A 41794-nucleotide genomic window follows, 5' to 3' on the forward strand; every position below is an offset into this window, starting at 1 on the left:
CCCCCCCCCCCCCCCCCCCCCCCCACGGCGGGAGGGGACGCGGTCAGGCCTTGGCTTCGCCGCCCAGCGCCTCGACCACGTCGGCCATCAGCTTGCTCAGCTCGCCGGTCATCAGCATCATGTCGCCGTCGAAACGCTCGTCGTCGTTCTTGGTGCTCGATTCCTTCTCGCTGATCACGTCGAGCGGCTTGATGCCCTTGATCGCCAGCGATTCGGTCAGCACGAAGGAGATCTTGCCGTCCCAGGTCATGGCCAGGCGGGTGCATTGCTTGCCGGCGGCGATGTGGCGGCGCACCTCCTCCGGTTCCAGCGTGTGGCGCACGTAGCGCACCGCCGCCTTGCTCTCGCCGGTGGCGCGCAGCTCGGTGTCCATGTCGACCGTGAAGCCGGCCGGCGACTCGTCGGCCTGCAGCCATTCGGTCATCACGCCGACCGGCGAGCGTTGCACGCGCAGGCTCTCCAGCGGCAGCTTGTCGACCGCCTTGAGCAGCAGCTTGATGACTTCGTCGGCCTTGGCCGGGCTGGCGGCGTCGACCACCAACCAACCGTTGACCGGGTCGATCCAGGTCCAGACGTTGCTGCGGATCGAGAAGGCGCGCGGCAGCAGCTCGTCGGCGACGCGCTCCTTGAGCTCCTTCATCGCCTTCTTGCCCGGCGCGAAGCCTTGCGCCTCCTCCATGTCGGCGGCGCGCGCCTTGGCGACCTGGTTGATCACCGTGGACGGCAGCAACTTCTTCTCGGTGCCGAGCAGGATCAACATCTGCTTGTTGACCACGTGCACCAGCGTGCCGTTGCCGCGCGGCGAATCCCAGCCCTGGCGCAGCAATTCATTGCTGCTGGCGGGCACGAAGGAATGGGGAGCGAGCGCGGCTTCCAGTTGTTCCGGGGTGTACGCCCATGGGGCGGGCAGGCGGTAAATCTGAAGATTCTTGAACCACATATGTATTTTTGCCTTGTTTTTCAGTATTGCCAGGGAACGGTATTTTACACGCTGGCGCGGCCGGACAGGCGCTTGCCGTGGTCCGCCCGCGCCGCGCGGCGCCGTGCCCCGGGGTGGAGGGAGGGATTATCGAATGGCGTCGCCGCGGCCGGCGCCGCCGTCGAGCGGAGGACGCTCACAGCGGCGTCACGGGAACAATTCACCCTGGCCGCGGCCCTGCCCGGCCGCCACCAGGGCGCCGGGCGGCTCCAGCGTGCTCGCGCGCACGCCGAGCAGGCGCAGGCGCCGTTGCAGCGGCACCCGCTTGAGGCACTCGCGCGCCGCCTGCAGGATCGCCGCCGGCTCGGCCACCGCCTCCGGCAGGGTGACGTTGCGGCTGACGATCTGGAAATCGTCGAAGCGCAGCTTGATGCCGATGGTGCGGCTGACATAGGACTTGCGCCGCAAATCCTCGGCCAGCCGCTCGCACAGCGCCGTCAAAATGCCCGACAGCGCGGCGCGGTCCTGGCGCGCGTGCAGGTCGCGCTCGAAGGTGGTCTCGCGGCTGATCGACTTGCTCTCGCTGCTGGTCGAAATGGCGCGTTGGTCCAGGCCGCGCGCGACGTCGGCCAGCCAGCCGGCGTAGTTGGCGCCGAAGTGCTCCTGCAGCAGGCCGGCGTCGGCCGCCGCCAGTTGGCCGATGGTGGCGATGCCCAGCGCCGCCAGCTTCTCGGTCGCCTTCGGGCCGACGCCGTTGATCTTGCGCACCGCCAGCGGCCAGATGCGCGCCGGCACCTCGTCGATGGCCAGCATGGTCAGGCCGTCCGGCTTGTCCAGGTCGGAGCAGATCTTCGACAGCAGCTTGTTGGGCGTGACGCCGATCGAGCAGCTCAGCCCGGTGGCGGCGCGCACCGCCTGCTTGATGCGGCTGGCCAATTCGAAGGTCTCGCCCGGCACGTCGGTCAGGTCGATGTAGATCTCGTCGATGCCACGGTCCTCGATGGCCGGCGCGATCGCCGCGACGGCCGCCTTGAACAGCCGCGAATAGTGGCGGTAGGCGTCGAAGTTGACCGGCAGCAGCACCGCGTCGGGCGCCAGCTTGGCCGCCTTCATCAGCCCCATCGCCGAGCCGACGCCCAGCGCCCGCGCCTCGTAGGTGGCGGTGGTGATGACGCCACGGCCGACGTAGTCGCGCAGGCGGGCGAAGCGGCGCGTGCCGTCGGCCTGCACCTGCGGCTGGTGCTCGCGGCCGCCGCCGATCACCACCATCCGGCCGCGCAGCTCGGGGTATTGCAGCAGCTCGACGGAGGCGTAGAAGGCGTCCATGTCGAGGTGGGCGATGCGTCGCGGTGGCGCAAACTGGCTGGTCATGGGCGGCCCGTTCCGGTCGGGAAGAATACTGTGAATACATACAGTATCCGCTGAAATTGCCGCCACCGCAAGTCCGGCGCGGCGCGCCGGCTATGGCGCTTATGCAACACTCGGCCGCCGGCCGGGCGCCGCCGGTGCGATCGGCCACCGCGCGCGGACCCGGCGGCGGTAGTATCTGTGGAGCAAGCCCCTGCCCAACCCTCTCCCCTAGGCCATCATGCAATTGTCCAATCTGAACATCGGCGTCCGTCTGGCCATCGGCTTCGGCCTGGCCATCGCCATCATGTTGTTGATGTCGCTGGTCGGCATCGACCGGGTCAACCGCGCCAGCGCCATGACGGCGCAGATCGTCGACGACCGCTACGTCAAGGTCCAGCTGATCAACGAGATGCGCAGCTACGCCAACCGCGGCGCCCAAAGCGTGCGCAACGCCATGCTGGCGCCCGAGCCGGAGCAGGCCAAGGCCTTCGTCGCCGCGCTGGCCGAGTCCGACCGGGTCGGCAACGAGGCCGCCGCCAAGATGGAGAAGATGCTGGTCGAGGCCGAGGGCCAGGCGCTGTTCCGCGCCCAGGGCGAGGCCTATGTGCAGTACGCCGAGAAACGCGGCGCCGCCCTCAAGCTGCTCGAGGCGGGCGAGCGCGACAACGCCGCCCAATTCCTCTTCAAGCAGGTGATCCCGCTGCAGACCGCCTACTTCATGCGCCTCGACGCCATGCTCAAATACCTGGCCGGCCAGATGGCCGACAACGGCGCCGCCGCCGCCAGCGCCGCCAGCGCCGCCACCGCCCTGCTGCTCGGCCTGCTGGTGCTGGCCACCGTGGTGTCGGCCGGCGCCGGCTTCATCATCACCCGCTCGGTCACCGGGCCGATCCAGCAGGCGGTGGCGCTGGCCGAGACCGTCGCCCGGGGCGACCTGACGGCGCGCATCGAAGTCGACCGCAGCGACGAGGCCGGCCGCCTGCTGCACGCGCTCAAGGAAATGGTCGGCAGCCTCACCGGCACCGTCGGCGCGGTGCGCGGCAGCACCGACACCATCGCCACCGCCTCCGCCCAGATCGCCGCCGGCAACCTCGACCTGTCGCAGCGCACCGAGCAGCAGGCCGCCAGCCTGGAGGAGACCGCCTCGTCGATGGAGGAATTGACCTCGACCGTCAAGCAGAACGCCGACAACGCGCGCCAGGCCAACCAGCTGGTGGTCTCGGCCGCCGAGCACGCCGACCAGGGCGGCCAAGTGGTCGGCCAGGTGGTCGCCACCATGGGCTCGATCAAGGACAGCTCGCGCAAGATCGTCGACATCATCGGCGTCATCGACGGCATCGCCTTCCAGACCAACATCCTGGCGCTCAACGCGGCGGTCGAGGCGGCGCGGGCCGGCGAGCAGGGCCGCGGCTTCGCCGTGGTCGCCTCCGAAGTGCGCAACCTGGCGCAGCGCTCGGCCGGCGCCGCCAAGGAGATCAAGGAATTGATCGGCGACTCGGTCGGCAAGGTCGACGCCGGCAGCGCCCTGGTCGACGCCGCCGGCGCCACCATGGCGCAGATCGTCGCCTCGGTGCGCCAGGTGGCCGACATCATGGGCGAGATCACCGCCGCCAGCATCGAGCAAAGTTCCGGCATCGAGCAGGTCAACCTGGCCATCACCGCGATGGACAGCGCGACCCAGCAGAACGCCGCGCTGGTCGAACAGGCCGCCGCCGCCGCCGCCAGCATGCAGGAGCAGGCGGTGCGGCTGTCGCAGGCGGTCGCCGTGTTCCGCCTGGACGGCCACCAGCAGTACTGAGGTGGCGGTGGCGGTGGCGGTGGTCGGGGCCGGCACCCGCACCATGGCGCCGGGCGCCGGGCGCCGTGGCCATGGTGCGGGTGCGGGTGCGCGTGCGGGTGCGGGTGCGGGCGCCGGCAGTTTCAGCAAGCGAGAATGTTGCAATAAAGAATGCTACACTGGACCCACCATGTTCATCCGCCGCCCCACCGCGCCGCGCCGCCTGCTGCGCTTCGCCGTCTGCCTGCTGGCCGTCCTGCCGGCGGCGGTCCAGGCCTTCGTCTGTCCGGCGTTGACGCGGGTCGGTCTGAGCGACCTCGGTTACTCCTCCTACCGCGACGGCGCGCGGTTTCGCGGCACCTCGGTCGCCGTCGCCGAAGAGCTGGCGCGCCGCACCGGCTGCCGCATCCGGCTCGACTGGTATCCGCGCGGCCGCCTGTTCGCCGAGTACGGCGCCGGCAACGTCGACCTGGTGATGGCCTCGTTGCGCAGTCCCGAGCGCGAGCGTGGCGGCCGCTTCATCCCCTACAGCTACACCCGCTTCGACCTGCTGCTGACCAAGCGCAGCGGCGGCAACTACAGCAGCCTGGCCGACTTCGTCGAGCACGGCAAAGCGCGGCTGAACCTGACGCGCGGCGTGTTCTACCCGGTCGAAGTGCGCCATTTGCTCGACCGCCTGCAGCGCGCCGGCCGCCTCGAGTACGTCAACGACTACGACGTGGTGTTCAAGAAGATCGTCGCCGGCCGCGCCGACGGCACCTTCGCCCCGCCCATCATCCACCTGCGGCACCAGCGCACTCTGGGTTTGGTCGACAGCATGCAGGCCTTCGCCGTCAGCGAGACGCCGCCGCGCCTGGTTGGCGTCTTCGTCGCCCGCGCCAGCGTGGCGCGCGAAGTCCGCGACGCCTACGCCGACGCCCTGTACCAGATGGTGGCCGACGGCACCGTGCAAAAGATCTACGAGCGCGAGATTGGCGTCGAAGCCGGCCGCCAAGTGTTCCAGAACGGCGTCGCCGAGATCCTGGCGACGATCCGCCGGCCCGAACGCCCCTAGCGCGGCCCCGCAGCCGGCCGCAGCCCCGGGGTCAGCAGCCTCGCAGCCTCGCAGCCTCGGGGTCAGTGCCGACATTCCAGCCTCGGGGTCAGTGCCGACATTCGGACACGAGCTCAGCCATAGCGTTTGCCAGCGACTTTTTTACTGTTGAGTCTGTGTCCGAATGTCGGCACTGACCCCGGTTGCGGTTGCGGTTGTGGTTGTTGCGGTTGCCGGCTCGGTCGGGGCCGGCTGCACGCCCAGCAGCAGAAGCAGGCCGCCACAAAGCAGGCTGCCCGCCAGCAGGTAGACGCCGAGCGCCGGGCTGCCGCTGGCGTCCTTGATGGCGCCGATCAGGTAGGGGCTGACGAAGCCGGCCAGGTTGCCGACCGAATTGATCAGGGCGATGCCGGCCGCCGCCGCCACGCCGCCCAGCATGGCCGTGGGCAGCGACCAGAACACGGGGAAGGTGCCGAGGATGCCGGCCGTGGCCAGGCTCAGCGCCAACAGGGCGAGCACCGTGTTGTCGCTGTAAATGGTGGCGACGATCAAGCCGATGGCGCCGGCCGCCGCCGCGCCGGCGGCGTGCCAGCGCCGCTCGCCGCTGCGGTCGGAATGGCGCGCCAGCAGCACCATGGCGAGCGCCGCCACGCCGTAGGGCAGCGCGGTCAACAGGCCGACGTCGAGCACGTTCTTGACGCCGGTGTTCTTGATCAACTGCGGCAGCCAGAAGCTGACACCGTACAAGCCCATGACAAACAGGAAGTAGACCAGCGCCAGCAGCCACACCTTGGCGCTGCGGAACACCACGCCCAGCGGCAAGCGCTGCTGGCCGGCCCGGTCGGCGGCGATGGCGCGCTCGAGCCTGAGCTTGTCTTCCTCGCTGAGCCAGGCGGCGCTGCGGATGCCGTCGTCCAGATAGAACAGGGTGCAGACGCCGACCAGCACCGAGGGGATGCCTTCGAGCAGGAACAGCCATTGCCAGCCCTTCAGTCCATACAGCCCGGCGAACGATTGCATGATCCAACCCGACAAGGGGCCGCCGACCACGCCGGCCACCGCCACCGCGCTCATGAACAGCGCCACCACGCGGGCGCGCCGCTGCGCCGGATACCAGTAGGTCAGGTACAGGATGATGCCGGGGAAAAAGCCGGCCTCGGCCACGCCGAGCAGGAAGCGCAGCAGGTAGAAGGAGGCGGCGCTGTCGGCCAGCATCAACGCCGACGAGATCAGGCCCCAGCTGACCATGATGCGGGCGATCCAGACGCGGGCGCCGGTCCTGGTCATCAGCAGGTTGGACGGCACCTCGAACAGGAAGTAGCCGAGGAAGAAGATGCCGGCGCCGATGCCATACACGGTATCGCTGAAGCGCAGGTCGGCCAGCATCTGCAGCTTGGCGAAGCCGACGTTGACCCGGTCCAGATAGGCCACCACGTAGCACAGGAAGAGAAAGGGCAGCAGGCGCCAGCTGACCCGGGCATACAGGGCGGCGTCGGCGGCGGACTCGGTGGCGGTGGCGGTGGCGTGCGGCATGGGCGGCGGTCCTGGTCGGGTGGCGGAGCAGGCAATCTTGCCATACATCGCGGCGGCGGCGCTGCCGCCGCGCCGGCATCTTTTTCCCGCGCAAGTAATCTTTTTTCGAAATAATTCCAAAAGCCCTTGCGGATGGCCGTGATCGCACATAAAATACGGCCTCCTTCAGACGTTGTGACAAACCCTGAAGGGTTTTCTGAGGTTAGCGTGGGGTGCTTAGCTCAGTTGGTAGAGCGGCGCCCTTACAAGGCGTAGGTCGGGAGTTCGAGCCTCTCAGCACCCACCAAGTCAGAAAACGTGGTAACGAATTAGGAGTGGTAGTTCAGTTGGTTAGAATACCGGCCTGTCACGCCGGGGGTCGCGGGTTCGAGTCCCGTCCGCTCCGCCAACATTCAGCTAGCGCGCTTCGGCGAGTCGGCAAAGATTTACAGTAGTACAGCATTCGAAAGAATGTGGAGTGGTAGTTCAGTTGGTTAGAATACCGGCCTGTCACGCCGGGGGTCGCGGGTTCGAGTCCCGTCCGCTCCGCCAGCATCTTAAAAACCGCCGCGAATCTCAGATTCGCGGCGGTTTTTTCATTCCAGCACCAGTTGCTGCGACAAATGGGCGTACACCGCCGCCACCCGCGTCAAATAGCGTGCCTCCGGATGCGTCAGCAACCACAACTCGGTTTGACACTCGGCGATGGCGCCACCCAGCCGCGTCAGCCCGCCGCGCCCTTCGGCCAGGACCAACGGCAGCACGCCGATGCCCAGGCCCCGGCCGATCAGCTCGGCCACCGTCAGCAGGCTGCTCACCGAGTATGTCGGCAGCACCTTGGGAAAATGCTTCTTGCGCCACAACACCGACGGATGCTCGGGCAGCGCGTCGTCCGGCGCGATCCAGCTGGCGCCGTGGGCCGCCTCGACGTCGAAGGCGGCCGGCGTGGCGGGATAGGCTGGCCGAGCGCCCCTCCGTGCGCGGCGCGGCGGCGCGGCGATTCCCTGTGATTATTTAGCAACACGCTGCGCAAAGGCGGCAAAACCGGCGACAATGTTGTTGCCACCACGAATGATCCACAGTATGGAGTCGCCTTGCTCTTTGGTTTTCTGAAATCGCCGCCGCTGTCGCCGCGCCTGCACCGTTTGAAAGACTCGCCGCTGTTCGCGTCGCTGACCCCGCTCGAACTAAAAATCGTCGACGGCCTGATGCATGAACGCCGCTACCTGGGCGAGGAGATCATCTTCGACGAGGGCGAGGAAGGCCAGGCGCTGTACCTGGTGATGTCGGGCCGGGTGCTGATCAGCCGCAAGCTCGACACCACCATCGAGGTGGTCGCCGAGTTGTCGCCCGGCGCCTTCTTCGGCGACCTGGCCCTGCTCGACAACTCGCCGCGCAACGCCCAGGCGCGCGCCATCGACAACTGCGAGCTGGCGGTGTTCTTCCGCGCCGACTTCATGGGCCTGATGGAAACCGACGCCGTGATCGGCTACAAGATTTCGTTGGCCTTGGCGCGCCACATCGGCGGCCGCCTGCGCGACTGGATGTCCGGCCAGCCGCAGATCGAAGCCCTATGAACACGCAGCACCGGTTGCACCAGGCGCACAGCGGCCCGGTGGTGTGGAGCGGCATCATCGGCGCCACCTGCGTCCTGCTGTTCCTGCTGCAGCAAATGCTCTGGCTGGCCGTGCCCTTCCTGTTCGCCATCATCCTCTACTACATCCTGCTGCCGCCGATGCAGCGCCTGATCCGCCTCGGCCTGGGCCACAACGCCGCCGCCCTGCTGGTCGGCGGCCTGTTCCTGCTGGTGCTGACCCTGGCCGGCATCGCCGCCGCGTTCTGGTCGTCGGCGCCGGCCGAGTCCTGGCAGGACCTGCTCGGCCACTACCTCGACGGCGGCCTGGCCTTCGTGCGCGGCACCCTGGTCGCGCTGGAGGACAAGTTCCCCATCCTGCGCCAGGCCCGCCTGAGCAAGGTCATCAACAGCCGCTTCGCCAGCTTCACCGGCAGCTTCATGCAGAAGCACCTGACCGACATCCTGGTCTCGGTGGCGGCCTGGCTGCCCTCGCTGCTGCTGGCGCCCTTCCTCACCTTCTTCTTCCTGCGCGACGGCCTGCGCTTCAAGAAGTTCCTCGCCCGCGCCGTGCCCAACGCCTTCTTCGAGAAGACCCTGTACCTGCTGCACGAGGTCGACCAGACCGCGCGCCGCTACTTCCAGGGCCTGATCAAGCTGACCATCCTCGACACGGCGGTGCTGGCGTTGGGCCTGTGGGCGATCGGCGTGTCGGCGCCGCTGACCTTGGGCTTGATCGCCGCGCTGCTGGCCTGGGTGCCGTATGTTGGCTCGATCGTCGGCTGCGTGCTGGTGGTGACGGTGGCCTCGACCGACGCGCCGGGCAATCCGCTGGTGGCCTACAGCGCCATCGGCGTGTTCATCCTGGTGCGCCTGCTCGACGACTTCGTGCTCATGCCGCTGACCCTCGGGCGCAGCCTGCACATCCATCCGCTGATCACGGTGCTGATGATTTTCGTCGGCGGCTCGGTGGCCGGCGTGGCCGGCCTGATGCTGGTGCTGCCGCTGCTCGGCGTGGTAATGGTGGTCGGCGAAACCATCGGCAAGTTGGTCACCAACCCGCGCCTGCGCGCGCGCCACCGCAACGCCATCGCCCTGCGCGTGCGGCAGGCCAGCGCCGACCTGGTGATGTAAGTCGCCAATGCAAAAGGGGCAGACCGCAGTCCGCCCCTTCGAAACACCAAATACCTCTGTACCTCTGGGGTCAGTGCCGACATTCGGACACAGACTCAAGCGTAGTGGGCTGTGCTTCCCCCTCTAGTGTTCAGTTCGTGTCCGAATGTCGGCACTGACCCCGCTTGCTGCTGACCCCGCTTGATCAGGCGGCGATGGCCACCGGCGCCGCCGTCTCGTCGGCCACGTCGTCCGAGCGGATCAGGTGGTCGAAGGCGGCCAGCGCCGCCTTGGCGCCCTCGCCGACGGCGATGACGATCTGCTTGAACGGCACGGTCGTCACGTCGCCGGCGGCGAACACGCCGGGCACCGAGGTCTGGCCGCGCGCGTCGACTTCGATCTCGCCGTGGCGCGACAAGCCGACCACGCCCTTCAGCCACTCGGTGTTCGGCACCAGGCCGATCTGCACGAACACGCCCTCCAGCTCGACCCTGTGGCTGACGCCGCTGTTGCGGTCGGTGTAGCTCAGGGCGTCGACGATCTTGCCGTCGCCGTGGATCTCGCTGGTCTGCGCCGACGTGATGACGGTGACGTTGGCCAGGCTGCGCAGCTTGCGCTGCAACACCGCGTCGGCGCGCAGCTCGGCGCCGAACTCGATCAGGGTGACGTGCTTGACCAGGCCGGCCAGGTCGATCGCCGCCTCGACGCCGGAGTTGCCGCCGCCGATCACCGCCACGCGCTTGCCCTTGAACAAAGGGCCGTCGCAGTGCGGGCAGTAGGCCACGCCGTGGTTGCGGTATTCCTTCTCGCCCGGCACGTTGATCTCGCGCCAGCGCGCGCCGGTCGCCAGGATCACCGATTTGCTCTTGAGCACGGCACCGCTGGCGGTGGTGACCTCGATCAGCTTGCCCGGCGCCAGTTGCACGGCGCGCTGGGTGTTCATGATGTCGACCTCGTACTGCTTGACGTGCTGCTCCAGCGCGACGGCGAATTTCGGCCCGTCGGTCTCGGTGACGGAGACGAAGTTCTCGATCGCCAGGGTGTCGAGCACCTGGCCGCCGAAACGCTCGGCCAGCACGCCCGTCTTGATGCCCTTGCGCGAGGCGTAGATCGCCGCCGCCGCGCCGGCCGGACCGCCGCCGACGATCAGCACGTCGAACACGTCCTTCTTGCTCAGCTCGGCGGCCTGGCGGGCGCCGGCGTTGGTGTCGAGCTTGGCGAGGATCTCCTCGACGCTGGTGCGGCCCTGGCCGAAATGCTCGCCGTTGAGGAACATCATCGGCACGGCCATGATCTGGCGCGCTTCCACTTCCTGCGGGAAGACGCCGCCGTCGATGGTGGTGACCTTGATGCGCGGGTTGATCACCGCCATCGCGTTGAGCGCCTGCACCACTTCCGGGCAGTTGTGGCAGGACAGCGAGATGAAGGTTTCGAAGGCGTAATCGCCGTCGAGGTTGCGGATCTGCTCGATCACCGCCTCGTCGAAGCGGATGGTGTGGCCGCCCACTTGCAGCAGGGCCAGCACGAGGGAGGTGAATTCGTGGCCCATCGGCACGCCGGCGAAACGCACGCCGATGTCGCTGCCGGGGCGGTTGATGCTGAACGAAGGCTTGCGCTCGTTGCCGTCGCTGCGCTCGACCAGGCTGATCTTGTCGCTCAACAGGACGATTTCCTGGAGCAGTTCCTGCATCTCGCGGGCGGTGGCGCTGTCATCGAGCGATGCGACGATCTCAATCGGTTGCACCACTTTTTCCAAATAGGATTTCAACTGGGACTTGAGGTCTGCATCTAACATGATTTTTTCTTCCTTGCGAATTTTTGGGCGAATGCCGGACCGGACACCCGGTCCGGCATCGCGGTACTACTGTGTTGCTGTTGCTGCTGGTTTCAAGACTTAGATCTTGCCGACCAGGTCCAGCGATGGCTTCAGGGTTGCTGCGCCTTCGGTCCATTTGGCTGGGCACACTTCGCCTGGGTGGGAGGCGACGTACTGGGCCGCCTTGACTTTGCGCAGCAGTTCCGCAGCGTCGCGGCCGATGCCGTTGTCGTGCACTTCCAGCACCTTGATCTGGCCTTCTGGATTGATGACGAAGGTGCCGCGCAGGGCCAGGCCTTCTTCTTCGATCATGACTTCGAAGTTACGCGACAGCAGGCCGGTAGGATCGCCGATCAGTGGGTATTGCACTTTCTTGATCGCGTCCGAAGTGTCGTGCCAAGCTTTGTGGGCGAAGTGGGTGTCGGTCGAGATGCCGTAGACTTCCACGCCCAGTTTGGAGAATTCGGCGTAGTTGTTGGCCAGGTCTTCCAGTTCGGTCGGGCAAACGAAGGTGAAGTCGGCTGGGTAGAACACGAATACCGACCACTTGCCTTTCAGCGAAGCTTCGGTCAGGTCAACGAATTTGCCGTTGTGGAAAGCGGTGGCCTTGAAAGGTTTGACTTGGGTGTTGATCAGAGACATTGTGGTTTCCTCGTGGGGTTGTGAATCATTGAGACTGCAGTGTAAAGTTTTTTCGCCCATATGGAAAATTGATTGTACATATTGTTTCAATACAATTTGACTATCGATGGTCGATATGGAAACGTTATTATCCCTGTTCTGCGGCACGAAGGTGCGTGCCGCCCGAATCGCCGGGATGGCGGCGCGGCCTGGCATTTTGCGGGATGGCGGGAGATGACGGAAAGAGGACGGGGATGGCGCGCCCCGGCGGCGCGGACGGGGCGGCGGTACGGCCGGGGCGGCGGTACGGCCGGGGCGGTGGCGGCGTGGGACGGCGCGGTAGGGCTAAGGCCGGCTTACTTCTTCGCTTCGCCGTTGCCAGCGTCGCGCTGCTTCTTGTACTGCTCGTAGCTTTCCGAACTGCGCTTGAGGCAGCCGGCGCGCTCCGGCTCCGAGCCCTTGTAGCAGGCGTCCCTGGAGTTGTCCTGCAGCGAATCATAGATTTGTGCGCTAGTGCAGGCCGACAGCAACAGCGCGCAGGCGCAACCGAGCAGCAGTGGCAGGAATTTAGTCATGTGAAGGTCCGTGTGTGAGGTTGGGAGCGTGTTGCCGGAACATATTTTGGCAGCCCCCAGCCCCCCGCAGCGGGCGCCCCGCGAGGTCCCGCGCGATGCTACCCGTGGTATCGCGGTACGCCACCAAAAATGGCGAGATTATTTACACAGCGGAATTGCGGGCGCGCCCAGGGTGGTGAGGAACCCTGTCAGCTGCTGCTCCAGGGCTTCAATCGAATCAAACTCACCGCTTTGCTCGAACACGTCCCGGCCTGAGTCCGGATCGAGAATCTCCGCGCAAAAATCGCCACTTTCCCAGCAGGTGACCCGGCCGATTCCCGCAGGCGCCTCCAAGTCCAAGCGAGCGGAAGAGTTGGAGGACACCGCCCCAACCGTCAACTCCGCATGCACGCCAAAAGGCAATAGCGCCTTGGCGTTCTTTGTCCATGAGAAAAAGATATCCAACATGGCGAGCAACCTCCAATTAAATCCACAAGCTAGCGAGATGCTCGATATTGCTCGCCTTCGGCATATGCAATATCGGCAAGCCCTTATGCATCGCGATCCTGCCTTCCAAGGAATTCGGCCCGATGATCTTTGCCCATCCTGCGCCCGTCGATTTCAAGCAAGTCGACAGGACATCGAATTCGACATACAAGGAACCCGGTCTGGCCTGGCGCATGAACGCCCTCGGGCTGGGCGGCAACGACACATGGGTAGTGCCGGAATAGCTTTCCTGCACTCTTCTGGACACCAGCATTGCCGTCAGTTCCACCCGCGACATCCAGCGGCCGACACGGATTAACTCAATTGTAGTACTGATGGCCATATCCGCTAGTGTGTGATCGTGATGAACGACCTGGCCACTCTAGCGGCGTTTCAACCCGGCGATACTGCGCCAGCGCAGGATCAATCGGCCGCCGGCTGGGCCTTGAGCAGGGCGTCGAACTGTTCGGCCGGCATCGGCCGGGCGAACAGGTAGCCCTGGCCGTAGTCGCAGCCGGCGCCGGCCAGCAGCGCGCGCTGCTGCTCGGTCTCCCCCCCCTCGGCGATGACGCGCAGGCCCAGCTTGTGGGCCATGACGATGATCGCGTCCGACAAGGCCATGTCGCTCGACTCGGGCGCCAGGTTGCGCGTGAAGGAGCGGTCGATCTTCAAATAGTCGATGTCGAACTTCTTCAAATACGACAGCGAGGAGTAGCCGGTGCCGAAATCGTCCAGCGCCACCTGGATGCCGGCGTCGCGCAGTTGCAGCAGCTTGTCGGTGACGGCGCTGTTGGCGTCGAGCAGCAGGCCCTCGGTGATCTCGACCACCAGCGACTGGCCGGCCAGGCCGTGCGCCCGCAGCTGGCTTTGCCAGCCCTGATAGCCGCCGTCCTCGCGCTGGAACTCCAGCGGCGACTGGTTGATGCTGACCTGGAACTCGGGATGGTGCTCGCGGCGCCAGCGCTTGGCCCATTGCAGCGACTGCTGGAAGACCCACTCGCCGATGTCGATGATCAGGCCGCTGGCCTCGGCCAGGGGGATGAATTCGAGCGGGCTGACCAGGCCGCGCTGCGGGTGGTTCCAGCGGATCAGCGCCTCGGCCTTGTGGATGCGGCCGCTGCGCAGGTGGACGATGGGCTGGTAGTACAGCTCCAGCTGGCCGCCCTTGAGCGCGCCGCGCAGGTCGTTGGTCAGGCGCATGCGGTTCTGCGCCGCCACCTGCAGCGCCGGCGTGAAGTAGCTGAAGCGGTTGCGCCCGGCGCCCTTGGCGGCGTACATCGCCTGGTCGGCGTGCTTGAGCAGGTCCTCGATGTCGACGCCGTCGTCGGGGAACAGGGTGATGCCGATGCTGGCCGAGACGAAGGCCTGCTCCTGGCCCAGCGCGAACGGGGCCAGCAGGCTGTCGATGATGTGCTGGGCGATCTGCTCGACCCGCTCCAGCCCGGCCAGCTCGGGCAGGATCACGGTGAACTCGTCGCCGCCCAAGCGCGCCACCGTGTCCGAGGCGCGCACGCAGGCGCCGATGCGGCGCGCCGCGTCGATCAGCAGAATGTCGCCCTGGTGGTGGCCCAGCGTGTCGTTGACCTCCTTGAAATGGTCGAGGTCGATGAACAGGATCGCCACCCGCGTGCCGTCGCGCCGGCTGTTGACGATGTCGTGCGCCAGGCGGTCGTGGAACATGCGCCGGTTGGGCAACTCGGTGAGGGCGTCGAAGTTGGCCTGCTGCCAGATCAGCGCCTCCGCCGCGCGCTTCTCGGTGACGTCCTCGATCATGCACAGGTGCTGCTGCCGGCCGCCGCCGGCCACGCCGATGGCGGCGACCGAGGCGTCGACCCAGACCACCGCGCCGTCCGGCCGCAGCAGCCGCTTGGACAGCTTGTAGCCGCCGACCCGGCCGGCGTTCAGGCCGGCCATCTGCTCGCGCTCGGCGGCGGCGTCGTCCGGGTGGCTGATGGCCTGCCAGCTGCTGGCCTTGAGCTCGTCCTGGGCGCGGCCGGCGATGGCCAGGTAGCGCGGGTTGACGTCGCGGAACTCGCCGCTCGCCGCGTCGATCAGGGCGATGCCCATCGGCGCCGCCTCGAACATGGTGCGGAAGCGCAACTCGCCCTTGCGGATGGTCTCCTCGGCGCGGCGGCGCTCGCGCGCCAGCAGGCTGAAGTGGAACGCCGCCGCCAACGCCAGCAGCGCGCCGACGCCGCCGAGCACGCGGTACAACCACTTCAGGCGGGCGCCGCCGTCGTCGCCCTGGTAGAGGAAGCCGTCGAAGTTGGCGCCCTTGGGCAACAGGCCCAGGTCGGCGTAGACGTCGGCGATGTGGCGCCAGCGCGCCGGGTTCATATAGCCGATCTCGACCAGCACGGGCTGCACCAGCGGCACCATCTGGCGCGCCTCGTAGAGCAAGTGCTGGCGGTCGTTGCGGCGCGAGTACTTGTTGAGGATCAGCTCGGCCAGCTCCTCCTGGTGGCCCATCGCGTACTGCCAGCCGCGCATGCTGGCGGCGCGGAAGGCCTGCACCCGCCGCGGGTGGTCGGCCAGTTCGCGCTCGCTGGTGAACAGGTTGTCGCCGTAGAAATCGATGCCGGCCGCGCGCGGCGTGTAGAGGTCGTAGGCGAAGCCGAGCCGGTCCATCAGATCGGGCTCGTTGGTGATGTAGATCGACTGGGCGTCGACCTTGCCGTTGACCAGGTCCTCGGGGTTGTAGCTGTGCTCGACGCGCTGCAGCCGGTAGCTGGGCACGCCCTCCTTCTTCAGGTAGGCCAGCAGCTCGTCGGCGTGGGTCAGCTCGTCGGTCAGCGAGCCGATCATCACGCGCTTGCCGGCGATGCGCTGGATGTCCGGCTCGCCGCCGCTCTGGCGCATCGCCAGCGCGTAGGGCGAGTGCTGGAACACCACGCCCAGCACCACCAGCGGCTTGCCGGCCAGGCGTGCCAGCAGCAGGCTGCTGCTGCCGACGCCGTAGGCGGCGTGGCCGGCCAGCACGGCGCGCTCGGGTTCGTTGCCGTCGCTGCCCTCGAGCAAGCGCACGTCGAGCCCCGCTTCGCGGAAATAGCCCTGTTCGAGCGCGGCGTAGTAGCCGGCGAACTGGAACTGGTGGCGATGCTTGAGTTGCAGCGTGACCTGTTCGAGCGGCGCGGCGCCGGCGCCGGCGGCCGGCAACAGCAGCGCCAGCAGCCGGGCGCAGCGGCCAAGCCGGCGCAACGCGATCAGAACCACGGTAGAACGGGAGGCGGCGGGGAACTGGCGGTCGGGCACTGAGCTATCCAAAACGGTGTTGACGGGGCGTCAGCGCCAATTGTAGCCGTTCCCCCCGCCTTGCCGGGGAACTTGTGGACGCGGCGGCAAGAGTCGCGCCGTCCGCGCGGACGTGAAAAAGGGCGGCCGGGCCCGCGCCCGCCGCCCCGCTCGGCCGTCCGCCGCGCTTACGGCATCTGGCTCGGCTGCGCCACGCTGGTCTGGTTGCCATTGCCCAGCTGGCCTTCGGCGTTGCGGCCCCAGCCCCACAGGCTGTTGTCGGTCTGGCGGCCGAAGGAATGGTTCAGGCCGGCGGCGATGCCGACCCAGCTGGTGCCGCTGCCGATCTGGGTCGGTACGCCCAGGTCCTGGCCCAGGCCGTCGCCGAGCTGGCCGTCGGCGTTGGCGCCCCAGGCCCACAGCGTGCCGTCGGCGCGCAAGGCCAGCATGTGGTTGGCGCCGGCCGCGATGCGCAGCCAGTTCAGCGTGGTCGAGGCGAGGAACGGCGACGACACCGGCTGCGAGCCGCTGTTGCCGATCTGGCCGTTGCTGTTGTCGCCCCAGGTGAGCAATGCGCCGTCGGAACGGATGCCGGCCGAATGCAGCGCGCCGCCGGTCACCGCGACCCAGTTGGCGGTGCCGATCTGGGTCGGCGTCGGGGTATCGACCTGGCCGCCGTTGCCCAGCTGGCCGCGCAGGTTGTAGCCCCAGGTGTACAGGCTGGTGCCCAGCAGGCCCAGCGAATGGTTGGCGCCCGCCGCCACGGTGGTCCAGCCGGCCGTGATGGCGGTGCCGCCGCCGGCCGGCGCCGGCAGGATGATCTTGGTCGGCACCAGGCGGTCGATATTGGTGCCGTCGCCCAATTGGCCGTTGGAGTTGCGGCCCCAGGCCCACAGCAGGCCGGTCTTGCCGCTGATCGCCAGCGTATGCCCCTCGCCGGCGGCGACATAGGTCCAGTCATTGGCCGTGCCGATGCGCACCGGCGTGGCGCGGTCGATCTTGCTGCCGTCGCCCAGCTGGCCGTTCTGGTTCAAACCCCAGGCCCACAGCGAACCGTCGGCGCGCAGGGCCACGGTGTGCAGCTTGCCGACGGCGACCTGGCGCCAGGTGGTGGCGCCGCCGGCCACCAGGGTGGCGCTGGAACGGTCGATGGTGGTGGTGTCGCCCAGTTGGCCCAACAGGTTGCTGCCCCAGCCGAACAGCGTGCCCTCGGCCTTGCGGCCGAAGCTCTGGTTGCCGCCGGCGACCACGTCGACCCACGGCAGACGCACGGTCACCACGGTGCCGCCGCTGACGCCGCCGAAGCTGGCGGTGACGGTGTCGCTGCCGACGCCGGCGCCGGTCACCAGGCCGGAGGTGAACACCTTCAGCACCTGCTCGCCCTTGGCGGCCGACCAGGTCACACCGGTGCTCAGCACGGCGGTCTTGGAGTCGGAGTATTTGCCGGTGGCGATCATCTGCTGGCTGCCGCCGACGGTGATCGACGGGCCGGCCGGGGTGACGATGATTTCCTTCAGGGTCACGGCCGGCGGGGTCGGCGTGGTGGTGGTGGTGTCTTTGCTGCCGCCACCGCCGCCGCAGGCGGCCAGCACGGCGAGTATCGGCACCAACACCAGGGAGGACAGGCTAAACGTTTTTTTCATGATCTTCCAATTTTCACATAAGCGACCGGGCATCGGGCGGCGGTACGGACTGGGTGCAGCGTCCAGCCAGTGTAGCCGCAGGCCCTCCCTTTGTATCGCGGGAGCAAGCGTGAATTATCCACGCTATTGAACCAATCGGGGGATTTAACAACATTTTCCATAAGGAAACAAGAAAAAAGAGCCGGACGCCAACGGCGTCCGGCTCTCCCGGCGGTCCGGCGCGGCGCGGCCGGCCGGCCCGCGGCCGGCGCCAGGCGCCGACTCGCTTGCTTACTTACTTACTTACTTAGCTGCCTACCCAGCCGCTCACTTAGCTGCTCACTTAGCCGCCTACTTGCGGCCGGCCCGGTTGCCGGCGGCCGGCGCGGTGGCGCGGCCGCCCTTGCCGCCCCGGACCGGGGTGGCCGCCGGCGCCGGCTTGGCCTTCACCTTGATGGTGTCGAGGATCGAGGCGCGCGGCTTGTTGTCGATGCTGGCGCGCGCCGTCAACGAACCGGTCAGCGCGTTGGCGCGCGGACCGCGCGCGGCCGGCGTCGGCGCCGCCATCGGCGCCGGCGCGGCGCGGCGGCCGGTGGCGGCCGGCGCTTGGCCGTTGCCCTCGCCGGCGGTCCAGGACGGGATCAGGTGCTTGTCGCCGTTGCCGATCAGGTCGCCCCGGCCCATGGCCACCAGCGCCTCGCGCAGGATCGGCCAGTTGTCCGGGTCCTGGTAGCGCAGGAAGGCCTTGTGGGTGCGGCGGATCTTGCCGCTGCGGGCGGTCTCCACCACTTCCGAGTCGGCCGTCACCTTGCGCAGCGGGTTCTTGCGCGTGTGGTACATGGTGGTCGCCATGGCCATCGGCGTCGGCATGAAGGTCTGCACCTGGTCGAGCTTGAAGTTGTTCTTTTTCAGCCACAGCGCCAGATTCAGCATGTCCAGGTCGGTGGTGCCGGGGTGGGCGGCGATGAAGTAGGGGATCAGGTACTGCTTCTTGCCGGCCTCCAGCGAGAAGCGGTCGAACATCTCCTTGAACTCGTCGTAGGCGCCGATGCCCGGCTTCATCATCTTCGACAGGGTGTTCTCTTCGGTGTGCTCGGGGGCGATCTTCAGCAGGCCGCCGACGTGGTGGGTCACCAGTTCCTTGACGTACTCGGGCGAACGCACCGCCAGGTCGTAGCGCAGGCCCGAGCTGATCAGGATCTTCTTCACGCCGGGGATGGCGCGCGCCTTGCGGTACAGCGAGATCAGCTTGCTGTGGTCGGTGCCCAGGTTGACGCAGATCGACGGGTAGACGCAGGACAGGCGGCGGCAGGACACCTCGATCTCCTTGTCCTTGCAGGCCAGCCGGTACATGTTCGCGGTCGGCCCGCCGAGGTCGGAGATGGTGCCGGTGAAGCCCTTGGTCTTGTCGCGGATGTGCTCGATCTCGCGCAGGATCGACGGCTCCGAGCGGCTCTGGATGATGCGGCCTTCGTGCTCGGTGATCGAGCAGAAGGTGCAGCCGCCGAAGCAGCCGCGCATGATGTTGACGGAGAAACGGATCATCTCCCAGGCCGGGATGTGCGCCTTGCCGTAGCTCGGGTGCGGCGCGCGGGCGTAGTTCATGTCGTAGACGCCGTCCATCTCGTCCATCTGCAGCGGCAGCGGCGGCGGATTGAGCCAGACGTCGCGCTCGCCGTGCGCCTGCACCATGGCGCGGGCGTTGCCGGGGTTCGACTCCAGGTGGAACACGCGCGAGGCGTGGGCGTACATCACCGGGTCGCTGCTGACCGTCTCGTAGGACGGCAGGCGCACCACGGTGCGGTCGTGTTTTTCCTTGGCCATCGCCAAGCGCTCCTCGCGGCTCATGATGCGGATCGGCTTGATGACCTCCGGCGCGGCGACCGCGTTGTCGGTGGCGCAGGCGCTCTTGTCCTCCTGCGCCATCGCATACGGGTCGGGATGGGCGTCCACCTTGCCCGGCACGTCGACCCGGGTCGAGTTGTGCACGCCCCAGTCGGCGCCCGGCAGCCAGCCCGGCGCCACCATGAAGGCGGTGCCGCGCAGGTCGCGGATGGTCTTGATGTCCTCGCCGGCGGCCATGCGGTGGGTCAGGTCGACCAGGGCGCGCTCGGCGTTGCCGAAGATCAGCAGGTCGGCCTTGGAGTCGGTCAGCACCGAGCGGCGCACCTTGTCCGACCAGTAGTCGTAGTGGGCGATGCGGCGCAGCGAGGCCTCGATCGAGCCGATGACCACCGGCGTGCCGGGGTAGGCTTCGCGCACGCGCTGGGCGTAGACGGTGACGGCGCGGTCGGGCCGCTTGTTCGGCTCGGCGTTGGCGGTGTAGGCGTCGTCGGAGCGGATCTTGCGGTCGGCCGTGTAGCGGTTGACCATCGAGTCCATATTGCCGGCGGTGATGCCGTAGTACAGCTTGGGCTTGCCGAGCACGCGGAAGGCCTCGGCCGACTGCCAGTCCGGCTGGCTGATGATGCCGACGCGGAAGCCCTGCGCCTCCAGCAGCCGGCCGACCAGGGCCATGCCGAAGCTGGGGTGGTCGATGTAGGCGTCGCCGGTGACCAGGATGACGTCGCAGGCGTCCCAACCCAGCACGTCCATTTCGGCGCGGGACATGGGGAGGAAGGGCGCGGCGGCAGCGCGGGCAGACCGTTTAGGAACGGTCGCGAATAAATTGGTAGGGGAGCTCATATCGGACGAATTGTACCGGAAATGCCCCGCCCCCGCCCGTGCCCTGCCGGTTTTTTAGGCCGCCGGGCGGAAAATTTCTTTTAGAATTCAATCACTTGTACAAATTGCACAATTTTTCAGCAGCGCCGGGAGCGCGGCCGCCGATGACAGACTCTCATTGCTTTGTCGGACAACTTTGCTATAACGAATAGACCAGCCATCGACCGGAGATTGATCATGCGACGACGCCTCTACTTTATGTTGCCCAACGTGTCCGGCGCCCGCGCCATGCTCGACGAGATGCTGCTGGCCCGCATCGAGATCGGCCACATGCGTTTCATGGCGCGCGACGGCACCTTGGCGGCGGACATGCCGGACGTGAATTTCCTGCAGAAGACCGACCTGATCCACGGCGCCCAGTTGGGCGTGGTCATCGGCGGCATCGTCGGCCTTGGCGCCGGCATCTTCCTGACCATGTTCCCGCCCGACGGCTTCACCCTGCGCACCGCCGCCATCCTGCTGGTGGCGCTGGGCGGCGCACTGTTCGGCGGCTGGGCTTCGGGGATGAACGCGGCGGCCGTGCCGAACACGCGGCTGGCGCAGTTCGCCGACCGCATTGAGCAGGGCCAGGTGTTGATGATCATTGATGTGCCGGTGCGGCGCGTGCAGGAGATCGAAGAGATGATCGCCAAGCGCCACCCCGAAATCAGCTTTGGCGGTATCGAACCGCCGATGCTGGCGTTTCCGTAGCGCCAGCCGCCCGGGAGCCGGCAGCCCTGCTGTCGGCGGCCCCGGGTACCGTATTCCGCGCCTTCAGGCAAGGCGCCAGCGGCATCCAAACCACCCAACGGCGCAGAGCCGGGGTCAGACCCGCCGGGTCTGACCCCAGGTGTATGCCTGTGGGTTTTTGCCGAATCAAATCCCCATGCTGGCCAAAATCGTTCCCAATTCGCGCAGCGCCGGTTCCAGTTGCGGATGCTGGGCGGCGAACTTGGCCGAAATCTCCTGGGTGCGCTCGGCCAGGCCGTAGGTGGTGGTGGTGTCCGTGGCCGGCTCCTCGCCGCGCGCCAACAGCAGCTTGATGTCGCCGTCCAGCTGCTTGAGCAGGTCCTGCAACTCCTCGTCCACCGGACCGGCGCCGGCCAGTTTGGTGTGCAGGGTTTTCAACGATGCCTTCAGGTTACTGTCCATAGTGCTTCCTCGGTCTGCTTCAATTTAATCGGTGAGTTTAGTCGGTGAACTTGGTTCCCTGGTACAGCTCCTCGACGCGGGCACGCGCCCAAGGCGTCTTGCGCAAGAATTTCAGGCTCGATTTAACGCTCGGCTCGCTGATGAAGCAATTGATGTCGATGCGCTGGCCCAGCTGTTCCCAGCCGTAATGGGCCTGCAGGCGCGTGACGATCGCTTCCAGGGTCACGCCGTTCAAGTCGTTCATGGTTCTACTTTGCTCATGGTTGGTGCGAATCGCGGTTGCTCATTGCGGTTGCTCATTGCGGTGGCTCACTGCGCTTGCCCGCTACGCCGGCCCGTGGCGTGCGCGCGGGCCGGACGCACTCGGCGCGGGCGGGCCGTCGGCGCCGCCCCCGCTGACTCTACTTTACTCCATTACTGCCCGCTCAGGCCACGGCGTTCCAGCAAGGCCTCGATCTTGGCGTCGCGGCCGCGGAAGGCGCGGAACATCTGCATCGCGTCCATCGAACCGCCGCGCGACAACAACATCTTGCGGAAGTAGTCGCCGTTCTTGCGCAGCATGCCGCCGTTTTCCTTGAACCACTCAACGCTGTCGGCGTCCAGCTTTTCGCTCCACAGGTAGCCGTAGTAGCCGGCCGAGTAGCCGCCGGCGAACACGTGCGAGAAGTAGGTGGTGCGGTAGCGCGGCGGCACCGGCGCGAAGTCGACGCCGGCATCCTTCAGCGCGGCCGCCTCGAAGGCCAGCACGTCGCTCGGGATCTGCCCGGCGCCCAGCTGGTGCCAGCGCTGGTCGACGATGGCGGCGGCCAGGTACTCGGTGGTGCGGAAGCCCTCGTTGAACTTCTTCGAAGCGATCACCTTGTCGAGCAACTCCTTCGGCATCGGCGCGCCGGTCTGGTAGTGCTTGGCGTAGTTGCCCAGCACCTCGGGCCAGACCGACCACATCTCGTTGACCTGCGAAGGGAACTCGACGAAGTCGCGCGGCACGCGGGTGCCGGCGAAGCGCGGATACTTGACGTCGGAGAACATGCCGTGCAGCGCGTGGCCGAACTCGTGGAACAAGGTGCGTAGCTCGTCGTAGGTCAGCAGGGTGGCCTCGCCGTCGGCCGGCTTGGGAATATTCAGGTGGTTGGCCACCACCGGACGCGTGCCCATCAGCTTGGACTGCGACACGTAGGCGTTCATCCAGGCACCGCCGCGCTTGTTGCCACGGGCGTAGAAGTCGGCGATGAAGATGGCCAGCGGCTTGCCGTCGGCGTCGATGACGTCGAACACCCGCACCTCGGGGTTGTACACCGGCAGGTCCTTGCGCTCCTTGAAGCTGAGGCCGTAGACCTTGTTGGCGGCGAAGAACAGGCCGTTGTTGAGCACATTGTTCAGCTCGAAGTAGGGCTTCAGCTGGTTCTGGTCGAAGGCGAAGCGCTGGGCGCGCACCTTGTCGCTGTAGTAGGACCAATCCTGGGCGCCGACGGCGAAGCCGCCGTTGTCGGCGTCGATCAGTTTCTGGATCTCGGCCGCTTCCTTGCGCGCGTTGGCCACCGCCGGCTTGGCGAACTCGGCCAGCAGGCCGTTGACGGCGCCGGTGCTGCGCGCCGTCTGGTCTTCCAGGGCGTAGGCGGCGTGGCTGGGGTAGCCCAGCAGGGCGGCGCGCTCGGCGCGCAGCTTGGCCAGCTTGAGCACGATGGCGCGGTTGTCGAACTCGCCGCCGTGGCTGCCGCGCGTCAACGACGCTTCCAGCAGGCGCTGGCGCACGGCGCGGTCGGTCAGCACGGCCAGCGAGGCCTGGCCGGTGGTGTTGGTGACGGGGATGGCGAACTTGCCTTCCAGGCCGCGCGCCTTGGCGGTCGCGGCGGCGGCGTCGATCGCCTTGTCGGACATGCCGGCCAGCTCGGCGCGGCTGTCGACGATCAGCGCGGCGGCGTTGGCCTCGCGCAGCACGTTCTGGCTGAAGCTGGTCTGCAGCACGGCCAGCTCGGCGTTGTAGGCCTTGAGTTTGCTCTTGTCGGCCTCGGACAGCTTGGCGCCGGCGCGCACGAAGTCGGTGTTGTAGCGTTCCAGCAGGTACAGCGATTCGGCGTCCAGGTGCAATTTGGCGCGGCGTTCGTAGAGCGACTTGATGCGGGCGTACAGCTTGCCGTTCAGGCGGATGGCGTCGCTGTGGGCGGCCAGCTTGGGCGACAGGTCGCGGTCCAGCGCTTCCAGCGCGTCGTTGGTGTTGGCGCCGGACATGTTGCCGAACACACTGGAGACGCGGCCCAGCAGCTGGCCGGAACGCTCCATGGCGACGATGGTGTTGTCGAAGGTGGCCGGCTGGGGATTGTTGGCGATGGCGTCCATCTCGGCGGCTTGCTGGCGCATGCCCTCGGCGTAGGCCGGCGCGTAATCCTCGTTCTTGATCCGGTCGAACAGCGGGTACTGGAAGGGCAGCGTGCTGGCCTTGGCGAAGGGGTTGCCGGCGGCCAGCAAGGAGGCGGGCTCGGCGAAGGCGCTGGCACTGCAAACGGCCGCGACGGCGGCGAGGATCATCAGGTGTGGACGGGTCATGGAATGCTCGGGAAAATGGTGGAGGGAACGGGGACAGTGCCGGCGCGGCGCGCGGCATTCGATCAAAGCGCCGGGGAAGCTGGCTAACCCCACAGGCACAAATCTGGGGTCAGACCCCGCGGGTCTGACCCCGGCTCTCGGCCTGTGGGTGGTTTTGGAGGCGATCAAGGCGCCGGGGACGCCGGCCAACCCCACCGGCGGGAAGCCGGGATCGGACCCAGCGCGCCAAGGCGAAAGTCCGACCCCGGATCGCGCCGCAGGGTGTGGCCGGGCGTCCCGGCAATCCGTGCAGCGGCGCTTACTTGCCGGTCAAACCGCGACGTTCCAGCAGCGGCTGGATCTTCGAATCGCGGCCACGGAAGTTGCGGAACAGTTCCAGCGCGTCGGCCGTGCCGCCGCGCGACAACAGGGTCTTGCGGAACCAGTCGCCGTTCTTGCGCAACAGGCCGCCGCTTTCCTTGAACCATTCGACGGTGTCGGCGTCCAGCTTCTCGCTCCACAGGTAGGCATAGTAGCCGGCCGAGTAGCCGCCCGAGAAGGCGTGCGAGAAGTAGGTGGTGCGATAGCGCGGCGGCACCGGCGCGAAATCGACGCCCATGTCCTTCAGCGCGGCCGCTTCGAAGCCCAGCACGTCGGTCGGGATCTGGCTAGGCGCCAGCTGGTGCCAGCGCTGGTCCAGCAGCGAGGCCGCCAGGTACTCGGTGGTCAGGAAGCCCTGGTTGAATTTCTTCGAGGCGACGACCTTGTCCAGCAATTCCTTCGGCATCGGCGCGCCGGTCTTGTAGTGCTTGGCGTAGTTGCCCAGCACCTCGGGCCAGACCGCCCACATTTCGTTGACCTGCGACGGATACTCGACGAAGTCGCGCGGCACGTTGGTGCCGGAGAAGCGCGGATACTTGACGTTGGAGAACATGCCGTGCAGCGCGTGGCCGAACTCGTGGAAGGTGGTCTTGACCTCGTCGTAGGTCATCAAGGTCGGCTCGCCGGCCGGCGGTTTTGGAATGTTCAGGTGGTTGGCCACCACCGAGTGGGTGCCCATCAGGCCGGACTGCGAGATGTACTCGTTCATCCAGGCGCCGCCCTGCTTGTTGCTGCGCGCGTACATGTCGGCCAGGAAGATGGCCAGCTGCTTGCCGTCGGCGTCGAACACGTCGAACACGCGCACGTCCGGGTTGTACACCGGCAGATCCTTGCGCTCCTTGAAGGTCAGGCCGTACAGCTTGCCGGCGGCGAAGAACACGCCGTTGACCAGCACGTTGTTCAGCTCGAAATAAGGCTTCAGCTGGTTCTCGTCGAAGGCAAAGCGCTGGGCGCGCACCTTGTCGGTGTAGAAGGCCCAGTCGGCGGCGCCGACCTGGAAGCCGCCCTTGTCGGCGTCGACCACGGCCTGCAGATCGGCCGCTTCCTTGCGCGCGTTGGTGACGGCCGGCTTGGCCAATTCGCCGAGCAGCTGGTTGACGGCGCCGGTGGTCTTGGCCGTCTGGTCTTCCAACGAGTAGGCGGCGAAGTTGGCGTAGCCCAGCAGCACGGCCTTGTCGGCGCGCGCCTTGGCGATCTTCAGCACGATGGCGCGGCTGTCGAACTCGCCGCCGTGGCTGCCCCGGGTCAGCGAGGCGGCCATCAGGCGCTCGCGCACGGCGCGGTTAGTCAGTTCGGCCAGCGGCGCCTGGCCGGAGGTGTTGGTGATGGCGACCAGGAACTTGCCGTCCAGACCCTTGGCCTTGGCGGCGGCGGCGGCGCCGTCGATGGCCGCCTCGCTCATGCCGGCCAGCTCGGCGCGGCTGTCGACGACCAGCGCGGCGGCGTTGGTTTCCTTCAGCACGTTCTGGGTGAAGCTGGTTTGCAGGGTGGCGATGTCGCCGTTGATGGTCTTCAGCTTTTCCTTGTCGGCGGCCGACAACTTGGCGCCGGCGCGGACGAAATCGGTGTGGTAGCGTTCCAGCAGGTGCTTGGACTCGGCGTCCAGGTGCAGCTTGTCGCGCTGCTCGTACAGCGACTTGACGCGGGCGTACAGCTTGGCGTTCAGGTAGATGGCGTCGCCGTGGGCGGCCATCTTGGGCGACATGTCGCGGTCGACGGCGTCGAGGGTGTCGTTGGTGTTGGCGCCCTGCAGGTTGCCGAAGGTGGTCTGCACGCGGGTCAGCAGCTGGCCCGAGCGTTCCATGGCGACGACGGTGTTCTCGAAGGTGGCCGCCTTGGCGTTGTTGGCGATGGCGTCGATTTCCTTCAATTGCTGGCGCATGCCCTCGGCGAATGCCGGCGCGAAATGCTCGTCCTTGATCTGGTCGAAAGCCGGGTACTGGAAGGGCAGCGTGCTGGCCTTGAAGAAGGGGTTGGCGGCGATGGCGGCGGCGGGCGCGGCCGGTGCGGCGTGGGCGATCTGGGTCATGGCAAGGCCGAGGCTGGCCGCGAGTACGAGCATTTGAGGACGGGACATGTTTTCATCTTTCAAAGTACGCCAAAGGATGCTGACGCTGGTAGCGCAGCATGGAAGCGCCAGATAATAGCAGGCGCACCTGCGGGCGTCATCCGCAAAAAATGCTGCGCTGCGGGGGCGGCGCGCGGCGCCCGGCGGTTTTTTTCCGCCGCGAGGTGATATTTTGCTACTATTTAGACTGTTGCAATAATCTGCGGAATGACGGCGGCCCGGCCGGCGGGTTTCCCGCTCTCCCAGCCGGCAGCCGCCACCCCGTCCACCCCGTCCACCCGATAAAGGATAGCCATGTCGATCCCCTCGCTCCGCCGCCCCTTCCTGTTCCTGCTGGCCGCGCTGTGCGTCCAGGCCGGCGCCAGCGCGCAAGCCAGCAAAGCCGTGCCGTCTGGGCAGGACAAAGTGCGCAGCGAGATCGCCGCCATGCTCAACACCTTCCTGGCGCCGGAGAACAACGGCAAGGCCGCCAGCCATGAGCGCTTCTGGGCCGACGACCTGGTCTACACCGGCTCGAGCGGCGTGGTGCGCAGCAAGGCCGAGATCATGCAATCGTTCGCCACGGCGCCGGCACAGGAAGCCGGCAAGGCTGACGAGCCGGCCTCGGTCTTCCACGCCGAGGACATCCTGGTGCGCCCCTACGGCGACACGGCGGCGCTGACCTTCCGCCTGGTCAACCGCGCCGCCGACGGCAGCACCGAGTACTACCGCAACAGCGGCACCTTCCTGCGCCGCAACGGACAATGGCAGGCCGTCACCTGGCAGGCCACCAAGGTCGCCGCGACGGCAAAATAGCCCGACACGGACACCGCACTTTCTTTGCTGGCCGCCGGCGAGCGGCATGAGTGGACATGGCATCGCCAGCGACCAATAGAACCGGGACATATGAATACCGAACAACTACAACAGCACTGCCGGGATTTTTCCGGCGCCACGGAAAACCTGCACGGCGCGCCCAGCAATATTTTGGTCTACGCCGTCGGCGGCAAGACCTTCGCCTATTTCAAGACCAGCGAGCCGGAGCAATGGCGCTTCAGCCTGCGCGTCTCGCCCGACCGCTTCATCGAACTGACCGACCGGCCCGGCATCAAACCGGCCCGCTACATGGGGCGCTTCCACTGGGTCACCATCGTCGCGGTGCACAAGTTCCCCGCCGACTATCTGGCCGAGCTGCTGGACTGGTCCTACCACAAGGCGGCCGGCGCGCTCAGCAAGGCCAAGCGGATCGAACTGGGCGTGCTGCAGGCTTGAGGGAAAATTCTTCGGGAGGGAGCGAGAGATGAAAGTCAAACGATTGCTGGCCAATATGGACGTGCGCGACGTCGGCGCTGCGCGCAGCTTCTACCACGACGTGCTGGGCCTGGAACTGCTGATGGACCACGGCTGGATCCACACCTACGGCACGGCGGCGCAGATGAGCGTGCAGATCAGCTTCGCCACCGAGGGCGGCGCCGGCACGGCGGTGCCGGACTTGTCGATCGAGGTGGACGACGTCGACGAGGCCTTGCGCCGCATGACGGCGGCCGGCTTCGCCGTCGAATACGGCCCGGTCGACGAGCCGTGGGGCGTGCGGCGCTTCTATGTGCGCGACCCGTTCGGCAAGCTGGTCAACATCCTGGCCCATTCCGTTTAGTGATAGTCGTCTTCACGCTGGTGGCGCACGGCCAGAACGGTGACGGTATCGGCGTTATCAATCTCGAACAAGGCCACATATCCGGACCCGCCAAACGCAATGACCAATTCACGCAGGAAGGGATTGCCGGCGTTTGCTTTCCGATAGCTAAATGGCGAAATTTCCAGGCCATGAATGGCATGTTGAATAGCCTCAAGTGCCCGCTCGGCGAGTGCCCAGTCTGTTGAATCCTTCGCCAGGATAAATTCGTAGAGCCGCAGTAAGTCCGCTTCCGCTTCCTCCGTGAAGCGAACCGAAAAGCTCACTTGCCTGCCTTCGCCGCAGCCAACATCGCTTGCAAGCGCCCCATCACGGCGTCGGCCGCGACATAGTTTCCGCTGCGCTTGGCGTTGTCGCGCGAGGCCAAGCCACGCGCGATAAATTCGCGCTGATGACCACGCCGCTCAATGCTATCGCGGATGGCTTGCTCGACGAAACCGGAAATAGTCTCGCCTTCCAGCAAACTCTGCTCCGCCGCTTCTCTCAGTTCAGGCTCAACACGTAAAGACGGGAACGAAGCCGTTTTCATCATCACTCCTGTGCGTTGCAATTCCAACGCATTGTGAGCCGATTTGACCGGTTCTGCAATCGAAACACACCCGCTTAGCGCTGCAAGTATTTCTCGATGCGACGGTCCGGCAGGAACCACAGGATCGCCACGCCGAGGTAGACGGCGAAGGCCAGCCAGACGTGGACGAACGACAGCGGCACCGCCAGCAGATACAGCACCGACGATATCGGCCCCTTGTAGTCCTTGCCCACCGCCATCACCAGCGGCGAATTGTTGGCGTTGCTCGAAACCAGCACCCGCTCCAGGATCAGATACGCCAGCGAAGACATGAACAACATCAAGCCATACAGCGCGACCGGCACCGGCTCGAAGTGGTTCTCGCCCATCCAACCGGTGGCGAAGGGGATCAGCGACAGCCAGAACAGCAGATGCAAATTGGCCCACAACACGTAGCCGTCGATCACCGAGGCGGCGTGCAGCATGTGGTGGTGGTTGTTCCAATAGATGCCGACATAGACGAAGCTGAGCACATAGCTGAGCACCACGGGAATCAGCGGCATGAGCGCCGCCAGATCGGCGCCGTGCGGCACCTTCAATTCCAGCACCATGATGGTGATGATGATGGCGATGACGCCATCGCTGAATGCTTCCAACCGGCCTTTACCCATTGCTTCCCTTGTCAATTTTATTGCTGATACCGTCTTTACTATTTTCCCGCCTTGGCGCGAAGTGCTCTTGTTGGCTATCTCCGGCCGAGCTACCTTCGTCCGCTGCCATAGGTCGGCTTCTTGCGCTGATGTCGCACCACGATGATACCAATGCTTGCATCGAGACTTCGATAGACTACCGAGTATGGAAACACTCGCAGCGGAAACACCCGCCGCCCCTTCGTGGTTGGCGTGCCATAGGCCGGGTGCTCCGCCAAGAATGTCGCGACACGTTCAAACTCATTCAGAAACCGCTCAGCCACAATTGGCCCGGCTTGTTGGACATAAAAATCCAAGGCGTCTGCAATGTCCTGCTCAGCATCAGGGTGAAGTGTATAACTACTCACTTTGAAGTCGCAATCGTAGACGATTGATTGCCTCCGATCCAGAAATTTCGACTACGGCACCCGCCGCCAATACCGACTCCCGCCGGTCGGCTTCATATTCCCAGGCCAACTCAACCTCTTGGTCTGAATCGAGGCTTGCAATAAGTTTCTCAAGAAGACGTGCACGTTCAGCGGGCGGAAGCTTGAGCACCTCCGCTTCCAGAATTTCAAGATGGCGACTCATAGGTATCCCCAGTACAAATGCAAAGAACAAGGCATGTAACAGTTTACATGGTCTGTCCACGATATCTGAATGCCGACTTCAGCATAGCACGCGCCAAGTGACATATCGCTGGCGCGGCGGGGTATCGCTTACTGGCCTTGGCTCCCGCCTGCGCGGCGGTCCGCCGATGCGGAACAACATTTTGGCAGTCTATCGACGTGCCCCTCAATAAATGGCCTTGACGAAATTTTGGGTGGAGCGCTTGGGTCGTTTGTAACCGTTGTCCTCCTGACGCGGCGGCAGTTCCACCTCGACCGGGGTCAGGTCGGTGTAGGGTATGCGCTGCAACAGGTGGGCAATGCAATTGAGCCGGGCGGTTTTCTTGACGTCGGCATTCACCACGAACCAGGGCGATATTTTCGTGTCGGTTCTGGCGAACATGACGTCCTTGGCCTGCGAATACTCGACCCAGTGCTTGCGCGATTCGGTGTCCATGGGGCTCAGTTTCCAGCGCTTGATCGGGCTGCGCATGCGCTCTTGAAAACGCCGCTCCTGTTCTTCGTCGTTGACCGAGAACCAGTACTTGACCAGGAAAATCCCCGACTGGATCAGCATTTCCTCGAACTGCGGCGCGGTGCGCAGGAATTCCTCGTATTCCTCGTCCGTGCAAAAGCCCATGACATGTTCGACGCCGGCGCGGTTATACCAGCTGCGGTCGAACAACACGATTTCGCCCTTGGCCGGCAATTGCGCGACATAGCGCTGGAAATACCATTGTCCGCGTTCCTTTTCCGTCGGCGTGCCCAAGGCGGCGATGCGGCAGACGCGCGGATTCAGACTCTCGGTGATGCGCTTGATGACACCGCCTTTGCCGGCGGCGTCGCGTCCTTCGAAGATGACCACCACTTTCAGCCCCTGGAGGCGGACCGATTCCTGCAGTTTGATCAGTTCAAACTGCAAATGGGCCATTTCCTCGATGTATTTGTAATTCTTCGGCGGCTTGCGCAGCTTGGCGCGCCCGGCCGAGTGCCAATATTGTTCGACGGACGCCTCCTCTTCCAGATCCTCTTTGATTTCTCCCGCTTGTTCCGGCTTCGCTGATTTCTTTATTGCCCTCATCACGACACACCTTTCCTCATTTTTCGGCGGGCGGAACGACGATTCAAGGGCGATTCGACGTGGCATCCTGAGCCAGCTTTCTGGCGTAGTTCGCAATAGGGTGGCGACACGCATCGCCATCTCCGGTGACAGCGAACGCCTTTCGTGCAGCAACTGAGATACGCTCAGTCTGCTTACCCCGATCAGTTTCGCAAATTCAGTTTGCGTCATCTTTAATGCGGGCAGGACATCCTCCCGCAATACAGCGCCGGGGTGGGTGGGCCGCCGGATTCTGGTCGCGTCGCGATTTCATCAATGATAGTCCTCTAAATTCACTTCCACGGCATTCTCACCGTCGAAGCCAAACACCGGTTCAATGACAGTGTAATCTACCGGATATCAACGTCCGTTATTTTCAGCTCCCGCTTTTGCTACGTTGCACATACCGGGAGCTGCGGTCGTATTAACCTTGTAGAGCATTTGCATGTGACGCTTCGTCAAAAAGCCTTAATGCGAGAAGACCGTGGCCGACGGCCGCTCCAGCACGAAGAGCGGAGGCGATAAAAACCGCTTCGGCGATTTCCTCTCTAGTGGCGCCTGCCCTGGCTGCATTCTTTGTATGCGCATCGATACAGTATGAGCACTGCGTGGTAAGGGCGACCGCAATGGAGATGAGCTCGCGGTACTTCTCAGGGATGACTCCATCGTGGCGCTCGGCGGCCGATTTCAAGCCAAGAAACGCTTGCGCTTCTTTCGGTGCAAGTCGAATGAGCTCTTTCGCAAGGGATAAATCTTCGGGGCGCTGATATTCAGACATCATCTCTCCCACCAATGTTGCGTTAAAAGGGAGCCTGCATCGCGTTCCCAAGCACAGCCGCTGCAAGCAGTCCCTTGGTACTGCGTTTGAATAGTTTTCATGCGGACCTTTCGGGTAGCAGGTACTCCTTGACCATGGCACGCGCGCGATGCAAGCGACTTTTTGTCGCCTCACGCGTAATGTCCAGGCAAGCGGCAATTTCGCTAATGGTCATTTCCTGCAAATCTCGCAGCAGAATGATGTCGCGATACGTCGGCGACAAGGACTCCAGTGCCCTGACCACATCGATGCGCAGTTCATCTAGCGGCATCCTGCTGAAGTGGGACGAGTCTTCCACTCGCCTCAGATCTTCCACCCCCCTCATAAACATCAGGGCTGGCAACATACATAGGCGCGCGACAATTTTGAACAGCCATCCGCCCAGTGCTGACGCGGTCCGCACAGTGCCTACCCGTCGATACAGAATGATAAGCGCCTCTTGGACAACATCGTCTATAGCGGATGACCGCTGACACTGGTAGAGAGCATAGCGCCGGATATCCGGGCGCAGCTGTACCAGCATGTGCTCCAGCGCCACGGGATCACCCGCTTGGGCCGCCGCAAAAGTGTTCTCTTGGACTCGCATCACATACCCATTCAGTCGTTGTCGATGGGCTTGCGTCCGGCGATGGCGCATGCAGGGCAGTATCGGATTGCTCCAGTGGCCATGCTCACAACGCCGACACCAGCGATGGCTAACCCTAGCGCCGTGGCGTGGAGGGGGACCAGCCCGCACCATATCGTCAGGCAACCGCCTATTACTCGGGCAATTCTTTCTTTGCTACCTACATTTTTTCGATTGAGCATAAAGGTTCTCTTTGGGGGTTGAATAATTGGCTGCCACGAACGGATTATTCCGTGCTGGCAAAGACAAAGAGGCCCAGAACGCTCAAAAGGATTCACGGAATCGAAAATATTTTTCGACTCTTGTGAAGTGTGGCGATTAGTCGAACGGCGACGACCCATGGTCGACGCGATGTTCTGTGGTCAAAATTTGGAATTTGCATCCGATTGAGTACCTTGCGCAAAGGAACGTTTGCGCAACAAGGCGCACGCTACGCCTAGTAGTGCGGCGGCCGCTCGTGCGCGGCGCCGCCTGCGCCGCCCCCGCTTTGCGCCTGGTCGCGCATGTGCTGGACCAGCGCGGCGCACATCGACTCCAGCTTGTCGATCTGCTTTTGCTGCTCGTAGACGCGCAGGTTCAGCGCTTCCACCAGGTCCTCCTGGTGCGCCAATTTGATTTCGATATCGATGAAGCGGTCTTCGGTACTCACGTCTTACTCCTGCTTGAAATGGTGATGCGGATGTGCGGAAAATCCGCCCTTAAGTTTTCGGCGTGGCCAGCAATTCCTTCATGCGCGCCAGCCGCTCCTTCGGCGAGATCACCTCGGACTCCATCGGCGCGGCCGTGCCGACGTCGAGCTCCATCTCCTTGATGAAGCGCGAGGGGTCGCAGTGGACCTGCTCGCCGCCGCGCTTGCGCTTCTTGCACCAAGTGATCTGCAAGGTGCGCTGGGCCCGCGTGATGCCGACGTACATCAGCCGGCGCTCCTCCTGCACGCGCGCGCCGATGGTCTCGGCCGGCGCGTCCGGGTCGCCCTTGTGCGGCAGGATGCCCTCCTCCACGCCGACCAGGAACACGTGCGGATACTCCAGCCCCTTCGAGGCGTGCAGGGTGGACATGCGCACCGCGTCCGGCTCCTCGTCCTGGCCCTCCAGCATCGACATCAGGGCGACCATCTGGGTCAGTTCGAGCACGTTCTTTTCGTCGCCGTCGCGGTCCTTGCCGCCGCGGCCGCGATCCTTCAGCCAGTTGGTGAACTCCAGCACGTTTTGCCATTTGCTCTGCGCGGCGCGCTCGTCGAACATGTCGTACAGATAGGACTCGTAGTTGATCGCCTCGAGCAAATCGTCGAGCACCTGGGCCGCGTTGTCGCCGCTGCCGCTCGGACCGGGCCGGCTGGCGCGCGTCTCCAGATTGTTGATGAAGTTGCAGAACTCGCGCAGCGGCAACAGTTGCCTATCGATGAGCTTGCCTTCGATGCCGCCCTTGAAAACGGCCTCGAACAGCGAGCACTGCCATTGACCGGAGAAGGTGCCCAGCACCTCCAGCGTCGACTGGCCGACGCCACGCCGCGGCGTGGTGACGGCGCGGATGAAGGCCGGGTCGTCGTCGGTGTTGGCGAGCAGGCGCAGGTAGCTGATGATGTCCTTGATCTCGGCCTTGTCGAAGAAGCTCTGGCCGCCGGAGATCGAATACGGGATGCGTTCCTTGCGCAAACACTGCTCGATCACGCGGGCCTGGTGGTTGCCGCGGTACAGGATGGCGTAATCGGACCACTTGTTCTTGCGGTCGAAGTGGTCGGCCGAGATCATGATGGCGACCTGTTCGGCCTCCTGGTCGTCGTTGGCCATGCCGAGCACCTTGATCGGCTCGCCCAGGCCGTGCTCGGACCACAGCTTCTTGTCGAACAGCTTGGGGTTGTTGCCGATCACCGCGTTGGCGGCCTGCAAAATGCGCGTGGTCGAGCGGTAGTTTTGCTCCAGCTTGATGACCTGCAGGTCGGGGAAATCGGTCTGCAGGGTCTTCAGGTTTTCCACCGAGGCGCCGCGCCAGGCGTAGATGGCCTGGTCGTCGTCGCCCACGGCGGTGAACATCGGTTTTTTGCCGACGCCCGTCACCAGCAGCTTGACCAGCTCGTATTGGCAGGTGTTGGTGTCCTGGTACTCGTCCATCAGCAGGTAGCGCAGACGGCGCTGCCACTTGTCGCGGATCGGCTCGTTGTTGCGGAACAGCTCGACCGGCAGGCGGATCAAATCGTCGAAATCGACCGCCTGGTAGGCCGACAGGGTCGCCACGTAACTGGCGTAGATGCGGGCCGACTGCGCCTCGTCCTCGTCCTTGGCATTCTGCAGGGCGATGACGGGCTCGACCAAGCCGTTCTTCCACAGCGAAATGTCGGTCTGGATGCGGCGGATCAGTTGCTTGTCGGTGCTGATGGCCATGTCCTGGATCAGCGAGCCGCAATCGTCGGCGTCCATGATGGAGAAGCGGTCCTTCAGGCCGACGCCGTTGGCTTCCTGGCGCAGGATCTTCACGCCCAGCGAGTGGAAGGTCGAGACGGTCAGCTGCTTGGCCTGGCGCGGCTGCTTGAGCAGCTTGGCGATGCGCTCCTGCATCTCCAGCGCGGCCTTGTTGGTGAAGGTCAAGGCGGCGATGGTGCGCGGGTCGTAGCCCCGGTCCTCGATCAGGTGGGCGATTTTTTGCGTGATCACCCGCGTCTTGCCCGAGCCGGCGCCGGCCAGCACCAGGCAGGGGCCGTCGAGGTACATGACGGCTTCGCTTTGCGGGACGTTGAGGCCGAATTGTGGTGCTTTGGACATCGCGGGTCGATCTGAGGGAGGGCTAGCCTTGCATTGTAGCAGCAGGGAGCGGCCGGCCCGCCCCCCGCCGAGAGCTTAGAAACCGCTCAGCACGATCTTGCCGATGGTGCGGCGCGCCTCCAGCGCTTGGTGGGCGCGGCGCAGGTTGGCGGCGTTGATCTTGCCGAAGTTTTCGCCGACGGTGGTGCGCAACCGGCCGCCGTCGATCAGCCCGCCGATCTGCTGGAGCAGGTGGTGCTGTTCGATCATGTCCGGCGTGCCGAACATGGAGCGGGTGAACATCATTTCCCAGACGAACTTGACGCTCTTGGCGAAGATCTTCTCCATCGCCAGCGGCGCGGTGTTGCTGACGATGCTGCACACGCTGCCCTGCGGCGCGATGACTTGGGCGATGGCGTCGAAGTGCGGGTCGGTGTCGCTCAGGCACAGCACGTAGTCGACGTTGGCCAGGCCCAGCGCCAGCAACTGGGCCGGCATGTCGCCGTTGTGGTCGACGATGTCGTCGGCGCCCAGGCTGCGGCACCACTGCGCCGACTCGGCGCGCGAGGCGCTGGCGATCACGCGCAGGCCGGCCAGTTGCTTGGCCAGCTGGATGGCGATCGAGCCGACGCCGCCGGCGCCGCCTATCATCAGGATGCTCTTGCCGGCGTCGGCGCCGTCCCGGCGGATGGCCAGGCGCTCGAACAGCGCCTCCCAGGCGGTGATCGAGGTCAGCGGCAGGGCCGCCGCGTCGGCGAAGTCCAGGCTGGCCGGCTTGCGGCCGGCGATGCGCTCGTCGACCAGGTGGAACTCGCTGTTGGCGCCCGGCCGGGTGATGCTGCCGGCGTAGTAGACGGGGTCGCCGACCTGGAACAGGCTGGCGTCGGGACCGACCGCGACGACGGTGCCGGCGGCGTCCCAGCCGAGCACGCGGGGGGCGGCCTCGTCAGGACCGGCCGCGCCGCGCACCTTGGTGTCGACCGGATTGACCGAGATCGCCTCGATCTTGACCAGCAGGTCGCGGCCGAGGGCGACCGGCCGGGCCAGTTCGACGTCCTTCAGGGACTCGGCATGGCTGATCGGCAGGTGTTGGGTGAGGGCGATGGCTTTCATGTGTTTTCCTTGGGAAATTGAACGATGACGCAGTCTAGTCCCGCCCATTTGATTTGATAATTGGCATAATGCTGAATTGACTCTTCAGCTAAACAAGCGAATCCCACCCATGTCCCTCGATCTGACCGATGTCGCGCTGTTCGTGCGGGTTTGCGCCACCCGCAACCTGTCGGCCGCCGGGCGCGAGTTCGGCCTGTCGCCGGCCGCCTCCAGCGCCCGCATGGCGCAGCTGGAAAAGCGCCTGGGCGCGCGCCTGCTGCACCGGACCACGCGGCAAATCACCGTGACCCAGGACGGCGACGTCTTCCTCGAACGCGCCCTGCTGTTGCTGGCGGCGGCCGAGCAGGCCGAGGCGGCGGTGGGCCACGGCAGCGTGGCGCCGCTGGGCCTGCTGCGGGTGGCCGCCTCGACCACCTTCGGGCGCGGCTACATCGTGCCCTACCTGGCCGAGTTCCTGCGTGAGTTTCCCGGCGTGCAGCTCGACCTGCGCCTGTCCGACTCGGTGGTCGACCTGACGGCGCAGGGCATCGACGTGGCCATCCGCATCGGCCCGCTGCGCGATTCGAACCTGGTGGCGCGGGTGCTGGCGCCGAGCCGGCTGGTGATCTGCGCCTCGCCCGGCTACCTGGCGGCGCACGGCGTGCCGCAGCACCCGGCCGAGCTGGCGCGCCATCAATGCCTGGTGCTGGAGGCGATGAACCCGTGGCGCCTGCGCGAGCGCGACGGCGGCGAGCTGCACGTGCGGGTGGCCGGCCGCTTGCGCAGCGACAACGGCGAGGCGCTGCGCGACGCCGCCGTGGCCGGCCTGGGCATCGGCCTGCTGTCGACCTGGCTGGTGCCGGAGCAATTGCGCAGCGGCGCGCTGGTGCGCATCCTGGCCGACTATCCGGCGACCGACTCGGTGGTCTCGGCGGTGTATTTGCACCGGCAATATTTGCCGCCGAAAAGCCGCGCCTTCATCGACTTTTTCGCCCAGCGCTTCGGCCCGGAACCATACTGGGACCGGGATCTGTGACATGGCGCATGCATGGGCCGCGCCGAGTTGCGCTACCATGCGGGAATGGGGCGCGTCTGCGCCTGACTCACTTGACGGCACTATTATGAAATTTGAACATTTAATCGAAATCAACGATCCGCTCAATCCGCTGATCGACTCCCTCAGCCTGGAGCAACTGTGGCGCGGCCTGGTGCTGCGCGCCGAGTCGCCCAAGCTGTTCGTGCCGCACCTGGACGAGTGCGTGATCGAGCAACGCACCGCGCACGGCTTCCACCGCCGCCAGCGCTACGGCGAACTGGTGATCGTCGACCAGGTGGTGTTGGAGCCGATGCGCGAAGTGCGCGTCGAGGTGGCGGCGCAAAAGGACATCAGCGCCTCCAGCCTGCGCATGACCATCGAGGCGCCGCATCCGGACACGCTGTTCGTCCGCTTCAAGTACGACGACGGCCACGATGCCGCCACCGACGCGGCCAACGCCATGTATGACGAGTTCCGCCGCTCGGCCTACACGGAGTCGGACATCGACACCATCGGCATCCTGCGCGATCTGGCGGCGCAGGGCCGCCTGGACGCGCTGCTCAACTAAGCGACGCGCGCGGCCATAACGGCGGCCACGGCCGCAACGCGCCGCAGCCGGGCCGGCGCCGCTACAGGCTGGCGACGCGGCCCCAGATCTGCTCCATGCGGAAGGGCGCGTTGACCTGGGCCGCGCCCAGCACCTCGCGAATGCCGTGCAGATCGCCCCGCGTGTCGCGGCGCAGGAAAACGTCGAGCGGCGCGCCGCGCGGCCCGACGATGGACTCGACATGCGGCGTGGTCGGGTTCAGCCCCTTGCGCGACACCACGCCGACCTCGCCATTGAGCAGGCGCACATAGGTGCCGATCGGATAAATCCCCAACTCGCGGATCAGCACGGCGGCCAACTGGCCGTCCAGCGTCTGCCGCGCTTCGAGCAATATTTCGCGCAGCGCCGTGTTGGGCGGCAGATTCTTGCGGTAACCGCGCTCGGCGACGCGGGCGCAGTAGCGGTCGGCGATGGCGATCAATTTGGCGGCCTCGGCCAGGTCGGCGCCGACGCGGCCGGCCGGATAGCCGCTGCCGTCCTCGTTTTCATGGTGCGACAGCACGCAATCCAACCACAGCGGATCGTCGATGCCGGCCTGGCGCAGCAAGTCCACGCCGCGTTGCGGATGGGCCTTCAGCAGCGCCTGCTCGGCCCCGCTCAGTGGCGCGCGGTTGGCCTGCAGGTGTTCGTGTTGCTCCAACATGCCAACGTTCATGGTCAGCGCCGCCAGGGTCATCGACAACATGGGCGCCGGCGCCATCTTCAACGCGCGCGCCAGCACCTGGGCCAGCACCGCCGTGTCGACGCTGTGGCGCACCGCATAGGGCATCGCCTGCTGGTTATGCAAAATCGCCGCCAGGGCGACATCGGCGCTCAAGTCCACCGCTTCGCCCACCAAGCTGGCGACATCCTCCAGTTGGCGGCGCAGGTCGGACGGCGCGGCGCGGCAGGCGACGGCCCTCAGCAGCAATTGCAGTTCCAGCTGGGCGGCGTTGAGCTTGCGCAACACCGAATCGGGCTCGCGCGTTTGCGGGCTGGACTCGCTATCGTCCTCGAAGGAGCCGCGTTCGACCAGCGCCTCGATCTGCGCGGCGCTGGCGATCAAATGCCCCTTGCGCACCAGCAAACCACCGTTTTCGCCGTACACATTCCAGGGAATCAACATCCCGACCTTCAAATCGGCCGGGCTGACCTTGCGAATTCTCATTTATTGCCTATAACCAATAAATATTATCGGAGAAGAAGCATAGCCTGTTCTTGTGACAGGCATGTGATTTCCTTGCCTCCGCATGGGCAAACATAGGCAAACATAGGCAAACCGCCACTGCGGACGTTGTATTTCTGCGCGCCGGGCGGCGCCGTTCCTCAGGCACCGGGCGTACAGTCCTGACACACCTGCTCGGGCTGCTTGCTCAGATGGTGGGCCAAGTCGCGCAGCGCGGTGCGCACGCCCTCCTCCACCACCGGGTGGTAAAAGGGCATGTCCAGCATGGCCGCCACCGTCAGTTTCGCCTGGCAGGCCCAGGCCAGCAGATGGCCCAGATGCTCGGCGCGCGGGCCGGCCAGCTCGGCGCCGAGGAAACGGCCGCTGCCGAACTCGCCGTAGACGCGCAGCATGCCGTGGTTTTGCAGCATCACCCGGCTGCGTCCCTGGTTCTCGAAGGAGACTTGGCCGATGGCGAAGCGGCCGCCGTGGGACACGCACAATTCCTTGTAACTGGCGCCAACGATGGCGATCTGCGGCTCGCTGAACGCAATCGCCAGCGGCGTGCGGCGCAGGCCGGGACGCGTGTGGGGGAAGCGCGCGGCGTTGTCGCCGGCGATCCTGCCCTGGTCGGCCGCCTCCGGCAGCACCGGCCGCTCGTTGTCGGCGTCGCCGGCGATGAAGACGGCGCTGCTGCCGCATTGCATGGTGTGCTTGTCGTAGAGGGGGATGCCGTGGCGGTCCAGCGCCAGCTGGGCCAGCTCCAGTCCCAGCGCGCCGACGTTCGGGCCGCGGCCGATGGCCGCCAGCACGTAGCTGAAATGCTCGGTGCGCAAGTTGCCGGCGGCGTCGCGGCTGGTCAGCGCCACTTGTTCGCCGGCCGAGTCCGCTTCCAGCGCGGCGATCTCGGTCTGGAAGCGGATGTCCAGCTCGTCCGCCAGGGCGCGCGCGGCCACTTCGCGCACCATCGGGTCGCTCAGTTGCACCACGCTGCCGCCCCGGGCGAACAGGGTCACGCGCACGCCCAGGCGGTGCAGCGCCTGGCCCAGCTCCAGGCCGATGACGCCGGTGCCGACCACGGCCACCGAGTCGGGCAGGTCGGTCCAGTCGAACACCTGGTCGCTGGTGATCACGCGCGGACCGCCGCGGCGCCACTCCTCGGGCACGATCGGCGTCGATCCGGTCGCGATCACCACGCTATCGGCCTCGATGATGGTGTGCTCGTCCAGTTGCAGGCGACCCGGGGCGAGGAAGCGGGCGTGGCCGCGCAGCTTGTCCTCGGCGGGGATCTGCTCGATGCCCTCAAGCACGAAGCCGACAAAACGGTCGCGTTCGCTGCGCACGCGCGCCATGACTTCCTTGCCATCTATGCGCAGCGGGCCGGGGTGGACGCCGAAGGCCGGCGCCGCGCGCACCGCGTGGGCCGCCTCGGCGGCGGCGATCAGCAGTTTGCTGGGCATGCAGCCGACGCGGGCGCAGGTGGTGCCGTAGGGACCGCTTTCTATCAGCAGGGCCTGTTTGCCGCCGGCGCGCGCGGCGCGGTAGGCCGACATGCCGGCCGTGCCGGCCCCGATCACTGCCACTTCGGTTCGTTTGGTCTGCATGCGCCCTCCCCCGGCTAGATGTCGATTCGATGCGGAGATTGTTCCAAAATGAACAAACCCGGATTGATGTATTTCAAATGAATACTATACCCGCGTTGTGAATTCCGGTTTTCCTTTGGGAAAAAACGCATTAGTATCACTTATCCTTTTTAAATTTTATAAGTACAGCTTATGGGAACTCTTGACTATCGGGCCTTGGCCGTGCTCGACGCGGTGGCCAGCCATGGCAGTTTCGAGCGGGCCGCCGTGGCCATGGGCATCAGCCAATCGGCCGTGTCGCAGCGCATCAAGGCGCTGGAGGACGCCAGCGGCCGCCTGCTGATCGTGCGCGGCCAGCCGGCCGTGCCGACCGGCCTGGGCCAGCGTCTGGTTTCGCACCACCGCAACGTCAAATTGATGGAGGCGGCGCTGGACATCGACCTGGGCAACCGGGTCAGCATGCCGGAAATTTCTCTGGCGGTGGACGCCGCCAGCCTGGCCACCTGGTTCCCGCTGAGTTTGCAACCGCTGCTGTCGCCGCCGCGCTGCCAGCTCGACGTGCGCGTCAGCGAGCAGGCCATGGCCCTGCATCTGGTGCACGAGGGCAGCATCTTCGGCTGCGTCGCCGAGGCGCAGGAGGCGCCGGCCGAGCAGCTCAACGGCCCCAGCGTGACACCGCTGGGCCTGCTGCGCTATGTCTGCGTGGCCACGCCGGCCTTCGCCGGCCACTGGTTCGGCGACGGCTTCTCGGTCGAGGCGGTGCGGCTGGCGCCGGCCGTGGTCAGCGAGCGCAACCTGATGGCGCGCTTCCTGGCCGACACGGTCGACCTGCAAGGCCCGTATCCCCACCACAAGATGCCGCTGTCGGCCGGCTTCAACGAATGCATCCACGGCAGCCTGGGCTACGGCCTGATGCCGCAGTTGCTGGCGGCCAACGCCCTGGCCAACGAGCGGCTGGTCGAGCTGGTCCCGGGGCGCGGCATCGACGTCGCCCTCAACTGGCACGCCTGGAACCTGGACACGCCGTTCACCCGCGCGCTGTCCGAACAGGTGGTGGCCACCGCCAAGCGCTACCTGCTGGCGCCGGCCTGATTGCGGCGCCGGCGGCGCTAACACCACCCAAAGGCGGAGAGCGGGGGGGG

General features: G+C 65.7%; 41 protein-coding genes and 3 tRNA genes. 14 read left to right on the plus strand and 30 right to left on the minus strand.

The window, feature by feature from the left end:
- Window positions 1-43: 43 nt before the first annotated feature.
- Both H7U20_RS06270 and dinB read right to left on the minus strand, forming a co-directional pair.
- Complete coding sequence (locus H7U20_RS06270; protein ID WP_199518751.1) at window positions 44-940, minus strand: recombination-associated protein RdgC; 897 nt, start codon at window positions 938-940, stop codon at window positions 44-46.
- Window positions 941-1126: 186 nt separating this feature from the next.
- Window positions 1127-2290 carry a DNA polymerase IV gene (gene dinB / locus H7U20_RS06275; RefSeq protein ID WP_199518752.1) on the minus strand — a complete coding sequence of 388 codons (1164 nt, stop codon included), beginning with the start codon at window positions 2288-2290 and terminating at the stop codon, window positions 1127-1129.
- 217 nt (window positions 2291-2507) lie between these two features.
- Between dinB and H7U20_RS30740 the strand changes: the two genes are divergently transcribed.
- On the plus strand, window positions 2508-4067 hold the full coding sequence (locus tag H7U20_RS30740) for a methyl-accepting chemotaxis protein (RefSeq protein ID WP_199518753.1): 1560 nt from the start codon (window positions 2508-2510) through the stop codon (window positions 4065-4067).
- Window positions 4068-4236: 169 nt separating this feature from the next.
- On the plus strand, window positions 4237-5100 hold the full coding sequence (locus H7U20_RS06285; protein ID WP_199518754.1) for a substrate-binding periplasmic protein: 864 nt from the start codon (window positions 4237-4239) through the stop codon (window positions 5098-5100).
- A gap of 141 nt (window positions 5101-5241) precedes the next feature.
- Here the strand turns inward: H7U20_RS06285 and H7U20_RS06290 are convergent, their stop codons facing one another.
- A complete protein-coding gene (locus H7U20_RS06290) occupies window positions 5242-6612 on the minus strand; it encodes an MFS transporter (RefSeq protein ID WP_199518755.1) in 1371 nt (456 codons plus the stop codon).
- Between the two features lie 210 nt (window positions 6613-6822).
- Here H7U20_RS06290 and H7U20_RS06295 point away from each other — a divergent pair.
- From H7U20_RS06295 to H7U20_RS06305, 3 genes are all read left to right on the plus strand, one after another.
- Window positions 6823-6898: transfer RNA gene (locus tag H7U20_RS06295), tRNA-Val, on the plus strand.
- A gap of 25 nt (window positions 6899-6923) precedes the next feature.
- A tRNA-Asp gene (locus H7U20_RS06300) sits at window positions 6924-7000 on the plus strand.
- A 66-nt stretch (window positions 7001-7066) separates the two neighbouring features.
- Window positions 7067-7143 (plus strand) — tRNA-Asp (locus tag H7U20_RS06305).
- 44 nt (window positions 7144-7187) lie between these two features.
- Here H7U20_RS06305 and H7U20_RS06310 read toward each other — a convergent pair.
- Window positions 7188-7592, minus strand: coding sequence for a LysR substrate-binding domain-containing protein (locus H7U20_RS06310; RefSeq protein WP_199518864.1), 405 nt, complete (start codon window positions 7590-7592; stop codon window positions 7188-7190).
- A 93-nt stretch (window positions 7593-7685) separates the two neighbouring features.
- On the opposite strand from H7U20_RS06310, the gene H7U20_RS06315 reads away from it, so the two are divergent.
- Window positions 7686-8168 (plus strand): cyclic nucleotide-binding domain-containing protein, encoded by a 483-nt coding sequence (locus tag H7U20_RS06315; RefSeq protein WP_199518756.1) that lies wholly within the window; start codon window positions 7686-7688, stop codon window positions 8166-8168.
- A complete protein-coding gene (locus H7U20_RS06320) occupies window positions 8165-9298 on the plus strand; it encodes an AI-2E family transporter (protein ID WP_199518757.1) in 1134 nt (377 codons plus the stop codon). Before H7U20_RS06315 ends, H7U20_RS06320 begins: the two co-directional genes overlap by 4 nt.
- Window positions 9299-9482: 184 nt before the next feature.
- Here the strand turns inward: H7U20_RS06320 and ahpF are convergent, their stop codons facing one another.
- From ahpF to H7U20_RS06360, 8 genes are all read right to left on the minus strand, one after another.
- On the minus strand, window positions 9483-11072 hold the full coding sequence (ahpF, locus tag H7U20_RS06325; RefSeq protein ID WP_199518758.1) for an alkyl hydroperoxide reductase subunit F: 1590 nt from the start codon (window positions 11070-11072) through the stop codon (window positions 9483-9485).
- Window positions 11073-11171: 99 nt separating this feature from the next.
- Window positions 11172-11735, minus strand: coding sequence for an alkyl hydroperoxide reductase subunit C (gene ahpC, locus H7U20_RS06330; protein ID WP_199518759.1), 564 nt, complete (start codon window positions 11733-11735; stop codon window positions 11172-11174).
- 335 nt (window positions 11736-12070) lie between these two features.
- Window positions 12071-12289, minus strand: coding sequence for a hypothetical protein (locus tag H7U20_RS06335; protein ID WP_199518760.1), 219 nt, complete (start codon window positions 12287-12289; stop codon window positions 12071-12073).
- A 138-nt stretch (window positions 12290-12427) separates the two neighbouring features.
- Window positions 12428-12736 (minus strand): immunity protein TriTu family protein, encoded by a 309-nt coding sequence (locus H7U20_RS06340; RefSeq protein WP_199518761.1) that lies wholly within the window; start codon window positions 12734-12736, stop codon window positions 12428-12430.
- A gap of 16 nt (window positions 12737-12752) precedes the next feature.
- Window positions 12753-13097 (minus strand): TreTu family toxin, encoded by a 345-nt coding sequence (locus H7U20_RS31080; protein ID WP_458351865.1) that lies wholly within the window; start codon window positions 13095-13097, stop codon window positions 12753-12755.
- 80 nt (window positions 13098-13177) lie between these two features.
- A complete protein-coding gene (locus H7U20_RS06350) occupies window positions 13178-16006 on the minus strand; it encodes an EAL domain-containing protein (protein ID WP_370593090.1) in 2829 nt (942 codons plus the stop codon).
- A gap of 167 nt (window positions 16007-16173) precedes the next feature.
- Window positions 16174-17628: a hypothetical protein gene (locus H7U20_RS06355; protein WP_199518763.1), complete on the minus strand. Its 1455-nt coding sequence runs from the start codon at window positions 17626-17628 to the stop codon at window positions 16174-16176.
- 330 nt (window positions 17629-17958) lie between these two features.
- A complete protein-coding gene (locus H7U20_RS06360) occupies window positions 17959-20217 on the minus strand; it encodes a YgiQ family radical SAM protein (protein WP_233410536.1) in 2259 nt (752 codons plus the stop codon).
- Between the two features lie 291 nt (window positions 20218-20508).
- Between H7U20_RS06360 and H7U20_RS06365 the strand changes: the two genes are divergently transcribed.
- Window positions 20509-21021, plus strand: a complete 513-nt coding sequence (locus H7U20_RS06365) for a DUF1269 domain-containing protein (RefSeq protein ID WP_233410537.1) — start codon at window positions 20509-20511, stop codon at window positions 21019-21021.
- A 165-nt stretch (window positions 21022-21186) separates the two neighbouring features.
- Here the strand turns inward: H7U20_RS06365 and H7U20_RS06370 are convergent, their stop codons facing one another.
- The 4 genes from H7U20_RS06370 to H7U20_RS06385 all read right to left on the minus strand — a co-directional run bounded on the left by H7U20_RS06370 (window position 21187) and on the right by H7U20_RS06385 (window position 26443).
- Window positions 21187-21462: a DUF4404 family protein gene (locus H7U20_RS06370; protein ID WP_199518765.1), complete on the minus strand. Its 276-nt coding sequence runs from the start codon at window positions 21460-21462 to the stop codon at window positions 21187-21189.
- Between the two features lie 37 nt (window positions 21463-21499).
- Window positions 21500-21706 (minus strand): VF530 family protein, encoded by a 207-nt coding sequence (locus tag H7U20_RS06375; RefSeq protein ID WP_199518766.1) that lies wholly within the window; start codon window positions 21704-21706, stop codon window positions 21500-21502.
- A gap of 170 nt (window positions 21707-21876) precedes the next feature.
- Complete coding sequence (locus H7U20_RS06380; protein WP_199518767.1) at window positions 21877-24006, minus strand: M3 family metallopeptidase; 2130 nt, start codon at window positions 24004-24006, stop codon at window positions 21877-21879.
- A 298-nt stretch (window positions 24007-24304) separates the two neighbouring features.
- Window positions 24305-26443: a M3 family metallopeptidase gene (locus H7U20_RS06385; RefSeq protein WP_233410538.1), complete on the minus strand. Its 2139-nt coding sequence runs from the start codon at window positions 26441-26443 to the stop codon at window positions 24305-24307.
- Window positions 26444-26728: 285 nt separating this feature from the next.
- Here H7U20_RS06385 and H7U20_RS06390 point away from each other — a divergent pair, with 285 nt between their 5' ends.
- From H7U20_RS06390 to H7U20_RS06400, 3 genes are all read left to right on the plus strand, one after another.
- Window positions 26729-27229 carry a nuclear transport factor 2 family protein gene (locus H7U20_RS06390; protein WP_199518768.1) on the plus strand — a complete coding sequence of 167 codons (501 nt, stop codon included), beginning with the start codon at window positions 26729-26731 and terminating at the stop codon, window positions 27227-27229.
- Window positions 27230-27319: 90 nt separating this feature from the next.
- Window positions 27320-27685, plus strand: a complete 366-nt coding sequence (locus H7U20_RS06395; RefSeq protein WP_199518769.1) for an MmcQ/YjbR family DNA-binding protein — start codon at window positions 27320-27322, stop codon at window positions 27683-27685.
- A 28-nt stretch (window positions 27686-27713) separates the two neighbouring features.
- Window positions 27714-28067 carry a VOC family protein gene (locus H7U20_RS06400; protein WP_199518770.1) on the plus strand — a complete coding sequence of 118 codons (354 nt, stop codon included), beginning with the start codon at window positions 27714-27716 and terminating at the stop codon, window positions 28065-28067.
- Here the strand turns inward: H7U20_RS06400 and H7U20_RS06405 are convergent.
- The 12 genes from H7U20_RS06405 to H7U20_RS06460 all read right to left on the minus strand — a co-directional run bounded on the left by H7U20_RS06405 (window position 28064) and on the right by H7U20_RS06460 (window position 36303).
- Entirely contained in the window at window positions 28064-28372 is a 309-nt protein-coding gene (locus H7U20_RS06405; protein WP_199518771.1) for a type II toxin-antitoxin system RelE/ParE family toxin, read from the minus strand. The two genes, H7U20_RS06400 and H7U20_RS06405, sit on opposite strands and share 4 nt — an antisense overlap.
- Complete coding sequence (locus tag H7U20_RS06410; RefSeq protein WP_199518868.1) at window positions 28369-28635, minus strand: YlcI/YnfO family protein; 267 nt, start codon at window positions 28633-28635, stop codon at window positions 28369-28371. Before H7U20_RS06410 ends, H7U20_RS06405 begins: the two co-directional genes overlap by 4 nt.
- A 74-nt stretch (window positions 28636-28709) precedes the next feature.
- Window positions 28710-29285, minus strand: a complete 576-nt coding sequence (locus H7U20_RS06415) for a TMEM175 family protein (protein WP_199518772.1) — start codon at window positions 29283-29285, stop codon at window positions 28710-28712.
- Between the two features lie 89 nt (window positions 29286-29374).
- On the minus strand, window positions 29375-29671 hold the full coding sequence (locus tag H7U20_RS30880) for a type II toxin-antitoxin system RelE/ParE family toxin (RefSeq protein ID WP_370593091.1): 297 nt from the start codon (window positions 29669-29671) through the stop codon (window positions 29375-29377).
- On the minus strand, window positions 29664-29894 hold the full coding sequence (locus H7U20_RS06425; protein WP_199518774.1) for an addiction module protein: 231 nt from the start codon (window positions 29892-29894) through the stop codon (window positions 29664-29666). The genes H7U20_RS30880 and H7U20_RS06425 overlap by 8 nt, the downstream gene beginning before the upstream one ends.
- A gap of 204 nt (window positions 29895-30098) precedes the next feature.
- The gene (ppk2, locus tag H7U20_RS06430; protein ID WP_370593094.1) at window positions 30099-31262 is read right to left on the minus strand and encodes a polyphosphate kinase 2; all 1164 of its coding nucleotides are present in this window, start codon (window positions 31260-31262) and stop codon (window positions 30099-30101) included.
- Window positions 31263-31434: 172 nt separating this feature from the next.
- The gene (locus tag H7U20_RS06435; RefSeq protein WP_199518776.1) at window positions 31435-31788 is read right to left on the minus strand and encodes a carboxymuconolactone decarboxylase family protein; all 354 of its coding nucleotides are present in this window, start codon (window positions 31786-31788) and stop codon (window positions 31435-31437) included.
- Window positions 31789-31885: 97 nt separating this feature from the next.
- Window positions 31886-32350 (minus strand): RNA polymerase sigma factor, encoded by a 465-nt coding sequence (locus H7U20_RS06440; RefSeq protein WP_233410540.1) that lies wholly within the window; start codon window positions 32348-32350, stop codon window positions 31886-31888.
- A 74-nt stretch (window positions 32351-32424) separates the two neighbouring features.
- Window positions 32425-32793 carry a YgaP family membrane protein gene (locus tag H7U20_RS30885; RefSeq protein ID WP_370593092.1) on the minus strand — a complete coding sequence of 123 codons (369 nt, stop codon included), beginning with the start codon at window positions 32791-32793 and terminating at the stop codon, window positions 32425-32427.
- A 95-nt stretch (window positions 32794-32888) separates the two neighbouring features.
- Window positions 32889-33101, minus strand: a complete 213-nt coding sequence (locus H7U20_RS06450) for a SlyX family protein (RefSeq protein ID WP_199518779.1) — start codon at window positions 33099-33101, stop codon at window positions 32889-32891.
- A gap of 49 nt (window positions 33102-33150) precedes the next feature.
- Window positions 33151-35211: a UvrD-helicase domain-containing protein gene (locus H7U20_RS06455; RefSeq protein WP_199518780.1), complete on the minus strand. Its 2061-nt coding sequence runs from the start codon at window positions 35209-35211 to the stop codon at window positions 33151-33153.
- 75 nt (window positions 35212-35286) lie between these two features.
- Complete coding sequence (locus H7U20_RS06460; RefSeq protein ID WP_199518781.1) at window positions 35287-36303, minus strand: zinc-binding alcohol dehydrogenase family protein; 1017 nt, start codon at window positions 36301-36303, stop codon at window positions 35287-35289.
- Window positions 36304-36412: 109 nt separating this feature from the next.
- Between H7U20_RS06460 and H7U20_RS06465 the strand changes: the two genes are divergently transcribed.
- Entirely contained in the window at window positions 36413-37318 is a 906-nt protein-coding gene (locus tag H7U20_RS06465; protein WP_199518782.1) for a LysR family transcriptional regulator, read from the plus strand.
- 85 nt (window positions 37319-37403) lie between these two features.
- Entirely contained in the window at window positions 37404-37886 is a 483-nt protein-coding gene (locus H7U20_RS06470) for an SRPBCC family protein (protein ID WP_199518783.1), read from the plus strand.
- A 61-nt stretch (window positions 37887-37947) separates the two neighbouring features.
- On the opposite strand, the gene H7U20_RS06475 is transcribed toward H7U20_RS06470, so the two are convergent.
- Window positions 37948-39072, minus strand: coding sequence for an HD-GYP domain-containing protein (locus H7U20_RS06475; RefSeq protein WP_233410541.1), 1125 nt, complete (start codon window positions 39070-39072; stop codon window positions 37948-37950).
- 158 nt (window positions 39073-39230) lie between these two features.
- Window positions 39231-40673 carry a dihydrolipoyl dehydrogenase gene (locus H7U20_RS06480; RefSeq protein ID WP_199518784.1) on the minus strand — a complete coding sequence of 481 codons (1443 nt, stop codon included), beginning with the start codon at window positions 40671-40673 and terminating at the stop codon, window positions 39231-39233.
- A 171-nt stretch (window positions 40674-40844) separates the two neighbouring features.
- Here H7U20_RS06480 and H7U20_RS06485 point away from each other — a divergent pair, with 171 nt between their 5' ends.
- On the plus strand, window positions 40845-41744 hold the full coding sequence (locus H7U20_RS06485; RefSeq protein ID WP_199518785.1) for an ArgP/LysG family DNA-binding transcriptional regulator: 900 nt from the start codon (window positions 40845-40847) through the stop codon (window positions 41742-41744).
- Window positions 41745-41794: the final 50 nt, after the last annotated feature.

This window comes from Rugamonas violacea (assembly GCF_016461825.1).
GTDB lineage: Bacteria > Pseudomonadota > Gammaproteobacteria > Burkholderiales > Burkholderiaceae_D > Rugamonas.

Excerpts from the sequence above, each read along its gene's own strand:
- H7U20_RS06270 (WP_199518751.1), bottom strand. The coding sequence starts at position 940 with ATGTGGTTCAAGAATCTTCAGATTTACCGCCTGCCCGCCCCATGGGCG.
- dinB (WP_199518752.1), bottom strand. The coding sequence starts at position 2,290 with ATGACCAGCCAGTTTGCGCCACCGCGACGCATCGCCCACCTCGACATG.
- H7U20_RS30740 (WP_199518753.1), top strand. The coding sequence starts at position 2,508 with ATGCAATTGTCCAATCTGAACATCGGCGTCCGTCTGGCCATCGGCTTC.
- H7U20_RS06285 (WP_199518754.1), top strand. The coding sequence starts at position 4,237 with ATGTTCATCCGCCGCCCCACCGCGCCGCGCCGCCTGCTGCGCTTCGCC.
- H7U20_RS06290 (WP_199518755.1), bottom strand. The coding sequence starts at position 6,612 with ATGCCGCACGCCACCGCCACCGCCACCGAGTCCGCCGCCGACGCCGCC.
- H7U20_RS06320 (WP_199518757.1), top strand. The coding sequence starts at position 8,165 with ATGAACACGCAGCACCGGTTGCACCAGGCGCACAGCGGCCCGGTGGTG.
- ahpF (WP_199518758.1), bottom strand. The coding sequence starts at position 11,072 with ATGTTAGATGCAGACCTCAAGTCCCAGTTGAAATCCTATTTGGAAAAA.
- ahpC (WP_199518759.1), bottom strand. The coding sequence starts at position 11,735 with ATGTCTCTGATCAACACCCAAGTCAAACCTTTCAAGGCCACCGCTTTC.
- H7U20_RS06335 (WP_199518760.1), bottom strand. The coding sequence starts at position 12,289 with ATGACTAAATTCCTGCCACTGCTGCTCGGTTGCGCCTGCGCGCTGTTG.
- H7U20_RS06340 (WP_199518761.1), bottom strand. The coding sequence starts at position 12,736 with ATGTTGGATATCTTTTTCTCATGGACAAAGAACGCCAAGGCGCTATTG.
- H7U20_RS31080 (WP_458351865.1), bottom strand. The coding sequence starts at position 13,097 with ATGGCCATCAGTACTACAATTGAGTTAATCCGTGTCGGCCGCTGGATG.
- H7U20_RS06355 (WP_199518763.1), bottom strand. The coding sequence starts at position 17,628 with ATGAAAAAAACGTTTAGCCTGTCCTCCCTGGTGTTGGTGCCGATACTC.
- H7U20_RS06360 (WP_233410536.1), bottom strand. The coding sequence starts at position 20,217 with ATGTCCCGCGCCGAAATGGACGTGCTGGGTTGGGACGCCTGCGACGTC.
- H7U20_RS06365 (WP_233410537.1), top strand. The coding sequence starts at position 20,509 with ATGCGACGACGCCTCTACTTTATGTTGCCCAACGTGTCCGGCGCCCGC.
- H7U20_RS06370 (WP_199518765.1), bottom strand. The coding sequence starts at position 21,462 with ATGGACAGTAACCTGAAGGCATCGTTGAAAACCCTGCACACCAAACTG.
- H7U20_RS06375 (WP_199518766.1), bottom strand. The coding sequence starts at position 21,706 with ATGAACGACTTGAACGGCGTGACCCTGGAAGCGATCGTCACGCGCCTG.
- H7U20_RS06380 (WP_199518767.1), bottom strand. The coding sequence starts at position 24,006 with ATGACCCGTCCACACCTGATGATCCTCGCCGCCGTCGCGGCCGTTTGC.
- H7U20_RS06385 (WP_233410538.1), bottom strand. The coding sequence starts at position 26,443 with ATGTCCCGTCCTCAAATGCTCGTACTCGCGGCCAGCCTCGGCCTTGCC.
- H7U20_RS06390 (WP_199518768.1), top strand. The coding sequence starts at position 26,729 with ATGTCGATCCCCTCGCTCCGCCGCCCCTTCCTGTTCCTGCTGGCCGCG.
- H7U20_RS06395 (WP_199518769.1), top strand. The coding sequence starts at position 27,320 with ATGAATACCGAACAACTACAACAGCACTGCCGGGATTTTTCCGGCGCC.
- H7U20_RS06400 (WP_199518770.1), top strand. The coding sequence starts at position 27,714 with ATGAAAGTCAAACGATTGCTGGCCAATATGGACGTGCGCGACGTCGGC.
- H7U20_RS06410 (WP_199518868.1), bottom strand. The coding sequence starts at position 28,635 with ATGAAAACGGCTTCGTTCCCGTCTTTACGTGTTGAGCCTGAACTGAGA.
- H7U20_RS06415 (WP_199518772.1), bottom strand. The coding sequence starts at position 29,285 with ATGGGTAAAGGCCGGTTGGAAGCATTCAGCGATGGCGTCATCGCCATC.
- H7U20_RS06425 (WP_199518774.1), bottom strand. The coding sequence starts at position 29,894 with ATGAGTCGCCATCTTGAAATTCTGGAAGCGGAGGTGCTCAAGCTTCCG.
- H7U20_RS06435 (WP_199518776.1), bottom strand. The coding sequence starts at position 31,788 with ATGTCTGAATATCAGCGCCCCGAAGATTTATCCCTTGCGAAAGAGCTC.
- H7U20_RS06440 (WP_233410540.1), bottom strand. The coding sequence starts at position 32,350 with ATGCTGGTACAGCTGCGCCCGGATATCCGGCGCTATGCTCTCTACCAG.
- H7U20_RS30885 (WP_370593092.1), bottom strand. The coding sequence starts at position 32,793 with ATGGGTCGTCGCCGTTCGACTAATCGCCACACTTCACAAGAGTCGAAA.
- H7U20_RS06455 (WP_199518780.1), bottom strand. The coding sequence starts at position 35,211 with ATGTCCAAAGCACCACAATTCGGCCTCAACGTCCCGCAAAGCGAAGCC.
- H7U20_RS06460 (WP_199518781.1), bottom strand. The coding sequence starts at position 36,303 with ATGAAAGCCATCGCCCTCACCCAACACCTGCCGATCAGCCATGCCGAG.
- H7U20_RS06465 (WP_199518782.1), top strand. The coding sequence starts at position 36,413 with ATGTCCCTCGATCTGACCGATGTCGCGCTGTTCGTGCGGGTTTGCGCC.
- H7U20_RS06470 (WP_199518783.1), top strand. The coding sequence starts at position 37,404 with ATGAAATTTGAACATTTAATCGAAATCAACGATCCGCTCAATCCGCTG.
- H7U20_RS06475 (WP_233410541.1), bottom strand. The coding sequence starts at position 39,072 with ATGAGAATTCGCAAGGTCAGCCCGGCCGATTTGAAGGTCGGGATGTTG.
- H7U20_RS06480 (WP_199518784.1), bottom strand. The coding sequence starts at position 40,673 with ATGCAGACCAAACGAACCGAAGTGGCAGTGATCGGGGCCGGCACGGCC.
- H7U20_RS06485 (WP_199518785.1), top strand. The coding sequence starts at position 40,845 with ATGGGAACTCTTGACTATCGGGCCTTGGCCGTGCTCGACGCGGTGGCC.